Genomic DNA, 55775 nt, shown 5'->3' with positions numbered 1-55775 from the left:
TTTGGTAGCGGCTTGAGTTCGCTGACCTATCTGAAGCGCCTGCCGGTCGACTTTCTGAAGATCGACGGCAGTTTCATCCGTGAAATCAGTTCCAGCGAAATCGACTTTCGAATGGTCGAGTCGGTTGCGAACTGGTCGCGTGTGCTGGGCATTCGCACCGTGGCGGAGTACGTCGAGGACCCCCGCGTGCTCGGCACACTCGCGGAACTGCGCATCGATTTTGCCCAGGGGTTCGCAATCGGTCGTCCGGCACCGTTCGAGCCGCCCGCCGTCGTCGAGGCTAAGAACGATCGGAATCGCGCAGTGCCAGACGCCGCAACAGCCACGGCATCGTCGGCGCCTGCACGAACAGCGTGAACACGACCACGCCAAAGGCGATCGACTGGATCGTCCACCAGTAATCGAGCGACACCGGGATCGAAAGCGCCAGCGCCAGCGTCACGGCGCCGCGCAGCCCGCCCCAGAACAGCACGGCTTGGTAGCGCCAGTCGATCGGCGCCTGTGGCGTGAAGCGGTTGGCGAGCGGAATCAGCGCGAACATCCCGGCCGCCCGCGCCACCAGCACCCCGGCGATGCCGATCAGAATCGCGAGCCAGCGCTGTTCGAACATCGCCAGCGTGATGGTGACGCCCATGAGCAGAAAAACCAGCGAATTCGCGACGAAACCGGCCAGCTCCCAGAGACGTTCGACAAAACCGCCTTTTTCATAGTCGGCACGAATCAGTCGGCCCACGACCAGTCCCAGCGCCAGCACCGCCATGACGCCGGAGACGTGCAGGTAGTGCTCGGCCGCAATGAACGCGCAGTAGGCAGAAATGACCGAGATGATGCCCTGGGTGGTCGGGTCTTCAAACGCCCGCAGCAGCAGCACCGTGAGCAGCGCCACGAGGATTCCGATGATCGTGCCGCCGAAGAACACGATGCTGAACTCCATGGCGGCGGTGCCAAAGCTGACCGGCTGTTCCGGCATTGATGCGATCGACAGAAAGATGCCGAACACGACGATCGCGGTCGCATCGTTGAACAGGCTTTCCCCTTCGAGCAGGGTGACGAGCCGTTTCGGCGCGCCGGAGCGGCGCGCCAGTGCGACGACCGCGACGGGGTCGGTCGCCGACAGCAGCGCACCGGCGAGCAGTGCCGCGATCCACGGGAATCCATCGGGATGGGCAATGCCCCAGTAGATCAGCGCGCCGGTGACAAAGGTCGAGAACAGCAGGATCGGAATCGCCAGGATCAGCGTGGCGGCGAGGTTCTTCCACAACATTTCCGCGTCGATGACGAACGCCGACTCGAATATCAGGATCGGCAGAAACACGAAGAACACCAGATCGTGGAACAGCTCGGCGCGCACACCGGTATCGCCGCCGAAATGGATCATCAGTTCGGATCCGATGAACCCGATCACGACCAACACGGCGCTGAACGGCAGGCGCATGCGTTCGGCCAGCGGTCGGGCCAGAAGCGCCAGCAGCAGCATCAACATCAGCGATAGAACAACTTCGGCCATGATTCGATCCTACGGCCGGGCCGATGCCGACGATCGGACGGCCGGTGTCGGATGCAGCTGGTCCAGTGGAATGGACAGCCCGTTGTTCGACACGACGCGGCAGTGCTTGCGCTTGAGCAGGCGCGGTTCCGGCACGCCGCAGGAGTGCGCGATGATCCCGACCTCGTAGGTCATGTTCTTGTGATAATGCGCAACGCGCACGGCCTTGTCAGCCGGATCCAGTCCGCGCTGGAGCTTCACGTTATGCGTCGTGATGCCAGTCGGGCAGGTATTCTTGTTGCATTGCAGGGCCTGAATGCAGCCGAGCGCAAACATGAAGCCGCGCGCCGAAGTGACGAAGTCGGCACCCATGCACAGCGCCCAGGCGACATCGGCCGGCGTGACGAGCTTGCCGGAACAGATCACGCGCACGCGCTCGCGCAACCCGTGTTCGATGAGCTTGTCGATCAGTGTCGGCAATGCCTCGCGCAGCGGCAGACCCATGTCATCGATCAACGGCAGTGGGGCCGCGCCGGTGCCGCCATCGGCACCGTCCACGGTGATGAAATCAGGTGCCGATTCGATGCCGCGTGCGTTGATTTCGGCAAACAGTTCATCGAGCCACTCGCTTCCACCGAGCACGACCTTGATGCCGGTGGGTTTGCCGGTCGCGCTGCGCACGCGGCCGATCAGGTCGAGCAGTTCACCGTTGTTGTCGACATCGGGGTGGCGATTCGGACTGATGGCATCCTCGCCGACACGGATGTTGCGGATGCGCGCGATCTCCTCGGTGACCTTGGCGCCGGGCAGGATGCCGCCCTTGCCGGGTTTCGCGCCCTGGCTGATCTTGATCTCGAACATGCGCACCGTCTCGTGCGTTGCGATCTCGTGCAGCTTTTCGGTTGACAGATTGCCGTCGAGATCACGAACGCCGTTCTTCGCGGTGCCGATCTGGAAGACGACATCCGCGCCGCCTTCCAGATGATACGGCGACAGCCCGCCTTCGCCCGTGTTCATCCAGCAGCCGGCCAGCTTCGCGCCCTTCGACAGCGCCAGCACGGCGGGCTTTGAGATCGCCCCATAGCTCATGCCGGAGATGTTGAACAGCGAGTTCGTCGTGTAGGGCTTTTCGCACTGCGGGCCGATGGTGATCTCGTGCGGCGGCACGGCATCCTCGCCGAGGGTCGGGAACGGCGTGTTGACGAACATCACCGTGCCGATCGGGCGCAGATCGCGGGTCGAGCCGAATGCAACGGTATTGTCGATGTCCTTGGCGGCGCGATAGACCCAGGAACGCTGGGCCCGATTGAACGGCAGCTCCTCGCGGTCCATCGCGAAAAAGTACTGGCGAAAAAACTCGCCCAGGTGCTCGAAGAAATACCGGAAGTGGCCGATGATCGGGAAATTGCGCCGGATCGCCTGTTTGGTCTGCGTGATGTCCAGTATGTAGACGACGATGAGCGCAAGCACGCCGAGCCCGATCGCGAAGATGAACAGCGCGACCATGATCTCGATGGACTTGAACAGAAACTCGTGCATGGACGCGCTGTTCATCTGGCCGTTCTCCCGCGGGCGAACCGATTACAATGCCGATGACCGGATCACGGTCATTTTTTCAATGCTCATGTCGTGCATGGTGTAGGGGATTCCACCAACGCCGTGGCCCGAATGTCGCAGGCCGGCGAACGGCATCCAGTCGACGCGAAACGCCGTGTGATCGTTGACCATGACGGCCGAGGCATCGATGCGCCGCGATACGCGCAGCGCGGTGTCCAGATCACGCGTGTACACGGCGGCCTGGAATGCGTAGGGCAGGGCGTTGGCACGTTCGATTGCCTGATCGAGTTCGTCATAGCCGTAGACCATGATCGCCGGGCCGAAGATCTCCTCGCGACTCACGCGTGCGTCACCCGGCGCGTCCAGCAGCACCGTCGCCTCATAGCACGACGCGCCGACGCGCTTTGCGCCGCTGATGTGCCGCGCCCCGGCAGCGATGGCCTCTTTCAGCCAGGCGTCCACGCGATCGATTTCGCTGGCGCGAATCAGCGGTCCGATTTCGGTTTTCGGGTCGGTGGGGTCGCCGATGCGCATCGCACGACCGGCGGCGGCAATCCGCTCGGCCAGCTCCGCTGCAATGGCGCGTTCGGCAAACACGCGTTGGACCGAAACACAGACCTGTCCGGCATGATAGAAACCGGCCTTGGCAAGTGCCGGCACGGCGGCGTCGAGATCGGCGTCGGCGCTGACGATGACCGGCGCGGCACCGCCGTGCTCGAGCGCACAGCGCGCGCCGGGCGCGAGTTTAGAGCGCAGCATCCAGCCCACGCGTGCGCTGCCGATGAAACTCAGGAACCCGACGCGCGAATCACTGACGAGGCGCTCGGCAACCGCCAGATCCGGGGTGACGAGCGCCTGACACCAGGCGGCCGGCAGGCCGGCCTCACGCAGGATGGAAACGAACCGCATGCAGGAGCGCGGCGTTTTCTCGGCCGGCTTGACGATCACGGGACATCCGGTTGCGACCGCCGGCGCAACCTGATGCACGATCAGATTCAGCGGGTGGTTGAAGGCGCTGATCGCCACGACGACGCCGATGGGTTCGCGTTGCGTGAATGCGACGCGGTTCAAGGATGCGGCGTTGATGCCCATCGGGATGACCCGGCCGGCCACCGTGCGCAGTTCGTCGATGCAGATGCGGATGCCGTCGATGGCACGGGCGACCTCCACGCGGGAATCGGCAAGCGGCTTGCCACCTTCCTCGGCCGCTTCAAGTGCCAGGGTTTCGGCGCGTTCGCGCATGATGTCCTGCGTGCGCTCGAGAATTTCGATGCGATTGGCCGGCGTCAGCCAGCCGTCGCGATCGCGCCACAGGGCATGCGCTGTTTCCAGTGCCTGCTCGACGGCCCGTGCATCGGCGGATTCCAGTGTTGCGAGCAGTCGTCCATCGTAGGGCGCGCGCAGCTCGATCGCCGGGCCGGACGTCGCGGCGCCTGCAATCATCAGCGGAAAGGTTTCGGCGGAATCGTTCATTCAGTGGGCCTCATATCGGGCAGACCAGCTTGCCGAGCTGCTCGGTGAGCTTCATGTTCTCGCTGTAGTCAACGGGGCAGTCGACCACCACGACGGTGTTGTCGGCAATGGCCTGGCGCAGCGTCGGTTCGAGTTCGGCGGCCGCACCGACCCGATAGCCGCGGGCGCCAAAACTTTCCGCGTAGCGCACGAAATCCGGGTTGCCGAACTCGATGTGGCTCGATCGGCCGAAGCGCTTGAGCTGATGCCATTCGATCAGGCCGTATTTGGCGTCAGTCCAGATCAGGATCACGATCGGCGTGCCGATGCGCAAGGCGGTTTCGATGTCCTGGGAATTCATCATGAAACCGGCGTCGCCGGTGACGGTGACCACGTTCCGATCGGGAAACGCGAGTTTCGCGGCGATGGCGCCGGGTACGCCGATGCCCATTGCGGCGAAGCCGTTGGAGATGATGCAGGTGTTGGGTCGCTCGGCCTGGTACATGCGCGCCATCCACATTTTGTGGGCGCCGACGTCGGAGATCACGATATCTTCCGGCGCCAGCACGCGGCGCAGATCGGACATGATCTTCTGCGGCTTGACCGGAAACCCGTCGTCCGTGGCGTATCGGGCGAACTCGGCAACAATGGTTTCGCGCAGGCCCGACGCCAGTCGCGTGGATTGTGGCCTGGCTTGCGCGGCGATGCCCTCAAGTGCCGCGCGAATCGAGCCGATCACCCCGACCTCGACGATGTAGTGCTCGTCGACTTCGGCCGCCATCGAATCGATGTGCACGATCTTGGCGTGCTTGTCCGCGTGCCACAGGTGCGGATGGTATTCGACGATGTCATAGCCGACGCAGATCACCACGTCGGCGCGATCGAATCCGCAGGAAACATAGTCGCTGGCGGCCAGGCCCACGGCGCCCAGTGCCAGCTCGTGCGAAAACGGGATCGCGCCCTTCGCCATGAAGGTGGTCGCGACCGGGATGTTCAGTCGTTCCGCGAAGGCGACGAGTTCCTCGCACGCACGGGCGCGGATCACGCCATTGCCGGCCATGACGATCGGATACCGGGCGGCGGAGATGATCTCGGCGGCCTGATGCATCTTGTCTGGCGGCGGCACCGGCGCTCGCGCGGATTGTACTTTCAAGGGTGCTTTGCCCTCGACCGTCATCCTGGCGATGTTTTCGGGCAGGTCGATGAATGATGCGCCGGGCTTTTCGGCCTCGGCGACTTTGAACGCCTTGCGCACGACTTCGGGGACGATCTCGGGCTCCAGGACCTGCGTTGCGTACTTGGAGATTGGTTCGAACATGTTCACCAGATCCAGGATCTGGTGGCTCTCCTTGTGCAGGCGCGTGGTTGCGCCCTGGCCGGCGATCGCCACGAGCGGCGCGCGGTCCATGTCCGCATCGGCCACGCCGGTGATGAGATTGGTGGCGCCCGGTCCGAGTGTCGCAAGACAAACCCCCGCGCGGCCGGTGAGTCGGCCGTACACGTCGGCCATGAACGCGGCGGCCTGCTCGTGACGGGTTGTGACAAATCGTATCTTCGAATCGAGCAGCGCATCCATGACGTCTATATTCTCTTCGCCAGGGATGCCGAAGATCAGTTCGACGCCTTCGTTCTCGAGGGCGCGGACGAGCAGTTCGGCGGCTTTCATTCGTTGGTTCCCTTATTGTTCGGACGGCGCGATCGCTTGCCCGACCAGTATAGATGACCGGTTTTCCCGTGATAACTTACAACCATGGCCAATCCTTCCGAACAGACTGCATCAGTCCCGGGATCGAAGCCGCGTCGCTGGCACTCGCGACGCTGGGTACGGGTACTCGCGGTGCTCGCCTTCATCGGCGGCCTGTTGCTGGTGCTCGCACCGGTCGTGGTGCGCCACGCCGCGGAGAACTGGCTGGTCGAACGCGGACTGCATGAGGCGCATATCGATGACGTGGATCTGAATCCGTTCACCGGCGAACTCGAGGTGCATGGGCTGGTGACGCGCCTTGGCGAACACACGGTGCTGCGGTTCGAGAATGCCCGGGTCGAGGTCGACTGGTGGCCTTTGGCGAGTCGCCAGGTGCTCGTCAACGATCTGCGCCTGCGCGATGCCGAGATCGTCGTCGAGTTTCACCCGGATGGGCGTATTCAGGCCGGTGGATTGGCGACCGGCGACCCGTCGAAGGCCACACCGCCGCCCGCGGAGCCCGAAGAGCCGTGGCTGATCGGGATCGGGCAGCTTCTGATTGAACACACCAGCGTCGACCTCCGCTCACCAGACCTCGATCGGCGCCTGCTCATCGAGCGGGCGAGCCTGCTCAATCTCAAGGCGTGGACGCCCGACACACCGGGTCAGCTCACGCTCAAGGGCGCGCTGAATGACGCTTCGATCGAGCTGGATCTGGAACTCAGCCCGTTCGCGAAGCAGGCCGGGGTCCGCGGGCGGATCCATACCGAGGCACTCGAGCTCGCGCCGTTCACACGCATGGCGCAGGCGGGCGGGGTGGGTGAACTCGCTGGCCGGCTGGGATTCGATCTGAACCTGGATGGCGCAATGAGTTCGGCGACGCAGGCCCGCATGCGTCTCAGCGGCCAGCTTGCTCTCGATCAGGCGCGCGTGGTGATGCCGGAGGCGGAGCTTGATGCGGGGATCGGCAGCCTCGCGCTGTCCGACGTCGACCTGGAACTCGCGCTGACCGATGCGGGCACGACGCTCGGGGTCAAGACGGCCATCGCGGCGGGCGCCCTGGAGGCGCGCGCCGGCACCACACAGGCCAATCTCGCGGCAGTAAACTTCACCGGCACCGCCGGCTTCGAGTCGGCCGGCGACGCCAGCTGGCAGCTGGGCGGCGACCTGGCAACTGAAGGTGGCGGCGTGACGCTGGATACCGGCTCCGGAATGCAGCTCTCCTGGGCCGGGCTCAATGCCCAGTCGCTGTCTGCCGATGCCTCGGGCGCTGCCGGGTTCGCAAGGTTTTCCGCCCGTGACCTGCGTGTTGCCGACGGCGGCGGGCGAACACTGGCCGCCATCGGGGAGACCGACATCACCGACGCGCGGCGCAACGCCGCCGGGGTCGTGGACGTGGCCGGATTCGGCGCGAACGATGTACTGGCCCTGCCGACCGGCGGCGCCGACGCCCCGTCGGGACTCGCGGAGGCGAAATCCCTGCGGATCAGCGCCGTGCGCTTCGCGCCCGAAACCGAGGTGAACGCGGCCACGGTCGAGTTCACGGATCTCGTCGCCCGTCTGGTGCGCACCGCCGAGGGCGGGATCGAGGGCATCGCCGATTCCGCGCCGGGCGCGGAAGCTGTCAGTGCTGACGTGGGTGCGCCGGCGGTCGAACCTGAAACGGAATCGGCCGCGGGCGACGCGACGGCGCCGCCGGCCCTGCGCATTCGTCTGGACCGGATCGCGATCGTCGGCGACAGCCGCGTGCAGTTTGTCGATCACGGTGTCGAACCTGCGTTCGAGACGGCCATTCTCATACGGGAACTCGAGGCGACCGGACTGGACACCGAAAACCCCGGGACTCCGGGCAAGCTGCACCTGCGGGCCGCAACCGACCGGCATTCCGAAATTGCCCTCGACGGCGTCTTCGCGCCGCTCACCGTGCCACCCATCGTTGATCTGGCCGGCGAAATAAAAGCGGTCGAGATGCCGCCGCTGTCGGCGTATGCGAGCCGGCTGATCGGCTACCGAATCACGAGCGGCCAGCTCAGCGCGAAGATCAGCGCGAAGATCGATCAGGGCAACATGGACGTGGAGAACACCCTGCGCATCGGCAAGCTCACGGTCGAGGCGGTACCGGATGCGCCCGACAGCCTCGGGGTTCCGCTCGAGGCCGGACTCGCAATGCTGCGCGACCGCGACGGCAACATCGAGATCGATCTGCCGGTGACCGGCCGTTACGACGCGCCGGACTTCAGCGTCGACGATATCGTGCGTCAGGCGCTGGGCAAGGCGCTCAAGGGCGCCGCGCTGGCGACCCTGACCGTGGCGTTACAACCCTATGGCGCCATCCTGGCCATCGCCAAGATCGCCGGTCAGGCCGGAACGACGGCCGAATTGCAGGCCATCGGTTTCGACCCCGGGGCGGGCGAGGTCGGCGCCGCCAATGCCGATTATCTGGACAAGCTCGCGGCACTCATGAACGACCGGCCGGGCCTCGGGCTGAAGCTCTGTGGAGTTGCGACCGATGCGGATCGGGCCGCATTGAACGCGGCGCGTGCCGCCGCCGCAGCGGCGAAGGCGCAGGCGGCCGCCCAGACCGCGCCAAAGCCTGCGGGTGCAGCGGCAGTCAGCGCCCCGCCCGCGCCGGTGCCGGGCGTCACAGACGCAGAACTGCTGACGCTTGCGCATCAGCGCGGTGATGCGCTGAAGGGTCTTTTGATCGAGCGTCACAAAATCGGCGCGGACCGCCTGTTCCTGTGTGAGCCTGAACTCGACAGCGCGGCCGATGCCAAGGGGCGCGTCGATCTGCGTCTGTAGGTTCGATGCCGATCGAACAGGTTCATGGTCTGGGCGTGATCGTTACCACGCTTGGGATGTTCATCCTCGTCGTGGCGCTGGAGCTGTTCTGGCCCGCGCGTGCCGCGCTGGTGCCGGTGGCGCCTCGCTGGCGCGTGAATGGCGCGCTCTATGCGATGAATTTTGCGCTCGTGTTCGCCGCGCCAATCTCGGCATTCGGGGTTGCGATCGCCGCAAATGCCAATGGCTTTGGCCTGTTTCAGTGGTTTGAGCTTGGCGACGGTCCATGGGTGGTGTTCAGCGCCTGGCTGGTGTTGGACCTGAGCCTTTATCTGCTGCACCTTGCCTATCATCGACTGCCATGGCTCTGGCGCCTGCACCGCACGCATCACGCTGACGCGGACTTCGATATCTCGACCGGCGTGCGTTTTCACCCGCTGGAAACCGTCGTCACGGTCGCCTACCGCTCCGCAGTCGCCGCGTTGCTGGGTCCGCCGCTGATCGCGATGCTCGTCCACGAACTGCTGATCATTGCATTCGGTTTCTATACCCATGGCAATCTGCGTGTTCCGACCAGGGCGGATCGACTGCTGCGCCTGGTGCTGGTGACGCCGCCAATGCACAGCATTCACCATTCGGTCGAGCCGGGTGAGGGCGGCAGCAACCTGGGAGGGGTGCTGAGCATCTGGGATCGCCTGTTCGGCACCTACGTCGCACAGCCTGCGGCCGGCCAGTCGGGCCTGCGTTTCGGGCTGGCGGATCTGCCCGCGGCGATCCGGCTGCGCGACCTGCTGGTCCTGCCGTTTCGAGCGCGGCCGGCATGAATGTCCTCTGGCACGCCATGACCTGGGCGTTTGCGCTGCTGACCCTCTTCGCCGGTGCAGCATCGGCCGCGGAACTGCTGGTCGTGAACAAGAGCGGCGCGAGCGTCACGGCGCTCGATCCACGCAACGGCGCGACGCTGCGAAGCTGGCCGACGGCGCCGGGACCGCACGAAGTCGCGGTCTCGCCGGATGGGGCGCGCGCGGTCGTCGCCGAATACGGGCCGGACCGCGCCGCCGGCAACTCGCTGCTGTTGATCGAGCTTGCGTCGGGCGCCCCATCCCGCATCGATCTCGGCGACCATCGGCGTCCGCACGGGCTGGCCTGGCTCGACGATCGGCGGTTGCTGGTCAGTATCGAAGCGAGCGCCGCGGTTCTGATCGTGGATACGACGGCCGGTCGGATTGAGGCGGTGATTCCGACCGCGCAGGCACTGCCGCACATGCTGGCGGTCGATTCCGGACGCAATCGCGCCTACGTCAGCAGCATCGTGGATGGGGATGTCGCGGTGATCGACCTTGCGACACACCGGGTGGTCAGCCGGATTCCCACCGGGGCGGGTGCGGAGGGCGTTGCAGTGCATCCGGCCACCGGCATCGTCTGGGTGGTGAACCGTGCGGCGGGCACGCTGAGCCTGATTGATCCGGATTCGCTGGCCGTCGTGCGCAGTGGCCCCGCGGGTGAGTTTCCGATTCGCGTCGCCTTCGATTCGACGGGAACTCGCGCCCTGGTCAGCGACGCGGCAGGCGGGCGGGTTTTGATGTTCTCGACGCCGGAGGCGGAACTGATTGGCGCAATCGACGTGCGGGGTTACTACGACCTCGCCAACGGCATTTCGATGGGCGGTTGGCTCGGGCGCAAGCCCGTCCCGATCGGCCTGATTGCGGCACCCGGATCAGTCGGCACCGCGTTTGTGGCCCTGGCCCATGGCGGCGTCGTGCTCGAACTCGATCTGGATCGACTTCAGGTACGGACGCAATGGCGCGCTGGCGCCGAACCCGATGGGCTTGCGTTGACAGGCGGTCGGTAGATTCCGGGCTCCCGGGTCCGACCGGTCTGAAACGGCCGTGGCGGAGTTACCTGCGCAGGCGTTTTGCGGCGATAAATCCGGCGAGGGCGAGCGATACGCCGAGACCGACCAGGCCCCAGCTGTCCAGCATCGGCACCTGCGCCGGACCCGGGGCGGCCACCAGCGCCGACGCCGGCGCGGAAAATCCCGCGACGAGCAGGAGGGTATGGCGACGGGACGTAAGCTGGCTCATGACGTTCTCCGGTGAGGACCGTTGATGCTCGCTGGTCGTCCGGCAGGCCAACGAGATTCTCTTTTCAGCAAGGCTGCCGGGGCCGGCGTGACAACCGCGGGGGATGCGTCGGACGCGGTTCGCCCCGCTGGCCGGCGCTCAGCGCTTTCGGACCTTGGCCGCCGTCAGGAGTCCGGCGACGGCGAGCGCCGCGGCGATGCCGGCGAGGCCCCAGCCATCCAGTGCCGGAACCGCGTTTGGTGGCGGTGCTGCAACAGTTGCGAGCGCTGCATTCGCACCGATAAGGGTGAACAGACCGGCGATAGAAATTGAATGTTTCATTCTGATCTCAGGACTTTTTCAGCCGCATCATGGCAATGACGCCCGCGACGCCCAGCGCCGCGCCGATCCCGACCAGTCCCCAGCTATCGAGTGCGGGGACGTGGGATGCCTCGATCGGCTGGGCCGTGGCCACCGATCCCCCCAAAACGCCTGCAAGCAGGCCGATGAATCTCATTATGCACACCCCTGTCATGAACGCAGGTTCGATCAAGGGTAGTCGGCCCGAATCGCGGGGTCAACGTCGGGGCGCGCGCTCGTCAACGCGTGCGCAGACGATCCAGCCAGCGTGTCGGCAGCAGGCGGCGGGCGAGGTCGGCACCGAACGTCGTCCAGTGCACGGCGTAGCGTGGCTTGGGACGCGGGCTTTCCAGCGCATGGATCAGGGCGCGCGTGACCCGGTCCGGCCCGACGGTGCCGCGCCGCACGGGGCCCTCGATTTGCAGCCTGGCGTCCAGTGCCGAATAGGCCCGCCGATGAGGGCTGGATTCGCAGTCGATCGTACGGCGGAATACCTTGTGGGCATTGGGGCGGAAACGCGTGAGGGTCGGCCCGGGTTCGATCAGGCTCACATACACGCCGGAGCCGGCGAGTTCCAGCCGCAGGGCGTCGCTGGCTGCCTCCAGCGCGTACTTGGTTGCGCAATACGCACCGCGGAAGCGCCCGGTGACCAGTCCGAGCACCGAGCTGTTCTGCACAATTCGGCCGGCCCCCTGTGCCCGCATGATCGGCACGACGGCATTGCCGAGCTCGATCGCACCGAAGAAATTGGTCTCGAACTGTTCGCGCAAGACCTCGCGCGCGAGGTCCTCGATGGCGCCGAGCTGACCGTAGCCGGCGTTGTTGAACAGCGCGTCGAGCCGGCCGCCGGTCCGCTCCAGCGCCGCGGCGAGGCCGGCCTTCAGGCTGGTGCTGTCGGCCACATCCAGGACCACGGCATCCAGGCCTTCTGCCCGCAGACGCTCGACAGCGGCGCGGTCGCGGGCCGAGGCGACGACCTGCCAGCCGCGGGCACGCAGGGTGCGGGCGGCGTCGAGCCCGATGCCGCTGGAGCATCCGGTGATCAGCACGCTGCGCGTTTCGTGCGTGGCAGGGCTTGGCATGAGTGGCTGACGACCCCAGATCTGGCGACTGGCGCGCCCACGACGACGGTCGGCGCGTACCCGTTAACGTGCTAATATATCGCGGTTTTTACCGGCTCCGCGCACGCATGTGCCGGAAAGCCGCAATCGAATCCAATGAGGTGCGAACATGCCCATTTATGAATATCGCTGCACGGCGTGCGGGCACGAGCTGGAGGCGATGCAGAAGATCGCTGATGCACCGCTTGTCGAATGTCCGCAGTGTCATGCGCAGGCGCTCAAGAAACTGGTGTCCGCCGCTGGCTTTCAGCTCAAGGGCAGCGGCTGGTATGCGACGGACTTCAAGGGCGGCGGCGCTAAGTCGTCGAAAAGCGAATCCGGTTCGTCCAGCGAGTCCGGCGGCGGCACGCACGGCTGTGGTGCCGGCGCCTGCGGTTGCGCCTGACGCACGATTGCAGTCCCTGACCATCCATGTTTGATGCGGGGCGCCGCCAGGCGCCCCGTTTCGTTTCCGCGTTCTTCAACCCCGTAGAGACCCCATGCGTTCACATTATTGCGGTACGGTCGATGAATCCCTGATCGATTCCGAAGTCACGGTCTGCGGCTGGGTGCATTCGCGCCGTGATCACGGCGGCGTGATTTTCATCGACCTGCGCGATCGCGAGGGCGTGTTGCAGGTGGTCTGCGACCCGGACACGCCGGACGTTTTCTCGCTCGCCGAACGTGTACGCAGCGAATTCGTGTTGCGCATTCGTGGTCGTGTCCGTGCGCGACCGAAGGGCACCGAGAATACCGATCTGCGCTCCGGGCGTGTCGAGGTGCTGGGCCTCGAACTGGAGATTCTCAACAGCGCCGAGACGCCGCCGTTTCCGCTGGATGCGCATGTCGACATCCACGAGGAAACCCGGTTGCGCTATCGCTACATCGACCTGCGCCGGCCGGAGATGCAGGCGCGGCTGCGCCTGCGCGCGACGGTCGCCCGGCACCTGCGCGACTATCTGGACGCCAACGGCTTCATGGATGTAGAAACGCCGTTTCTGACCAAGGCCACGCCCGAGGGTGCGCGCGATTACCTCGTGCCGAGCCGAACGCATCCGGGCAGCTTCTTCGCGCTGCCGCAGTCGCCGCAGCTGTTCAAACAGTTGCTCATGATGGGCGGCATCGATCGCTACTACCAGATCGTGCGCTGTTTTCGCGACGAGGACCTGCGCGCCGACCGCCAGCCGGAGTTCACGCAGCTCGACATCGAGACCTCGTTTCTCGATGAGAACGCGATCATGTCGCTGATGGAAACGATGATCCGCGATCTTTACCAGGATGTGCTGGGCGTTGCGTTGCCCGATCCGTTTCCGCGCATGAGCTATGCGGAGGCAATGCGCCGATTCGGCACCGACCGGCCTGACCTGCGCGTGCCGCTGGAACTCGTCGATCTGGATGACGTCATGCGTGAGGTCGACTTCAAGGTCTTCTCGGGGCCCGCGAACGATCCGGCCTCGCGCGTTGCGGCACTCAGCGTGCCGGGCGGTGGGGAACTGAGCCGCAAGGAGATCGACGATTACACGAAGTTCGTGGCGATCTACGGCGCGAAAGGCCTTGCCTACGTCAAGGTCAATGATATTGCAGCCGGCCGCGATGGCTTGCAGTCACCGATTCTGAAGTTCCTGCCGGACGGCGCGATCAGCGCGATACTCGAGCGTACCGGCGCGCAGAACGGCGATCTGATCTTCTTCGGCGCGGATCAGGCCAAGGTCGTCAACGAGGCGCTCGGTGCACTGCGGGTGAAGCTCGGCACCGACCGCAGCCTGCGCGAGGGCGACTGGCGTCCGCTGTGGGTCGTCGATTTCCCGATGTTCGGCTGGAACCCGGACGAGAAGCGCTACGAGGCGTTGCACCATCCGTTCACGGCACCCTCGGGCGATCTCGATGCCGTGCGCGCCGATCCGGGCAATGCACTGTCACGCGCCTACGACATGGTGATGAACGGCTCGGAGATCGGTGGCGGTTCGATCCGTATCCATCGGCGCGAGATGCAGGAAGCCGTGTTCGAACTGCTCGGCATCGGTGCTGACGAGGCGCGTGAGAAATTTGGCTTTCTGCTCGATGCGCTGCGCTACGGTGCGCCACCGCACGGCGGCATCGCGTTTGGACTCGACCGGCTCGTGATGCTCATGGCCGGCGCCGGTTCCATTCGCGACGTCATGGCCTTCCCGAAGACTCAGACCGCGCACTGCCCGCTGACGGATGCACCGGCGCCGGTCGCCGAACGTCAGCTGCGCGAGCTGAACCTGCGACTGCGCAAACAGCCCGGTGGCACCAGCGAACCAGCCTGAGGCCAAATCGGTCGGGCCGCGGTACAAGCGGCCCGAGTCGATACAGGTCGTCGTGTTCACCCATGCCGGCGAGGTGCTGCTGCTCCGGCGGCGCGATGCACCCGGCTTCTGGCAGTCGGTAACCGGCAGTCTGGAGGCGGGCGAATCACCACGCGCCGCGGCGGTGCGTGAGCTGTGGGAAGAGACCGGCCTGGGTGCGAACGGCCTGGTCGACGCGCATCGGCGGTTTCGTTTTCGGATCGTTCCGCCGTGGACGGCGCGCTATCGCCCCGGGGCGCGCTTCAACCTGGAGCATCTGTTCTACCTGCCGCTGCCAAGCCGGCGACTTATTCGGCTCGATTCAGCTGCGCATGATTGCTACCGCTGGTTGCCGGCGGGGCAGGCCGCAGGGCAGGCGGCTTCATGGACGAATCAGAAAGCGATTCGAGCGCTGCCTGGATTTCGGTAGGGAAACCCTGAAGAATTCGAGTTTTCCGCGGCACGGGACGCGCCGCCAATTTCAAAGACTACTAGCCCTTGCGGAAAATCAGCGTCGCATTGGTGCCGCCGAAGCCGAAGCTGTTCGACATGACGGTGCGCAGGCCGGCCTGGTCACGACGCTCGCGCACGATGTCGAAACCGTCCGCGGCCGGGTCGAGTTCGTCGATATGCGCCGAGGCGGCGATGAAATCATCGCGCAGCATCAGCAGCGAGTAGATCGCCTCGTTGACGCCGGCGGCGCCGAGGGCGTGCCCGGTCAGCGACTTGGTCGAGGAGATCGGCGGGCCCTTTTCACCGAATACCTCACGCACGGCTTCGAGTTCGCGCAGATCGCCGATCGGTGTGGACGTGCCATGGGCGTTGATGTAGTCGATCGGTGTGTCGACGGTTGCCAGCGCCTGCTGCATGCAGCGCACGGCGCCCTCGCCGGATGGCTGCACCATGTCGTAACCGTCGGACGTGGCGCCGTAGCCGACCAGTTCGCCGTAGATCTTCGCGCCCCGTGCCTCGGCGACCTCCAGGGCCTCCAGAACCACCACGCCGCCACCGCCGGCGATGACGAAACCGTCGCGTGCGGCATCGTAGGCGCGCGAGGCGCGCGCCGGTGTGTCGTTGTAGTTCGACGACAGGGCACCCATCGCGTCGAACAGGCAGGTCATCGACCAGTGCAGTTCCTCGCCGCCGCCGGCGAACACACGGTCCTGCTTGCCGAACTGGATCAGTTCCGCGGCGTGTCCGATGCAATGCGCGCTGGTCGAGCAGGCCGAACTGATCGAATAATTCACGCCACGAATGCGATAGGGCGTTGCCAGGCAGGCGGAAGTGGTGCTGCCCATGGTGCGTGGCACCATGTACGGTCCAATGCGCCGCACACCCTTCTCACGCAGGATATCGACAGCAGCGATGTTGTTGGAGGTCGAAGCGCCGCCGGAGCCCATGACCAGACCGGTGCGCGGATTCGAGATGTCGTTTTCCTGAAGACCCGCGTCGTCGATGGCCTGCTGCATGGCGATGTAGGCATACGCTGCGGCATCGCCCATGAAACGCAGCACGCGCCGGTCGATGTGCTCGGCCGGGTCGATGTCGACCGCACCATGCACCGCGGTGCGCAGGCCGAGTTCGACATACTGTTCGCAGCGTACGATTCCGCTTGCGCCGTCGCGCAGTGCGGCGCTGACCGCGGGCGCCCCGACGCCGATGCTCGAGACGATGCCCAGGCCGGTTACGACGACCCGGCGTTGCGTGCCTGAGAGGTTCAAAAGCCCTCCGTCGACTGGAACAGTCCGACCCGCAGGTCATTGCCGGAATAGATCTCACGCCCGTCCACGCTCATCCGCGCATCGGCAATGCCGACCACCAGCTGGCGCATGACGACGCGCTTGACGTCGATCTGGTAGGTCACGAGCCGATTCGCGGGCGTGACCTGACCTGTGAACTTGATGTCACCGCCGCCGAGCGCGCGGCCATGGCCCAGTCCGCCTTTCCAGGCCAGAAAAAAGCCGATGAGCTGCCACATGGCGTCGAGGCCGAGGCAGCCGGGCATGACCGGATCGCCGGGAAAGTGACAGTCGAAAAACCACAGATCGTCTTTCACGTCGAGTTCAGCGCGAATCTCGCCGCGGCCATGCACCCCACCGTCCGCCGAGATGTGCGTGATGCGGCTCATCATCAGCATCGGCGGCATCGGCAGCTGGGCGTTGCCCGGGCCGAACATCTCACCGCGCCCACAGGCGAGCAGGTCATCGAATCCGTAAGCCGATTTGGGCGTGAAGCGTGGGGTGTGATCGTTCAATGGCGGATTGTGTCGTTTTGGGTGTCGGTGCGGTCTTTCGGTCCGCTGGGTGCGCATAGGCGCGCTGCGGCAGGGCGCGGCGCGGTCTCGCCACGAAGCGGGCAAGTACGAGAGTATATCGAAAGCGTTCTGCTTTCAGAACCATGTGGGGTTGGCATGCGGGTCTACCTGATACACGGATTGTTCACGACCGGGCACGAAATGCTCTGGCTGGGTGGACGGCTAGGTCGTTGCCTCGGCGCCGAGGTGGTGCGATTCCCCTGGCGCTCGCGCGCTGAAGGCGTCACCGTGGCCGCACGACGGCTGGCGACCCGGATCGCCGCGGGGCCGCGAGGTCCAGTCGTACTGGTGGGCCACAGCCTCGGCGGGCTGGTCGCGGTCGAGACCCGCCGCCTGCTGCCCGATGGGGTCCGCGCGGGGCTGGTGCTGATCGCATCGCCGGCTCTGGGCAGTCGCGCCGCGCGGGCCGCGGCGGTCGTGCCCTGGAAGCGCTGGCTGGTGGGGCGCAACGTGGATGCGCTGGCGTCGGGCATCGATCCGGGCCGGTTCCCCGGCGACGCGATCGTGATCGCCGGAACGCTGGGGGTGGGGCTCGGCCGCCTGCTCGCCGGGTTGCCGCGCCCGAACGATGGCGCCGTTGCGCTCGACGAATGTGCGCCGACCGAACATGTCGTGCACGCGATTGCGCAGGCCCATACGTTGCTGCTTTTTTCCCCGGCGGTGCTGGATGTGCTCTGCAAACGCCTGCGGACCGTTTGAGTCAACAGGTTTCGGCGCCGGACACGCGCTGCCCGGTGCCTGCCGGTTTGGAGGGCGTTGCGCCGCTGAATGCGCCTCTGGGCGGTGATAAACTGGCCCGCCATCCGGAGCCAGTCGCTCCCCACTCATTCGGTATTCTCATGGCCGGTCACAGCAAATGGGCCAATATCCGCTTTCGCAAGGGCGCCCAGGACGCCCGTCGCGGCAAGCTGTTCACGAAGCTGATTCGCGAGATCACGATCTCCACGCGCGAAACCGGTCCGGACCCGGCGTCCAACCCGCGCCTGCGCGCGGCGATCGACAAGGCCTATGCGAACAACATGTCCAGGGACACCGTCGAACGCGCAATCAAACGCGGCTCGGGCGATATGGACGGCGCGAGCTACGAGCAGCTCCGCTATGAGGGCTACGGTCCGGGCGGGGTGGCGGTGATCGTCGACTGTCTGACCGATAACCGTCAGCGGACCGTGGCGGATGTTCGCCATGCGTTTGCGAAAAACGGCGGAAATCTCGGCACCGATGGTTCGGTTGCCTACCTGTTTTCGGCGCAAGGCGTGCTGTATTACCCGGCGGACAGTGACGAGGACGCGATCATGGAAGCGGCGATCGAGGCGGGTGCGCAGGACGTGGCCACCAACGATGACGGTTCCATTGAAGTGATCACCGCGCCCGAACAGTTTCACGCCGTACTCGATGCCATGAACGCTGCCGGTCTGGTGCCCGATGAATCCGAGCAGACCATGCGCGCGGCCACGGCCGTCGCGGTGGATGGCGAACAGGCGCCCGCATTGCTGCGCATGCTCGAGATGCTCGAAGATCTCGACGATGTGCAGAACGTCTATTCGAACGCCGAATTCGACGAGGCCGCGCTCGCCGAGACGGCCTGAGCGATACGCGTGTGCGCATCCTCGGAATCGACCCGGGATCGCGTGTCACCGGCTACGGCGTGATCGACTACGAAGCAGGACGGTTGCGGCATGTCGCACATGGTTGTCTGCGTCTGGATGGTCGGGACTTCAATCTGCGTTTGGCGGGAATTTTTTCAGGCTTGAACACGGTCATCGACGACTTCGCTCCGCAGGAGATCGCGATCGAGCGGGTGTTCGTGCACCGCAATGTGGATTCCGCGCTGCGGCTGGGGCATGCGCGCGGCGCGGCGATCTGTGCGGTGGTTGCACATCGGCTGCCGATCAGTGAATACACCCCGCGCGAGGTCAAACAGGGCATCGCGGGCTATGGCGCCGCCGAAAAGGGGCAGGTCGCACAGATGGTCGCCCGGCTGCTCGCGCTTGCAGCCGAACCGGAGTCGGATGCGGCCGACGCACTCGCCATCGCCGTGCATCATGCACATGGTCAGGGTCTGCGCGGCCGACTGCGCGCGCACGGCGCGGGGTAGGGACGCTTGATCGGTTCGCTGCGCGGCACGCTCATGGCAAAGCAGCCACCGTGGCTGCTCGTGGAGGTCAACGGCGTGGGCTATGAAATCGAAGCGCCCATGTCGACCTGCTTCGCGATGCCAGCGATCGGCCAGCCGGTGCACCTGCATACCCATCTCGCCGTGCGCGACGACGCTCACCTGCTGTTCGGGTTTGCGTCGCTGGCCGAAAGGCGTCTGTTTCGTTCGCTGATCAAGGTCAGCGGTGTAGGCGCCAAACTCGCGCTGGCGGTGCTTTCGGGGCTCAGCGTTGCCGATTTCGAGCGTTGTGTCGAAACCGGTGATTCGGCGACCCTCACACGGCTGCCCGGCGTTGGCAAAAAGACCGCTCAGCGACTGGTCATGGAACTTCGCGACGGGGCGCTGGCACCCAGCGCGGAATTGGGACCCGCACCCACGGACCAGGCCGGAATCGCGCGTCGCGACGCGGTCAGCGCGCTGATCGCCCTGGGCTATCGCGCCAGCGAGGCGGACCGCATGGTGGCCGTTGCCGCCGAACAAGGCGCGAATGGCAGCGACGAACTGATCCGTCAGTCCCTGAAGCAGGTGGCCGGTCGTGCGTGACGAACGTGTCGTCAGTGCGTCGAGCACCCCGGACGAAGACCGCGTCGACCGCACCCTGCGGCCGCGCCGGCTCGCCGACTACATCGGCCAGCCCGGGGTGCACGAGCAGATGGGTCTGTTCATAGAGGCCGCGCGGCGGCGGTCCGAGGCGCTCGACCATGTGCTGATTTTCGGTCCGCCCGGGCTCGGCAAGACCACGCTCGCGCACATCATCGCGCACGAGCTCGGTGTGAACCTGCGCCAGACCTCCGGTCCCGTGATCGAGCGCGCGGGCGATCTGGCCGCGCTGCTGACGAACCTCGAACCCAACGACGTCCTGTTCGTCGACGAGATTCATCGGCTGAGTCCGGCTGTAGAGGAGGTTCTGTACCCGGCGCTGGAGGACTACCAGCTCGATATCGTCATCGGCGAGGGCCCTGCGGCGCGATCCATCAAACTCGATCTGGCGCCGTTCACCCTGGTCGGTGCGACCACCCGGGCCGGACTGTTGACCTCACCGCTGCGCGACCGGTTCGGCATTGTGCAACGGCTGGAGTTTTATGATCCGGCCGAGCTGAGCCGCATCGTCACGCGTTCGGCCGGCCTGCTGAGCATCGGCATCGATCCGAACGGCGCCGGCGAGATTGCGCGGCGGTCGCGCGGGACGCCACGTATCGCGAACCGTCTGCTGCGACGGGTCCGCGACTTTGCCGAGGTCCGGGCCGGTGGCCATGTCGACGCCCGTGTCGCCGATGCGGCCCTGCGCATGCTCGACGTGGACGCGGCCGGGTTCGACGCGCTGGACCGCAAGCTGCTCGAGGCCATCGCCATCAAGTTCGATGGCGGTCCGGTCGGCATTGACAATCTGGCCGCGGCGCTCGGCGAGGAACGCGACACGCTCGAGGACCTGATCGAGCCGTACCTGATTCAGCAGGGCTACCTGATGCGCACGCCGCGCGGGCGGGTCGCCACGCGCAGCGCCTACCTGCACCTGGGCCTGCCGGCGCCCGCAGGGGGTTCGCAGGGCGGGCTGTTTGAACAGGAGCACCGTAATGGTGCGTGAACTTCCGGTTCGGTCGTGGTTCTAGAGACCGGAGATTGGCGCTCGCCCGATGCCTGATAGCGACTTCTCGATGCCGCTTCGCGTCTACTACGAAGACACCGATGCGGGCGGTGTTGTCTACTACGCGCGCTACCTGCAGTACATGGAGCGGGCGAGGACCGAGTGGCTGCGAGCGCGTGGTCTGGAGCAGACGGCTTTGCGTGCGGAACACGGTATTCTGTTCGCCGTTCGCGACGCGCAGATCCGGTATCGTCGACCGGCGCGGCTGGACGACGAACTCAGGGTGAGCGTCCGCGTGGACCCGCCGCGTCGTGCGAGTCTGGTGTTTCACCAGCGCGTCAGCGTCGCCGACAGCCTGTGCGTCGAGGGCGTTTTTACCGTGGCCTGTGTGGATGCGGACGCCTTCACGCCGTGTCCGATCCCCGAATCAGTTCGCAACGGAATCATCAGTTAAGTGAACGAACAATCCATCTGGCAACTGGTCACGGGCGCGGGTCCCGTGGTCAAGATCGTCCTGGGGCTCCTGCTGCTGGCTTCCATCGTCTCCTGGGCGATGATTGCCGATCGCTGGGCGCGTCTGCGCAAGGCCAACGCGGCGGCCAATCGTTTCGAGGAACGATTCTGGTCCGGCGTGGACCTGAATGCGCTGTTCCGTGAGGTCTCCGCCGATGAGCGCTCGACCCACGGCATGGCGTATATCTTTGACGCCGGCTTTCGCGAGTTCAGCCGTCTGCACCAGCACGGGCGCATCGATCAGGAGGCGATCCTCGAGGGCACGCGCCGGGCGATGCGGGTCGCCACCATGCGCGAAATCGACGATCTCGAACAGCACCTGCCATACCTCGCGACGGTGGGTTCGATCAGTCCCTACGTGGGCCTGTTCGGCACGGTCTGGGGCATCATGAATTCGTTCCGTTCGCTCGGCAACGTCAAGCAGGCGACGCTGGCGGCCGTCGCACCCGGCATCGCGGAGGCGCTGGTCGCAACCGCCATGGGTCTGGCTGCGGCCATCCCGGCGGTCATTGCCTACAACCGCTTCGCGAGCCAGGTCGAGCGCCTGGGCAACCGCTACGAGGCGTTCGCCGAGGAATTCGCCGCCATTCTGCAAAGGCAGCTCAAGTGAGTTCGCGCTACGGCCGGCGCCGGCTGATGTCCGAGATCAACGTCGTGCCGTATATCGACGTCATGCTCGTGCTGCTGGTGATCTTCATGGTCACCGCGCCGCTGCTGACCCAGGGCGTGGAGGTTGAACTGCCGCAGGCCAGTGCCGAACCGCTGCCGCCGGAGTCGCTTGATCCGGTCGTGGTTTCCGTCGATGCGGACGGCAATCTGTACATCGACATCGGCGAAGCCAAGGGCAAACCGGCGGACGGCGATACGATCCGCGAACGCATTGCGGCGGTGCTGCGCGTGGAACCCAAAACTCCGATCATGGTGAAGGGCGATCGTCGGGTCGCATATGGGAAAGTGACCGAGGCGATGCTGCTGATTCAGGCCGCCGGTGCCCCGAGCGTCGGGCTGGTGACCGAACCGCCACTGCCGGTGCGATGAACCGACCCGCACGCCCACGCGCGTGGGCCTTCGCCGTTGCGATCCTGCTGCACGCCGCCGTCATCGGGCTGCTGCTGTTCGGCGGCTGGCAGATGTTCGAGCGTCACACCGGCACGCGGACGCCCGTGATTCAGGCGCAGGTCGTGGTCGACGACTCGAAGGCGCGGGCCGAAGCGGAAAAAAGGCGTCTGGCCGAAGAGGCGCGCAAGCGGGCCGAGGCGGAAAAGAAGCGCCGTGCAGACGAGGAGGCGCGCAAACGGGCCGAGCTCGAAAAGCAGCGGCGTGCCGAACAAGAAGCCAAAAAGCGGGCCGAGCTCGAAAAGAAGCGCCGCGCCGAAGACGAGGCCAAAAAGCGTGCCGAGGTAGAAAAACAGCGGATCGCCGCGGAAAAGGAGAAAAAGCGCGTCGAGGCCGAAAAGAAGCAGGCCGCCGAGGAACAGGTCAAGAAACAGGCCGAGGCGGAAAAGAAGCGCCAGGCCGAGGCGGAGAAAAAACGCCAGATAGAGGCCGAAAAGAAGCGTCGCGCCGAGGAAGAGGCCAAAAAGCTGGCCGAGGCCAAGGCGGAGGCCGAGCGCAAGCGTATAGCCGAGGCCGAGGCCCGTGCCGCGCGCGAGGCGGAACTCGCCGAGGCATTGGCCGCCGAAGAGGAACAGCGCAATCAGACCGAAATCGCACGATACAAATGGCTGATCCAGCAAAAGATGCACAGAAACTGGCGTCTGCCTGCCGGCGACGTGACTGGTCGGGTCGCCGAAGTCAGTGTACGTTTGAACACTGCGGGGACCGTGCTTTCGGTCGCGGTCGTGCGCGGCAGCGGTGATGTACATTTCGATGACTCGGTCGAGAAGGCGATCTATGCCGCCGATCCGCTGCCGGTGCCGGGTGATCCGAAGCTCGCGGCCGCTTTTCGCGAACTGAGGTTCGTGTTCGACCCGAAGGAGTTGCTCTAGCGTGTTGAAATTCAAAAATATTTTGGCAGGGGCTGTGGTCCTGGCGTGGGGCCTGTTTGGCCTGGCTACCGCACGGGCCGAACTCGAAATTCGCATCACCAAGGGCGAGGTTCGCGCGACCCCGGTCGCGATCGTGCCGTTCGGCTGGCGTTCCGATGGCCCGAAACCGCAACTGGACGTTGCGGAGATCGTCGAGGCCGATCTGGTGCGCTCCGGGCGCTTCGATGCCCTGCGCCGGGTCGACATGCTCGCCTATCCGACGAGCGCCGAGGACGTGGACTTTCGCGACTGGCGCATCATGCGCCGCGAATATCTGCTGATTGGCGAAATCACCCCGGCCCCGGCCGGTGGCTATGACGTGTTCTTTCGGCTGTTCGATGTGCTGCGCGGCGAGCTGATGGTTGGCGCGCGCATACCGACCTCGGCCGCCGATCTGCGTCCCACGGCCCACCATATCGCCGACTGGGTGTACGAGAAGATCACCGGCGAAAAGGGCGCGTTCGCCACTCGGATCGCCTACGTGACCGTGTCGGGCGCCGTGCAGTCACGGGTCCACTCGCTGCATGTGGCGGATGTCGACGGTTATAACCCGCAGACGATTCTGACCTCGCGCGACCCGATCATGTCGCCGAGCTGGTCGCCGGACGGCGAACGACTGGCCTACGTCAGCTTCGAGGGCGGGCGTTCGTCGATCCACATGCAGGAGGTCTACACGGGCCGACGCGTGCGGCTGGCCTCGTTCAAGGGCATCAATGGCGCACCGGTGTGGTCTCCGGATGGCCGACAGCTGGCGCTGACGCTTTCCAAGCAGCGCAATCCCGATATCTACGTCATGGAGGTCGCCACGCAACGGCTGCGCCGGCTGACCGACCACTACGCGATCGATACCGAACCGGACTGGGCGCCGGATGGTCGCTCCCTGATCTTCACCTCCGACCGCGGCGGTGGGCCGCAGCTCTACCGGATTTCGGCCCAGGGCGGCGAACCTGAACGGATCACCTTCGACGGCGATTACAATGCGCGCGGCCGGTTTTCGCCCGACGGCAAGGAGCTGGCCTTTGTGCATCGCGAGGACGGGGCGTTCCGGATTGCCGTCATGAACCTGGCCACGGGGCAGAGCCAGGTGCTCACCGACGGACATTTGGATGAGTCGCCGAGTTTCGCGCCGAACGGCACCATGCTAATTTATGCGACTCAAGCGGGCGACCGAGGGGTGCTGGCGGCAACGTCGGTCGACGGTCGTGTCCAGCAACGATTGGCCTTACAGGCCGGCAGCGTGCAGGAGCCGGTCTGGGGTCCCTATTTGCGCAGCCGGTAACCTGCCGCGGAATTCAACCTTTGACCCATTTCATTCGGCCGATGACACACGACCCGGTACTGGCTCTCCGGGGCGTCGCCTGCCGGCTGTGAACACCAGAAGAGGAGTACGTTGATGAAGTTTTCCAAGCTAGTGGGCCTGGCCATCGTGACCGGGGCACTCGTGCTCGGTGGTTGCAGCACCACGGGTGACAAGGATGGCGACGGTGGATCGTCAAGCAGCGCGCCGGCACCGGTAACCGGTGGTGGTTCTGGCAGCGGTTCGGGGACGACGGGCGATGGAGTGACGACCAGCGGTGCGCAACGCCCGGGCGGCGTACAGATCGATCCGCTCGAGGATCCGACCAGCGTGCTCGCCCAGCGCGTGATCTATTTCGATTTCGACTCATCGTCGATTCGCAGCGAATACCGCGATGTCGTTGCGGCCCACGCCGAGTATCTGGCGCAGAATCCGGGCACGCGTGTGGTCCTCGAAGGGCATTGCGACGAGCGCGGAACGCGCGAGTACAACATTGGGCTCGGTGAACGGCGTTCGAGCTCGGTCGGCAACCTGATGGCGGCGCATGGTGCCGGTCAGCGCCAGATCGAACTTGTGAGCTTCGGCGAAGAGCGGCCGGTCGATCCGGGGCACGACGACGGCGCCTGGTCGAAGAACCGTCGCGTTGAAATCGTCTATCAGCGCTGATTGATCGGGTGACAGGCAGGCTTCCGATGCTTCGCTCGGTCACGCTCGGCGTCCTTGCGACCCTGCTCGCCGGCGGCGCCGGCGCGCAGGGTGCGCCGGGTGACGACGCGTTTGCGCCGGACTTGGTCCTGCGCATGCAGCAGATGCAGGACGAGCTGCAGCGCCTGCGCGGGACCGTGGAGCTACAGGGGCACGAAATCGAACGCCTCAAACAGCGCCAGCGTGACCTCTACGGCGACCTGGACCAACGGCTGACCCGGCTTCAACGCGACAATGCGTCCGCCGCCCCGCCACACTGGAGCGCTCCGCCGCCCGTAGCGCCGGTCGCACCCGCGGCCCCGCCGGCTCCGGTTGCACCGCCGCTTGCCGGAGCGACACCGGCTGAACCACCGCCGACGGAGGTCGGTACGCCCGCCTCTGCGAGCACGCCTGATAGCGCTGAATCCGCACCGCTGGTTGGAGCAGACGACGACGCCGCGGCCGACGCCATGTATCGCGATGCCTTTGCCGCACTCAAGGCCACGGAATACGAGCGGGCCGGGTTACTGTTTGATTCATTCTTGGCGCGCCATCCGAACAGCAAACTCGCCCCGAATGCACAGTACTGGCTGGCGGAGACCAGCTACGTGGCGCGTGATTTTGACCGGGCGCTGGAGCGGTTTCGCAGCGTCGAACAGCGTTACCCGGGGACATCCAAGGTCCCGGATGCCTTTCTGAAGATCGGCTTCATCCATTACGACCGGCAGGAGTGGGACGCCGCGCGAACCGCCCTGCAGACCGTGATAGATCGCTTCCCAGGCTCAACGGCGGCCCGGCTGGCCTCGCGGCGCCTCGACCGCATGCGCCTGGAAGCTCACTAGTTTCGGTCGGTCCGCGCAGACGCCCGTCCGCGTGGATGGGGCGGCCCGCGCATAATCTGTCCTTCCTATGCAGGCCGACATTCACCCGGCAACGAAAGCGGTCGCCGGTGTGCTGCGGGTAACCGAAATCTTTCTTTCCCTCCAGGGCGAGACCCGCAGCGTCGGGCTGCCGACCGTTTTTGTACGCCTGACCGGATGCCCGTTGCGCTGCGGTTACTGTGATACGGCGTATGCGTTTCACGGCGGCGAGCGCATGGGAATCGAGGCGGTCGTCGAACGGGTCGCCGATGCCGGCGTGCGACACGTCACGATCACTGGCGGTGAGCCACTTGCGCAGCCGGCCAGTCTCGAACTCACGCGTGCGCTGTGTGATCTGGGCTACGCGGTCTCGATCGAGACGTCGGGTGCGCTGGATATTAGTGCGATCGACCCGCGCGTTGCGCGTATCGTGGATATGAAAACGCCGGGTTCTGGGGAGTGCGCGCGCAATCGCCTGGAAAACCTCGCGCTGCTGGGCTCGCTCGATCAGGTGAAGTTCGTGATCTGTGATGCTGCGGACTACGACTGGTCCGTGGATTTCGTACGAACGCACAAGCTTGCGCAGCGTTGCGAAGTGCTGTTTTCGCCCGTCACGCCGGGACTCGCGCCGCGCACGCTGGCCGACTGGATCGTGCGTGACCGCCTGCCCGTGCGTTTCCAGATCCAGTTGCACAAGTTTCTGTGGGGCGACGAACGTGGACGCTGATGCGGGCCAGTCGCGCGCCGTGGTGTTACTGTCCGGCGGGCTCGATTCGGCGACCGTCGCGGCGGTCGCGCGCAGGCGTGGCTATCGAATGCACGCCCTGAGTGTCGCCTACGGCCAACGTCACGATGCGGAACTCGTGGCCGCCCGGCAGCTTGCGCAACAACTCGGCGCAGTCGAGCATCGTGTCGTGAATGTCGATCTCGCGGCGATTGGCGGCTCGGCACTCACCGACACTTCAATTCGCGTTCCCGACGAGCCGGCAGACGGGATCCCCGTCACCTATGTGCCGGCGCGCAACACCGTGCTGCTGGGGCTCGCGCTCGGATATGCCGAGGTCGTGGCAGCCGAGGCCATCTTTATCGGCGTGAACGCGGTCGATTATTCCGGCTATCCGGACTGCCGGCCTGCATTCATCGAGGCATTTCAGCGCCTGACCGAGGTCGCGACGAAGGCCACGGCGGAAGGCGCAAGGATTCGCATCGAGGCACCGCTCCTCGATCTCGACAAGGCGGCCATCATTCGTCTGGGAATGCAGCTCGGCGTGGACTTTTCACGCACGGTTTCGTGCTATCGGGCCGATGACGACGGGCGGGCATGTGGGACCTGTGACGCCTGCCGGCTGCGTCGGGCCGGGTTTGCGGCCGCGGGTATCGCTGATCCGACCCGCTACCGATGAATCCGGCCGGTCGGCGCCGGGCGAGGGGCGAGGTGCGGTTCGCCGCGGAGCAGTGGGGGTTTGCACGCCGCAGTCGCTGAAAGTACGATGCGCGATCGCCCCGGGCGGTCGAAACGGCGCAGGCATGCGTCCGACATCTGCGACCCGATCCCGTAAAATGACGCCAATCGCGGGCCGTTAGCTCAGTCGGTAGAGCAGTGGATTTTTAATCCATTGGTCGTAGGTTCGAATCCTACACGGCCCACCACTCATTCCCTCGTTTCCTTGCTCCCTGGACCGCTCCGTGGGTTTTCGGCACGCCCTGTTACGTGTAGCGACCAACGCCATGGGCGCCGTTCCGCTGCGGCTGAATCATGCGCTGGGTTCTTCGCTGGGCGCTTTCGCGATGCGTCGCCTGATGCCTCGTGAGTGGCGGGTCGCGCGTATCAACATCGATCTGTGCTGGCCCAAGCTCGACGCGGCCAGCCGCGCGCAGATGCTCAAGGAGAGTATGCGCGAGACCGGCAAGGCCATGTCTGAACCGCTGCGGCTATGGCGCCTGTCGATCGAGAAGCGCCGTTCGCTGGCTGTCGACTCGCCGGGTCGTGACACGATCGACGCGATCTGCAACGCGCCCGGCGGTGCAATCATCCTGTCGCCGCACTTGGGTTCCTGGGAGTACCTGGGCCTGTACATCGTCAGCCGCAAGCGCATGGTGGTGATGTACAAGCCGGGCAAGTATTCAGCGCTTGATGAGTTCATCGTGAGCGGCCGCAAAGGCGGTGGCCTGGAACTCGTCCGCGCCGATCGGCGCGGGGTCGCAACCATGCGCAAGGCGCTTGCCGATGGTGCCATCGTGGCGATCCTGCCCGATCAGGAACCCAAGGGTGGCACTGGTACCTTTGCGCCGTTCTTCGGCATCCCGGCCTGGACCATGAACTTGGTTGCCGCGCTGGCGCGGCGTGAGCCGGCACCGGTGTATGCGTGTTTCGCACAGCGGCTGGCGCGGGCGGAGGGCTATCGGCTACATGCCGACCCCGTTGGCGACGAAATTAGGTCGGACGATTCGGTCGTTTCAGCGACGGCGCTGAATGCCGCGGTCGAGCGGTGCGTGCGACAGTGTCCCGCGCAGTACCTGTGGTCGTACAAACGATTCCGTGTGCGCCCGGATGGAAGTCGCTGGCACTACAAGGTGGCCCCGAAATAAAAAAGCCCGGGCTTCCCCGGGCTTTGTTTCGGCAGTTCCCGTCAACTGGTCGTTGACGGCGTGCACGAGTTACTTGCGAGCGGACGGCCCGTTGAACTCGATGCCGTTGCTGGCGTGGGTCATGAAGTACTCGAGATTGCGGTACTCCTTACCCTGCGCCTTGAACGGTGCGGCACGGACCTGCTTGTTGCAGCCATCGTAGCGACGGTGCAGCGTGCCGAGTTCACCCCAAGCCGAACGGTACACCGGCCAGCCGGTTGTATGCCCCAGCATCGGGCTCAGCACGTCGGTGCGCAGGTGCTGGCCTGAATGCTTGAAGTGGCAGTGGGCGCACGACATATTGAACTGGCCGCGGCGCGTGAAATAAAACCGCTTGCCGTCCTCGTAGGCCTCCATGGCGCGCGGATCGTCGCTCGGCACCGTCACGTTGGTGACCTGGCCACGGCTCTCGTATGCGATATAGGCGAGCAGATCGGCGATTGGACCCTTCTTGTACTTCATGGGTTTCTCGCCATTCGCTTCGAGACACTCGTTCAGCGCGAGCGCCAGCGTCACGACCTCGCCACGGCCCTTGTCCCAGTACGGGTAGCTGCCGTTGATGGCGGGACCGTTCGGGAAGCATGAGGAAAAGGACTTGCCGTTTGCGAACGACTGGTTCCAGATGCCCTTGCCCTTGTCGATGTTCGGCTCGTACGGGGGAAACTCTTCCAATGCTTCCCAGCTTTCGCGCGAAACCGAATCGATGGCATACACGCCGTTGGCAAATTCCTGCAACGGCACGCCCGGGAATCGCTTCATGAAGTAGCTGCGGTAGGTTTCGATGTCATCGGCCGGACTGGCGAATGCAGGTGCCGTGACACCGCAACACAACGCCAGCGCGGATGCAGCCATGAGTATTCTTTTCATTTCGGGACTCTCCTCCAGTCGGGGTTTTGTGGGGTGCGCGGCCGGCTCTCGGCCGGCTGCGCACCCTTTATCTTGCGGACAGCGCAAGGTCAGCCGACCTTGGCCTCCTCCGAGTCGCTTTCACCCTTGTTGTCTTTCCAGGAGACGACAACGGTGTCACCGGCAGCGCCGCCCTTGAAGCCAAACGCCAGGTACGGGTTCTTCGAGACGCCGCCGCCCCATTCGGCCGAGAGAACCTCTTTGCCGTTGTGGGTGCACGTCACATCGGTGATGTAGTGCGGCTCGATTTCCTTGCCGGTGGCCTTGTCCTTGCGGTTGCCGACTTCCATCGGATGCGTGACCAGGCATTTGACAGTCGTGACGTCGCCGGAAGCCTTCGCGCGAATCTTGATCGTGGACATGTTTGATTACCTCTCGTGTTCGTTGCCAGCGCGCGGCTTAGCCGCCGCAGCCACCGATGGTGACTTTGACGGGCTTGCGGGCGGAATAGAGCTTGCCGCCAGACTTGACGACGGCGATGACATCGCCGGTCTTGCCCATCTTGATGCGCGTGGAAACGTCGCCCGTGGCGCTCGACGACAGCATGAACCGTGCGGCCATCGGGGTTGGGTTCTTGTCGGCAAGGATGGCAATTTCATCGGCGGCCAGGGTCGTTTCAACCGTGACCGGCACGACGGCGCCGTTCTCGGCGATGTCCGGGGCCTTGATTGTGATCGCGTCGCTGGCCGCGGAATCGCCGGAGCCGAAGGCGGCGCTCATCGCGTCTCCAGATGCTTTGGCCATGAACGCGTTGTCGTTGCGCGCCAGCACAACGCCCGGGTGCAACAGACCGGCACCAATGGCAACGCCTACGGCGCCGGCCGCCATGGAACCTTTCAGGAAGGTCCGGCGGGTGTCGATTTCACTCATGGAGTATCTCCTCGAATCTTTGGGAAACGTAACGGTGCGGCGGAACGACAAGCGCCCGCACGAACGCTGTTACAGCGTATAGATGTATTCGACGACCTTGTCGATCTGGTCTTCACTCATAGCGCCGTATTTGCCAAACGCCGGCATCAATGTATCCGGGTAGTATTTGGTCATGTCCCAGACCATGTCGCGCAATTTGGCTTTATCGGGGAAACGGGCCTGCATGGCGACGAGCGGTGGACCGATGTCGCCGGGGCTCTCGCCGTCACCCATCATGTGACAGGCAAGACAGTTGCCGATCTTGCGGTCGGTTGCCAGCTTCTTGCCTTCCTCAGCGGCACCTTCGGCAAAGCCGAGTGACGGTGCCAGTGTCGCTGCGAGAGCGATCGCGACGGCGGAAGCCTTCAGGTGCAGCGCGGATTTCCGCATGGTGCTCCTCCTCAGGGTTAGGGTTGTAGTTTCAACGGGGCTCCGGGGGCCGGGCCCACAATCTCCTCCAAGGCCCTGCAAGCATACCGCAATTCGGCCTCAAGGCAAATTTCGCAGACGATTTGACGTTGATTTCGCATGCAAGTTGCATTTTGCAACCATGAATGTCTAACCGGTCCGCTTGTCCTTTTTTTCCTCTGCCAGGACCTCGCGAACTTCCTTCAGGCGCGCGTCGATTCGTGCACGCTGATAGAAATCCACGTTCTTGAGCCCCTGTGCGAGTTCTAGTTGTCGCACTGCCGCTTCCGTATTACCCGACAGGTAATGAAACTCGGCCTGGAACAGGTATCCGTCGGCAAGGTCGTTGGCCCGGCTGGCTGCATCCGCCGCCAGCCGATAGACCTCTACCCCACCATAGCCATCTTCTATGAGACGGGAGAGCACCCTGCGGGCCTCGGCGGGCTCGTTCACGGCCAGCAGGGCCCGTGCGTAGGGCACGGCGAGCACCGGGTTGCCGGGATGGGTGGCAATCGCGCCGGCGAGAAGGTTCCGCGCCTGGGCGAAATTGCCGCGTGCAAACGCGACTTCCCCACGCAGCGCGGCGATCGTGGGTTCGTCGGGAAGCCGGCGGGCGAGCGAGGCGGCCTCTGCCTCGGCTTCGTCATGGCGTCCGGCCCTCGACAACGCGAGGGCCAGCCCGTAGCGGGCGGCGTCGGCATTTCGGTGTCGCCCGGACTCCAGCGCCGCGCGGCGCTGCGATACGGCCAGGTCGGTGCGGGTCTCGTCGGCCAGCGCGATGCGCTCGCGCACAATGAAAAATTCGAGTTCGCTTTCGGTCTGCTTGTACGGGTAGGTTTCGGCCCGGGCCCTGGTGTCGGCCACGCGATTGGAGGTGATGGGGTGGGTCAGCAGGTACTCGGGCAGCTTGGTCTGCTCGATCTGGGTCGCACGCTGCATCTGTTCGAGAAAGGCCGGCATCGAGCGGGGATCGAACCCCGTTCCGGCAAGCAGGGCAAGCCCGATCCGATCCGCTTCCTGTTCGTTGGCGCGCGTGAAATTGATCTGCTGCTGCAGGGCGCCGGCTTGCACGGCGGCCGCTGCCGCAATCCCACCCGAGGCCCCCGCCGACATGCCGAGCGCGATCGCGGCTATCAGCGCCGCCGCAGTCGGCAGGGCCATCTGACTCGCCAGCTCGAACCGCCGCGAGAGGTGGTTCTGGGTCACGTGGGCAATCTCATGCGCGAGCACGGCCGCGAGTTCACCCTCGGTCTGCGCGGTCGTGATCAGGCCCGTGTGCACGCCGATGTAGGCTCCGGGTCCGGCGAAGGCATTGATTGTCGGATCTAGCAGTACAAAGAAGGTGAAACCCCGCAACGGGTCTTCGGCATGGGCGGCCAGCCGCGCCCCGAGGCGTGCGACGTAGTCGGCGATCACCGGGTCCTCGATGACCTTCGCGCGGCGGCGGATCTGGCGCATGAACTCGCGCGCGAGCTTGGCATCGTCCGCTGCCGTGTACACGGTGGACGAGGAATCGCCCATGTCCGGCAGCCGGATACGTTCGTCGTCGGCCAGCGCCGGATCGGCGCCGCCGGCAACGCACAGCAGCGCGCCGCAAAGGCAAGAACGCAATGGCTGGCTGACGGTCACGCCGGGATGGACCTCGCGGCCGGGCAACGGTTCCGCCAAGCTTATCAGCGACCCCGGGCCGGCGGTCCGCAACGCGACCGTCCGGGAAAGCTTGAGAGCGGTTTCAATCAGCCGTTCAGCTGGATGCGCTGTCCCCAGGGCACCCTTTGCCGCCCCTTGACCAGCCACAGCACGGGGTAGTTGGGCGCAAGCGGCGGAAATTCTCCGACGGCATCCGTGAAGTAGACGAGCAGGTCCGGCGCGCGATCCTGGCCGGCGAGCCACTCGAATGCCGGCGTGAAGCGTGTGCCGCCACCACCACCGAGGCGCTCCGGAAGTTTCAGTGGCTCCCACGGTTCGAATAGCCATGGCCCGTCGCCGCAGATCTCGGCGTCGCAGGCGATCAACGTGACTCGCGCTCGAAGAAGGCCCTTCAACGCATTGATTTCAGAAAGGAACTCGTCCAGCTCCGCACGTGTGATGGAGCCCGAGGTGTCAACGGTCACAGCGACATTGATCTCGCTGGAGCGCAGCGACGGGAGGATCGCGCTGCCCTCACGGCGGGACGGGCGCATGTAGCTGTAGTCGTCGCGTGCGTGCGGCGTCATGTAGCGCGCCAGCAGCATGCGCCACGGCAACTGTGGCTGCAGCAGGTGGTCGAGCATCCGCGCGAGTGCGCCGCCGAGCTTGCCGGCCGCAAGGGCCTGCTGTGCGGCGCCGGCCATGCGCTGCTGCCACTGGACGGACAGCGTGTCGGCCTCGTCCGGCGCGAGTGGTGGAGGTGGCGCGCCGGAGCCGGAGCGCTCCTCGTCGGGCTCGTGTTTTGGCCCATCGCCACCGGGTTCGTTTCCGCGCGGTGGGGCTTCGCCGCGGCCTTCGCTCTGTGGTGTTTCGTCCCAGAGGTGCTGGTCGTGGGTCTCAACGTCTTCGAGATCGTCCGTGTACGGATAGATCTCCTCCGCCGTCATGCCGGCGAAGCTGGGCTCGTGCAGGATGCCCGGCGGTGGTTCGAGTCCGTCGTCGATCAGCAGCGGATTCACGGCGAAGTCGCAGGCCACGTCCCAACGGTGTTTGAGACGGTGACCACGGCGCGCGAAGTGCGACAGGGCGCAGTGCAGGGCCTCGTGCGCGAGGGCGAACTGGGTCTGGGACAGGCTCAGGCTGTCAATGTATTCCGGGTTGAAGTAAAGCTTGCGCGCGTCGGAAGCCGTTGTTTCGCACCAGTCGCCGGCCGCTACCAGCGGCAGGCGCAGCACTAGGGCGCCGAGAAACGGTTTGTCGAGGATCAGGCGTGTGCGCGCCGCGGCGAGTTTGGTCTCGATCGCCTCGGGCTTCATCAGCGACCGTCGTAGAGCATCACGTCGGCGATGCTCTTTGCCCAGGACTGGAACTGCGGCACCTCGAAGAGATCCGCACCCACGGCACGGTGCATGTCCGACACGAGCATGACGCCCATCTCCTTTTGCGGGAACCGCGCGGCGTAGTCGAGTATGTGGCCGAGCACGGTCCGTGCGTTGGACTCGCCGCGTGCGCGGATCGCCCGGCCGACGAGCGCCGCGGCGACCGCGTACTGAAGATCGATCTCCCTGGGTACCGCGATCTCTTCGCCACGCACGATGGCGTCCAGGTCCGGCATTTTCTCCAGGTTTTGGTGGAAGGCGTTCAGCTCGATGCCGGCCGCGGGACCGACGCAGGCCTGCAAGGCCCCTTGCAGCAGGTCCGGCCGGTCGGCGAATTTCGCCATGGCGCGGTGCGCGAATTCCCAGGAGCGCGGCGAGGGGAACGCAACCGGGTTGTGCGCGGGGTCGAAATCGAACAGCAGCTCGGGCCGGAACCGCAGGAATGCGATCACCGTTTCGCTGATCGAGTTCGCATAGGCCCAGGCGACCCAGTCGTCCAGATTGGTTTCGAACTCGAAGTGCGAGAAACGGTTCGCCAGCGGCGCCGGCATCGTGTAGGTCACGCCGCGGTCGCCCTGACGGTTGCCGGCCGCGAAGATCGCCCAGCCACCCGGCACCTCGTAGGCACCCAGCCGACGGTCCAGGATCAGCTGGTAGGCGGCCGCCGAGACGCTTGGCGAGGCCGAAGTCAGCTCGTCTAGGAACAGGATGCCCTTCGGACCGTGGCGGCCCGTGTCGGGCAGCATGGCCGGCACCGCCCACTCGACCAGGTCGCCGGCCCTAAACGGGATTCCGCGCAGGTCCGAGGGTTCCATCTGCGACAGGCGAATATCAATGACCGGCGCGCCGTGGCGGGCGCCGATCTGGGCGACGATCTGCGACTTGCCGACGCCCGGCGGGCCCCAGAGCATCACGGGCGTGTGATGGCCGGCGTCGGCGCTGGAGAATTCCCGGTCGAGGACGGTTGCGAGCTGGGCTGGACGCATTGATTCAGATCACGGTCGTGAGATTGCGCTTCATTAGCAAAGCAAAGTATTCTAATGCGCTGCCCGACTGCGCGGCCAGCGCGCTCGACGAGCGCCAAACGGCAGCGGGCGTCGCGCCCGCGCGGATCATGCGCCTGACAACCACAGGCGTGCCGACAACGATCTGCGTTACTGCGCGGCAGCATGGCCCCCATCCGCCTGCGGCTTGCGGTTGGCCACACGACAATCCGGACGAGCGGAGCTGCATTCGCAAGGCGGCGCCGATCTGGTGTTCCAAAACGATTACGCGGAGACAACACAACGATGGTTGACCAGACCTACTACGACGCAGTCACGCAGATGGAAGAAATGGGCGTTGACCAGCAGTACATGATCGGCTGGATGTCGGGTTATCTGCAGAACCCGAAGGTCGAAGAACAGCGCGTCACCGAGGCCTATGAGGCCGGTTATTCGGATGGCGAGGAGCGTTCGACCGACAACTTCGAGAACTGGATCAAGAAGTGATTCGGGCGGCGCAGCCGGTGGGTTGCGCCAGTCAACGTCCAGAAACGAAAAAGGCGGCCGCGAGCCGCCTTTTTTGTGGCCGAGTTTCGCGGTGCGTCAGGACAACAGATCCGTCAGCGCCTTGCGCAGGCGCTCGTCGACGGCCGGCGCGTCGATCTCCATGACCTGATCGATCGCCCATTTGTTGGTCTGGTCGCTGCCCATGATGCCGAGAATCTTCTGCCCGAGCAGGTGCAGAAACGAGTAGGCCGGGCCGTCATCGTCGTAACCGTAGTCGGCGTATTCTCCGGCGCGCTCATTGAGCGTCGCGATGAAACCGCTGCGATAGTCGCCGGGGCCGAACAGATCAATCGCGTTGTCCTCCACGTGCTCGGCAACGCGTCGTGCAAAGGCCTCGATGAACACGCGACGGTCGCCGTCGTCGTAACCCATGCGATGCACGAGCCGATCCGCGATCTGTACGCAGAACGCGAGATATTCGCAGATCACGGCGACGCGCTGGCCATCGGTGCGATAGACGAAGTCCTGGCCGTGCAGGTTCTTGGCCTTGTCCAGCGCGAGTCGCCAGGCGATGAACGCCAGCGCGCCGGCGGCGTCGTGCAGGGATTTGTCGGCCGCCTCGTTGCGTTGCGAGTCGTGCCAGCGGCTCTTGATGCGAATCGCCATTTCTTGAAGCGCCTTGGGGTTTGCCCACCGGGCGTGTATTGTACCGCCCGGGCTGTCCGCCCGAGCCATGCCTGCGCCCATGTCTGACGGCGTCTCCCGAACCGATCCCGACGTTCGCCTCGCGACCCTGCGTGGCGCCGTTCAGCACAACTGCAACATCGCCGACGCGCATTCGACCTCGCGTTACTCGATGTGCGTTTACCTCATGAAAATGCGGGAATATTACCGCTGGGCGCAGGGCCTGGCGTTCACCGCGTCGCTGCCGAACGAGGCAGTCGGGCAATGGCTCGCCGAGCGCGAGGCCGAACTCGAGGACCTCGAAGCCGAGCCGTTTGCCCCGGTCGTGATCGGTGCCGAGGACTTCGACCCGTTTGACGATGTAGGCATCAACGCGGCACTGGATCGTGATGGCCTTGTCTACAGCGGCGGTTACGGCTCGGGCGCACTCGCGCATTTCTTTCTCGGCGAGCGTGAGTCCACGGAACAGCGCGACGGCTACACGGTGCATACCGTCGGGCGAGAGTACGCACGCGATCTCACGTCGCCGCCGGCGATGACGCGCGACGAGGTCATCTATATCCGCCGGGAATCCCTGCAACGCATGCTCTGGGAACGCCTGGAGGTCTGGCGCTGGAGCCGTCCGGATTCCGCGCTGGGCCGGGCATTCGCGTTCTACGATTTTGACGACGACTTCGACGAATCGCTCGAACGTCTGACCCGCAGCGAGCTCGACACGCTGCGTCGCCACGAAATCGGCGAGGTTCGTGCCGGCCGTCTGCTCGGTGAATTCTGGCCCGAGCTGCTTTGTTCGCTGCCGCGTTCACGTGCCGAGATCATGCTGCGCGCCGTGCGCGACCACCTCGCCGATTGCCTCGAAACCCTGCCTGCGCTGATCGATGCCGACGACGCCGCCCGGCTGCACTTCTGGTTTGGCGGCCTGACCGGAATGCGCAAGGAGATTTTTCCGGCGCTGTGGCGAGGCTACGAGGCATGGCGCGAGGGCGGGGGGATCAGGTCGCTTCGAGACACCGTCGGGCGCGGGCGCGAGCACTGGCTGGACATCGGGATACGCTGTGTCGAGTTGTATCGCGATGATCCGGCGGCGGCGGATGCGGGGATCGTCGCGACCATCGAAGCGTCCCGTCTGTGAGCGTTGACGGGCGCAAGGCGCCGGACGCGTTACCGGCGGGTTGGCTGGAACTTGCCCCGGGAAGCTTCGTGTTCGAGCGCCGCGGCGCCCTCACCGCGGAGCAATGCAGCGAAATGATCCGCCGCTTCGAGGACAAGCTCGAACAGCAGTATCCGGGCCGCATCGGCCAGCAGGCCGATCACGACGCGTCCATCAAGCGCTCGACGGATCTGGTCGTCAGCGGCAAGCCGGACTGGAAGGACGTCGACGGCTGGCTGTTCGGGTCGCTGGGCCGGTCGATGCGCGAATTCCGCGCGGCCTACCCGTTCTTCAAGGGCCCATTCAAGGACATGGGCTACGCCATCCAGCGTACGGACCCCGGCGAGTTCTACCACTGGCATATCGACGGCGGCAGCCACCAGTTTGCCTATCGGCAGCTCGTCGCGGTCTGGTATCTCAACGACGTGCCGGGACCCGGCGGCGAAACGGAGTTCCTGTACCAGGGCATCCGGGTGCGCCCCGAAGCAGGCAAGCTGATCGTGTTTCCGCCGTTCTGGACCCACGAGCACCGCGGCGTGACCCTGGAGGCCGGGGTGAAGTACATCGCCACGACCTGGGTCGTGTTTGGCTGACGCGCCTACGATCCGCGAACCCGGCACGCCGGCGGAATGGAGCGCCTACTACGCGCTGCGCTGGCAGGTGTTGCGACAGCCTTGGAAACAGTCGCCGGGCAGCGAACGCGATGAGGACGATGCCGAGGCCTGGCACCGCGCGGCGTTCGATGTTGCCGGCACACTCGTGGGTTGCGCGCGTCTGCATCGGCGCGCGGACGGGCAGGCCCAGGTCCGCTATATGGCCGTGGCCGAATCCGGGCGGGGCAGGGGCGTTGGCGGCATGCTTCTGGCCGAGCTGGAAAGGGTTGCCGGCGGTCAAGGGTTCACCAGCATCGTGCTTGAGGCACGCACGAACGCCGTCGGCTTCTACGCGCGTGCGGGATATCACGACGACGGGCCGGGACACCGGCTGTTCGGTGAAATCGAGCATCGCGTAATGAAAAAGACTATAAATCATTAAGTAACGTTGGATTTATGAAGCGATTGCTCAGCGTCGTCGAACTCGGCGGCTATCCGAATTTCACGCCGCTGTACCAGCGGCACGGGTACACGGTCGATGCGGTTGCAAGCGTGCGCAAGGCCACCGCGCAGATCCGCAAGACCATGCCGGATGTCGTAGTGGCCGAGTTCAACTTTCAGTCCGATTTTCGCGACCGCACCAGTTCGCTCGAGACCCTGCTCGCCACGCTGGAGCGATTTGGCGGCGCCCGGTCAATCGTGTTCTACGACCAGGAATACGCCCACCAGCTCGAGCGGCTCACGGCGCGCTTCCCCATCGACCACCTGTTGCCGTTTCCCGTGGCCGAGGCCGATGTGGGCGCAGCACTTGAGGCGATCGCCGCCGGCGGCTGATCCGGATCAACACCGGCACCGGTCGGCTCCGGCAAGCTGACGGAACCATCTTCGATCCGGGTTCCGCTCATGGCCGACCGCAAGTTCCAGATGCGCTGCAACTGCCGCTACGAAGGCAGCGACAACGCGCCCGTTGCGAACCGGACCGAGATCCTGACCGCTGAGGGCTGGACTCCGTTTGAACTCGGTCCACAGGTGCCGGGTTTTCTGATGTTCGTCTACGCGATTCTGAACTGTCAGCACCTGTACATGCGTACCAATGCGGCCGAGCGCGGGTTCGTGCTGAGCAGTGCAAGCGGCACGATTGACGTTCTGACCGCAGAAGACTGGCGCATGAAACGGCTGCACATTCGCTTCGAAGGACAACTCGCTTCGGGCGCGCCAAGTTCCGACGATATCGCCTACATCGTCGAGCGCATGCGGCACTGTCCGGCCTCGGTCAATCTGCTGGAGCCGCCCGATACGCAGACCGAACTGCGTCTAGCAGGCTGTTGAAATTCTCATTTCGACAGCCTGATATCGCGAGACACGGACGTCTCGCCCGAAAATCGAACATGCAAGTGTTTGATTTTCGTGAGCAACCGAAAACTACGCTTTTCGGTTGCGACGTTGAAAAGGCCATGGATGGGCCTTTTTCAACGACCTACTAGGACCTGCCTGAATCCCGGGTGCCGGCAAGCCGCCAGGCAACTCAGTCGGGATACGGTTTCAGCTGCGTCCCTTGCGGCCGGGTCGAGTTTCCCTCTGGATGTGCGGCCTGCGCCTGCGGCGACAGCTGCACCGTGCTCGCTGCGCCTTGCCGGCGTTCAAGGATCGCCATGGTCTCGACGGCGGGGCGTCTTCAGACCGGTTCCGGCGTGGGTGCGCTTGACGCTCCCGGGCCCCGCGGGTCTAATAGCCGGCCTGCATTTTTGGCGAGCCTGCCAGTTGGGTGAGCGCCGGTGGCCTTAAGGCCATCGAAAGCCATTTAACATGGCTTTCGAAGGTGCGAACGACCGGCCGTGGATGGCCGGGCCGGGCGACGCTACAGGGATGTAAGCACAGCAACGCAGTTTTGCCGAATACGGCCAGGTAGCTCAGTTGGTAGAGCAGCGGACTGAAAATCCGCGTGTCGGTGGTTCGATTCCGCCCCTGGCCACCACCTTACTTCCCCGTAATAGACCCGCTGCGCAATGCACGCGTGCGCCTGCAATCCCGTCGCGCTGCGTGGTCTCAGCCGCGTTCAGTCGAAGCTGTAATGCTTTTTTATCGGCTCGCGGATGTCCCAGGTACAGCTCAGGCCTTTGGCGAAGGTCACGAGGTCGCCGGCGCCGAGTTCCACCGGCTCGCCGCCATCCGGTGTCACGATCACGTGGCCCTTGAGGATGTAGCAGGTCTCCTGTGCATCGTAGGTCCACGGAAACACCGAGACTTCCTTCTCCCAGATCGGCCAGTCATCCACGCCCATGACATCGAGCTTGCCAGGGGCGGGGCGGCGTTCGTAGAGGATCGGTTGCATTGGGGTGTCCTAGCGAAGGGCGGTCCAGTGTAGCTGAGGGGCGATTGAACAGGCTGTTGAAATTGTCTTTTCAACGGCCTGTTAACGCGAGACAGGGACGTCTCGCCCGAAAATCGAACACACAAGTGTTTGATTTTCGTGAGCAACCGAAAACCGCGCTTTTCGGTTGCGATGTTGAAAAGGCCATGGATTGGCCTTTTTCAACAACCTGTTAAGCTCCAACCGCGATGCGTGAAATGGTCGCTGGCTCAGGCCTGCCGCCGCAGTCCGGCCTGCTCGAGGATGCTGGTTGCGAGTTCCTCGATCGACATCTGCGTGGAATTGAGCACCGGCACGCCCAGGCGCTTGAAAATCGCATCGGCCTGGCGGACCTCGCGGCGACATACCTCCAGACTCGCGTAACGGCTGTTCGGGTAACGTTCCTGGCGGATCGCGGCGAGGCGTTCCGGGTCGATCGTGAGGCCGAACAGCTTGGCCCGATACGCGAGGACCTGCGCCGGCAGCCCGCCGCGTTCGAAGTCGTCGTCGGTCAGCGGGTAGTTCGCGGCCTGAATGCCGAACTGCATGGCGAGATACAGACTCGTCGGGGTCTTGCCCGAGCGTGACACGCCAATCAGTACGACCGCCGCTTCCTCGAGTTCCTTCGGGCGCAGGCCGTCGTCATGGGCAAGTGCGTAGTTGATGGCGTCCACGCGCCGTGCATAGGCCCCGTTCGTGCTCATGTTGTGCGAATGGCCGACAATCGGCGCGGCCTTTGCGCCCAGCGCGGCCTCCAGCGGGTGGATGAAGGTCTCGAGCACGTCGAGCACGACCCCGCCGCAGGCGTCGACGACCTCGCGTACCGCCGGGTCGACGATCGAGGTCAGCACGATCGGCGGTTCGCCGTCGCCGAGACTGCGCCGGATCCGGTCAGCGGCGAGTTCGGCCTTCGGCCGGTTGTCAATGAACGGCAGGGTCTGGGTGCGGAACTCGAAGTCCGGGAACTGGGTGAGCAGGGCGCGGCCGAGGCGCTCGACGGTGAGTCCGGTCGAGTCGGAGACGAAATAGACTTGCCTTTGCATTGAATCATCCAATGAGATTTTTCGTTTTCATTACTTTACTCTGAGCCACAACAAACTCCAGGGGTAGTGCCGTGTCCGATCTGTATGTCATCCGATTCTCCGAACTCGGCATGGGGGATGTGCCCCGCGTCGGCGGCAAGAACGCCTCGCTGGGCGAGATGCTCAGTGGCCTGGCGCAGTCCGGCGTGCAGGTGCCGGACGGATTTGCGACCACGGCGCATGCGTTCTGGGAGTTCCTGAACCATTCCGGGCTCAAGGCCGATATCGACGCGCGCCTCGCCGGGCTCGACGTGGACGATGTCAACGCACTGGCGGCCGCCGGTCGCGAGATCCGCGAACGGGTGCTGGGTGCCGAACTGCCGGTCGCGCTGCGTGAGGCCATCGAACAGGCCTGGGGCGAACTGACCGGCGGGGATGCCGCGATGCCGCTCGCGGTGCGTTCGTCGGCGACCGCCGAGGATCTGCCCGAGGCCTCGTTCGCCGGCCAGCAGGAAACCTTCCTGAACATCGCCGGGCTCGACAATGTCATCGAGGCGGTGCGGCACGTGTTTGCCTCGCTCTACAACGATCGGGCGATTGCCTACCGCGTGCACCACGGCTTCGACCACGCGGAGGTTGCACTGTCGGCCGGTGTGCAGCGCATGGTGCGCTCCGATCTGGCGGCCAGCGGTGTCATGTTCACGCTGGACACCGAGTCCGGATTTCGCGATGTGGTGTTCATCACCGGTTCGTACGGGCTCGGCGAGGCGGTCGTGCAGGGGGCCGTGAACCCCGACGAGTTCTATGTCTACAAGCCAAACCTCGACGCGGGCCGTCCCGCGATCCTGTCGCGAAACCGTGGCGGCAAGGCCCTGAAGATGGTGTTCACCGATCAGACGGCGGCCGGCCGCTCGATCGCCACCGTCGATGTGGACCCTGCCGATCGCCTGCGTTTCTCACTGACCGACGTGGAAGTCGAACAGCTCGCGCGCCACGCAATGGCGATCGAGGCGCACTACGGCCGTCCGATGGACATCGAGTGGGGCAAGGACGGACGCGACGGCCAGCTTTACATCCTGCAGGCCCGCCCCGAGACCGTAAAGGCGCGCGAGACAGCCGGGACCGAGCAGCGCTACACCCTGCACGGGCGTGGCACGGCGCTGGTCGAGGGCCGGGCGATTGGTCAGCGCATTGCCGACGGACCAGTGCGGTTGATTTCCAGCGCGGCCGAAATGGATCGCGTCGAGCCCGGCGACATCCTCGTCACCGACATGACCGATCCGGACTGGGAGCCGGTCATGAAGCGCGCCGCCGCGATCGTCACGAATCGCGGTGGCCGCACCTGTCATGCCGCGATCGTTGCACGCGAACTCGGCCTGCCGGCGATCGTCGGCTGCGGTGACGCCAGCGAACGGCTTATGGACGGCACCGAGGTGACGGTGTCCTGCGCCGAGGGCGATACCGGTTACGTGTATGCCGGGCGGCTGGACTGGGAGGTTCGCGAACTGTCGACCGGCACCCTGCCGCAACCGCCGGTGCGCATCATGATGAACGTCGGCAACCCGGAACGTGCGTTTGCGTTTCGGGCGATTCCGAACGCGGGCGTTGGTCTCGCGCGGCTCGAATTCATCATCAACAACCGGATCGGTGTCCACCCGCGGGCAATTCTCGACCATCCGAACCTGCCGGATGATCTGCGCGAGACGATCGATCAGCACACCAGCGGCTATGCAAGTCCGCGCGAGTTCTACGTTTCGCGCATCGTCGAGGGCGTTGCAACGATTGCCGCGGCATTTCATCCGAACCCGGTCATCGTGCGGCTTTCGGACTTCAAGTCGAACGAGTACGCGAACCTGATCGGCGGTGAACAGTACGAGCCACACGAGGAAAACCCGATGATCGGTTTCCGTGGCGCCTCGCGGTATGTATCGAAGGATTTTCGCCCATCGTTCGCGCTGGAATGCGAAGCGATGCGGCGGGTGCGCAACGACATGGGGCTGACCAACGTCGAACTCATGATTCCCTTCGTGCGCACGCTGGAGGAGGCGCATGGTGTCATCGAGGTGCTGGAAGCGGAAGGACTGCGCCGCGGCGACAACGGGTTGCGCATCGTCATGATGTGCGAGCTGCCGTCGAATGTCGTGCTTGCCGAGCGCTTCCTGGAAGTGTTCGACGGGTTTTCAATCGGCTCGAACGACATGACCCAGCTCACGCTCGGGCTGGATCGCGACTCCGGTCTCGTCGCGCATGTGTTCGATGAGCGCAATCCGGCGGTGCTCGCAATGCTGCGTCAGGCGATTCGTGCCTGCAAGAAGGCCGGACGCTACGTCGGCATCTGCGGGCAGGGTCCGTCGGACTATCCGGAACTCGCCGAGTGGCTGGTCGCGCAGGGGATCGACAGCATTTCGCTGAACCCCGACACGGTGATTTCCACCTGGCAGAGACTGGCGGAAACGTCCACGCGCTGAATCGGGAACCGTGGCCGGCCACACGGCCGGCCACTGCTGTGTCACTTCAGGATGAAAGTGACCTTCAACGTGACGCGATATTCCTTCACGACGCCGTCTTCGACGGTGACCTGCTGATCCTTGACCCAGGCCGCGGTTACGCCCTGCAGGGTCTTCGACGCGCGCTTGACGCCCTTGCGCACGGCGTCCTCAAAGCTCTTGTCGGATGAAGCGATGATCTCGGTGACTTTGGCGACGGACATGTTCAAGACTCCTTCGAAGTTGGAGTTTCAAGCATAGCAGGCGGACAGGGCCGCCTCGGGCGAGCGCTGTGTCAGTGTGTGTCAGGCAGCGATCCACGCCTCGAGCAGCGCCGCCATGTGTCGGTTCAGGACCTCGAATCGTTGCGGATCGGAAAGCACCTGGGCCGTGCTCTGAACATACTTCGCCGGCACCATCTCGTCCGCGCAGTTCACCGTGAGCGCGGTCGCGGATTCGACTGTCGTCTCCAGGTGAAACTGCAACGCCAGTACGCGATCGCCCAGCGCGAAGGCCTGGTGCGCACAGGCGTCGGATCTCGCCAGCCACACGGCATCATTCGGCAGATCGAACGTATCGCCATGCCAGTGAAACACCGCGTCGCGTGCGGGCAGGGCGCGACCGAGCGGATGGCTGCCGGCCTGCGGTGTGGACGTGATGTCGAACCAGCCGATCTCGCGTTCGGCGTTGCGGTACACGCGCGCGCCCATGGCCGCCGCGATCTGCTGGGCGCCCAGACAGACCCCCAGCACGTGCCGCCCGTTGCGGATCGCCGAGCGAATCAGCTCACGCTCGGGCTCCAGCCATTGGTACTGATCGTTGTCGTTCACGCCCATCGGGCCGCCCATGACGATCAGCGCGTCAAACGAGTCCGATTCGGGGAGGGCCTGACCGAGGTCCAGGCGCACGGCCCCAGGTTCAATGCCGCGCGCGCGAAACCACGGCGCCATCGCGCCGAGGTCTTCGAACGGGACGTGTTGCGTATAGATGATTCGCATGATCGTTTTATCGGGTTACAGGCGTGCGGAAGGGGGGCGTGACAGAAGCTACGCAGCCGAGGGTACCTGGATCAGATTGCGTGCCTCACTCAGCACGAACTCGCGGAATGCGTCAGCGACCGCGGAGAACCGTTTCCCGCGCCGGTGCACGATGTGCCACTGGCGCATGATCGGAAAGCCCTGGACATCGAGAATGACCAGCCGCTCGAGCAACAGCTCGACCTCGACGGTGTGGACCGACAGCACCGAGACACCGAGCCCGGCCTGCACCGCCTGTTTGATCGCCTCGTTGCTGTTCATCTCCATGCACAGGGGAAACGCCGTCATGCCGTGCTGGGCGAAAAAGCGCTCGTGCGCCGCGCGCGTGCCCGAACCCCGCTCGCGGGCGATGAACGTCTCCGTGCTCAGGCGTTCGAGCGAGATCGCGCGTTCCCCGGCGAGGGGGTGATCCGGCGGGGCGAGCACGACCAGCGGGTTGTCCAGAAACGCGTGCGCCTCGATGTCCTGCGCGGATTCCGGCGGCTGACCCATGATCGCGAAATCCGTGGTGTTCGAGGTCAGGGCCTTCAGCAGATTCTCGCGGTTGGTGATTTCGATGTTCACCGTGATGCCGGCGTGCCGGCGGTTGAACACGCCAAGCAGGGTCGGCACGAAATAGTTCGCCGTGCTCGCGGCCGTCAGTTGCAGGCGACCGGTCTGGAGGCCGTGCCGCTCCTCTAGGACCATGCGCAACTCGTCGATCTGGTTGGCGATCGCCACGCTGTAGCGATAGACCTCGCGGCCGGTCTCGGTGAGCTGGATCTGTTTGCCCAGCTGGTCGAACAGCGGTTCGCCGACCTGCTGTTCCAGCTGCTTGATCTGCATGGACACCGCGGGCTGGGTCAGGAACAGCTCCTCGGCAGCGCGCGTGAAGTTCAGATGCCGGGCGGCCGCTTCGAATACACGCAGCTGGCGCAGGGTGATGTTCACTTAGAAAGGCTTAGGGTAGGGGGGTAAACCATAATCCTATCTAATATCGTCGATCAGTTAAATTGATTTTTATTGATGGGTCGGGCTCGGCTAAGGTGTCCGTCCTTGCACAACCAAGACGCCTGCCTTGCCGGTGGGCATACCCGGGCGGGCGCTCGCTCACCCGTTTTCTACCCTACGAGTTAGGAGTCCACGATGGCCAAGAAATACGACGCGGGCGTAAAAGAGTACCGCGAGACATACTGGATGCCGGATTACACGCCGAAGGACACCGACATCCTGGCGTGCTTCAAGATCACCCCGCAGCCGGGCGTGCCGCGCGAAGAGGCCGCTGCGGCGGTCGCCGCCGAGTCGTCGACCGGCACCTGGACCACGGTCTGGACCGATCTTCTGACCGATCTCGACTACTACAAGGGTCGCGCCTACGCCATCGAAGACGTGCCGGGTGACGATTCCTGCTATTACGCATTCGTCGCCTATCCGATCGACCTGTTCGAGGAAGGCTCCGTCGTCAACGTGTTCACCTCGCTGGTCGGCAACGTGTTCGGCTTCAAGGCCATCCGTGCCCTGCGCCTGGAAGACGTACGCTTCCCGGTCGCCTACGTCATGACCTGCAACGGCCCGCCGCACGGCATCCAGGTCGAGCGCGACATTCTCAACAAATACGGTCGCGCGCTGCTCGGCTGCACCATCAAGCCGAAACTGGGTCTGTCCGCGAAGAACTACGGCCGTGCCGTGTACGAATGCCTGCGTGGTGGTCTGGACCTGACCAAGGACGACGAGAACATCAACAGCCAGCCGTTCATGCGCTGGCGCCAGCGTTTCGACTTCGTGCAGGAGGCTGTCAACAAGGCCGAGGCCGAGACCGGTGAGCGCAAGGGCCACTATCTGAACTGCACCGCGTCGACTCCGGACGAGATGTTCAAGCGTGCCGAGCACGCCAAGGAACTGGGTGCGCGCATCATCATGCACGACTACCTGACGGGTGGCCTGACCGCCAATACCGGTCTGGCCCAGTGGTGCCGCGACAACGGCATGCTGCTGCACATCCACCGCGCCATGCACGCCGTGCTCGACCGCAACCCGCACCACGGCATCCACTTCCGCGTGCTGGCCAAGGCGCTGCGCCTGTCCGGTGGTGACCACCTGCACTCCGGTACCGTCGTCGGCAAGCTCGAGGGCGACCGCGAGGCGACGCTGGGCTGGATCGACCTGATGCGCGATTCCTACGTCAAGGAAGACCGCAGCCGAGGCATCTTCTTCGACCAGGACTGGGGTTCGATGCCGGGCGTGTTCCCGGTCGCCTCCGGCGGTATCCACGTGTGGCACATGCCGGCGCTGGTGACGATCTTCGGCGACGATGCCTGCCTGCAGTTCGGCGGCGGCACGCTGGGCCATCCGTGGGGCAACGCCGCGGGAGCCGCGGCGAACCGCGTCGCACTCGAAGCCTGCGTCGAGGACCGCAACCGCAACGGTGTCGACGGTCTCGAGAAGCGTGGCGGGGACGTCCTGCGCGAAGCCGCCAAGCACAGCCCCGAGCTGGCCGCGGCGATGGAGACCTGGAAAGAGATCAAGTTCGAATTCGACACGGTCGACAAGCTGGACGTGGCGCACAAGTAAAACAGCTGCCAGCTGCCAGCAACCAGCAACCAGCTTCCAGCTTTTCCGCTGGTAGCTGGAGGCTGGCGGCTAAAGCCGAATAGATCCGTTGAACGCCGGATTCCGATCAGGTTCGGAAACGGCACAACCAGAGGTTTACGTACATGAGTGATGTTCAAGACTACAGCTCGCGTCTGTCCGATCCGAGCAGTCGCAAGTTCGAGACCCTTTCGTATCTGCCTGCGCTGACCGACGCGCAGGTCCGCTCCCAGGTGGAGTTCATCGTCAAGAAGGGCTGGAACCCGGCCATCGAGCACACCGAGCCGGAGAACGCGACGAGTTCCTACTGGTACATGTGGAAGCTGCCGATGTTCGGCGAAACCGATGTGGATGCCATTCTGGCTGAAGCGGCCGCCTGTCGCGCTGCCAACCCGAAGAATCATGTGCGTCTGATCGGCTACGACAACTACGCGCAATCGCAGGGCACCGCGCTGGTGATCTACCGCGGCAAGCCGGTCTGATCCGGCCCCGGAACAGCCGCACCTGACCGCAGCCCCTGTTCCGCCCGGCGGGGCAGGGGCTTTTTCGTTTGAGCGATCAGTACGCCAATTGAAGCTGGCCTCGACCAACGAAGAGGCTCACGCTGCAAGCCGGCGGCTGGCCGCTGGAGGCCAGACATGAGCGAACCGAACAACGACCAGTACAAGATCAGCGACGAACCCTATTACCGCAGCGTTGGTGACGAAGTGGCCATGTACGAGGCCGCCTATGCCGCGCGCATGCCCGTCATGCTCAAGGGGCCGACCGGCTGCGGAAAATCCCGCTTCGTCGAATACATGGCCTGGAAACTCGGCAAGCCTCTGATCACGGTGGCCTGCAACGAGGACATGACGGCATCGGACCTCGTCGGCCGGTTCCTGCTCGACATCAACGGCACGAAGTGGCAGGACGGACCGCTGACCGTGGCCGCGCGCATCGGCGCGATCTGCTATCTCGACGAGGTCGTCGAGGCCCGGCAGGATACGACCGTCGTCATCCACCCGCTCACCGACCATCGGCGCGTACTGCCGCTGGAGAAAAAGGGCGAACTGGTGCATGCGCACCCCGACTTTCAGATCGTCATTTCCTATAACCCCGGCTACCAGTCGCTGATGAAGGACCTTAAGCAGTCCACCAAACAGCGCTTTGGCGGAATGAATTTCGACTATCCCTCCAGCGAGATCGAAACGGAGATCGTCGAGCACGAGGGCGGTGTGAGCGCGGACATTGCCGGCAAGCTGGTGCAGATCGCGCAGCGTTCGCGAAACCTCAAAGGACACGGGCTGGACGAGGGCATGTCCACGCGTCTTCTGGTTTACGCCGCACAACTCATCGGCAAGGGCATCGAACCGCAGTCGGCCTGCCAGATGGCACTGGTCACCCCGCTCACCGACGACCCGGACATGCGCGACACCCTCCACGCGGCGGTAAACACCTACTTTTAGCGTGCTAACCGCAGAGACGCAGAGGACGCGGAGAACCTGGTATTGAAAGAGCCGGATCGACGCCTGAATGAGTTGACAGAGCGTGTTATCGGCGCGGCAATCGAGGTGCATAAGGCGCCTGGGCCGGGTTATTTGGAATCTGTCTACGAGGCTGCATTTGCAATTGAACTCGAACTTCGAAATGTTACTTTTGAGCGTCAACCTCAATTCAAACAAGCCTACAAAGGTCGTGAGGTGGGTATTGCCCGTCCTGATTTTTTGGTCGAGCGGGAACTGATCGTCGAATTAAAGGCTGTTGAATCTCTGTTGCCAATTCATACTGCACAGATTATTTCGTATTTGCGCACGACTGGTGTACACCTTGGCCTGCTACTAAATTTCAACGTTACGATTATGAAATCTGGTGTGCGCCGTGTGGTTTTGTCTGACTGAGTTGAACTCTGCGCACTCAGCGCCTCTGCGGTTCTATTGATGACGATTGATTTTTCCGCCTACGTTAGCTGCCTGAATCCGGACGACCACGAGCACCTCGCGGCGCTCGAGTCGTCGTATCAGGAGGCGCAGCGCGTGATGTCGCCGCGCGGGCTGGAGAACTATTTGCAGGGCATCAAGGCCATGTGCTCGCTGAACCGCGGGCAGGATCTGGTGCTGACCTACGTCCAGGAGCTGCCGATCGTCGCCAAGGAAGTCGGCGAGGATGTCGTTCCCGATATCGTCGAGTCCATGATGAAACTGGCCTCGCACACCTCCGGCAGCGTCATCACCATGGTGCTGGGCGTGATGCCGCTGGCGGCGCAGCGGCTCGGCGATGCGGAAGTCATGCGCGGGTATCTGAAGCTTCTGCATCAGCTCGCCGGCAAGGCCCCGCGGGGCCTGCGCCCGATGATGGAGAACATGGACGAGCTGCTCTCAAAGCTCACGCTGGGTGGCCTGCGCCGCTGGGCGATGTGGGGCGCGCAGGCGCATCAGCGCGATCTCGACGGACAGCTGGCCTACTACGGGCTGAAGACCGAATCCTCGCGCAGCGTCTTGCAGAAGGAGCGGCGCGGCACGCTGTTCATCGACAACCAGCGCAAGCTGAACTTTTATCTGCGCGCGCTCTGGGGCCGGGCGTTTTTCATGCGCCCGACGGCGGGCGACTATGAATCGCGGCGCGGCCTGAAGCCGTTCATCAGCGATTTTCAGATTCACCTGCCCGATGCCTTCGATCCGTTCCGTGGCATCGACGGCCTGGAGATCTATCGAGCGGCGGCCGCGCACGCCGCGGCGCACATGGTCTATACCCGCAACCCGATTTCCGCCGAGCAGCTGTCGCAGGCGCAGATGCGCTTCATCGAGCTGTTCGAGGATGCGCGCGTGGAGTACCTTGCCTACAACGAGTTTCCGGGGCTGCGCAAACTCTGGTTGAAGTTTTTCACCGCGGAACGCACGAAAGACGACGACTACGGTGAGCCGCACGAGACCATGGATCTGATGTTGCGCACGGCGCGCGCCATCATGGACCCGTCGTTTCGAGACTCGGCCGACTTCGTCAACGAGGCGGCTGCGGCGTTTCGCGCGGAACTCGCGAAAGACCCGTACAACCCGCGCATGTCCTGGATGGCGGGCGTGAATTTCTACAACCGCATCGTGGAGCGTGCCGCGATCCCGTCAGTGCGGGTGCTCTCGGAGTGGCCGATTCCGTATCGCGACGACAATCGCTACTTCTGGGATTTCGCCGAGAACATGTTCGAGAGCCGCGGCGTGGACTACATGCCGAGCAGCCAGCAGACCGTGCGCAAGTATGTCTCGGTCATGGAGATGGTCAACGAGATCAACTCCGAGCTGGTCACCGACAAGCATCAGGAGGTCTGGGTCCTCGCGACCGAATTGTTCCCATACGAAGACGATCTCGAAACCACCAAGAGTTTCAACGCGACCGAGGGTGTCGAGCCGGTTTCCGATCCCTATCACTATGCCGAGTGGGACTACCAGGTTCAGCTCGCGCGCCCGGACTGGGCAACCGTCATCGAGCGGCGCCAGGGCCGCGGCGACCCGGAACTCATGGATTCAATCCTCGAGAAACACAAACCCATCGCCTCGCGGATTCGTCACCTGATTGACCACCTGCAACCGCAGGGCATCATGCGTCGGCGCGGTTACGAGGAGGGCGAGGAACTCGACCTGAACGCCGCGGTGCGCGCAATGATCGACATCCGGCGCGGCATCATGCCGGACCCGCGCATCAACATCCGCATCACCCGGCATGTGCGCGATCTCGCGATCGTCGTGCTGATGGATTTGTCTGAATCCACCAACGAAAAGATCGGCGGTCTGACCGAAGAGGACCCCGGCTATGACGAGGCGCCGAGCGTGCTCGATCTCACGCGCGAGTCGACGGGGCTGCTGGCCTGGGCGATCGACTCGATCGGTGACAGCTTCGCCGTGCATGGCTTCGCATCGGACGGCCGCCACGACGTGCAGTATTTCCGCTTCAAGGATTTCGACAAGCCCTACGACGATGAAGCCAAGGCGCGCATGGCCGGCATGCAGGGCGGACTTTCAACCCGCATGGGCGCGGCCCTGCGTCACGCCGGCTGGCACCTCACGCAGCAGAACGCGCAGAAGCGGCTGGTGCTGCTGATCACCGACGGCGAACCGGCCGACATCGACGAACGCGATCCGCAGTATCTGCGTCACGATGCCAAGAAGGCCGTCGAAGACCTCGCCATGCAGGGCGTGCACACTTACTGCCTGACGTTGGACCCGGAAGCCGACCGCTACGTCGCGCGCATCTTCGGTGAGAACCGCTATTCCATCGTCGACGATGTGGAGCGCCTGCCGGAGCGTCTGCCGAAGGTGTTTGCGGCCCTGACCGGCTGACAGAAACCTGCTACACGCGCGGCGCGGACGAAATGGAAATCACCTTCGCGCAGGGTTCCGGTTCGGCATCGTGCTGGCGTTCGAGGATCAGCTTCATCGCACCGAGAAACGCACCGACCAGGCGGCGCTGGACCTCGTCCTGCGCCGTCTCGTAGTGCACGATGTCGACCGGTACGGATTCGTTCAGTGACGCGGGTCGCGGCGTCTGGTTCTTCTGCCAGGCGACCAGGATCATGCGGCCGCCTTCGCCGTCGCGCACCGCATAGGCCTGGCTGTCGACGAAGATCACCTCGTCGTTGGTGATCACGGCCAGAAACTGCATCTCGCGGATCGGCACGAACACGCAGTCGCGTTGGCTTCGTGAGAGCAGCAGGCGCAGTGCGTTGTAGACGTCCGCGCGCAGCGTGCTGGATTCGCGTTTGAACTCCGCCGGGCGGAAGAACGTCTGCCGCTGGTAGTGCATCCGCTCAGTGGTCGCTGTCCAGGGCCGAGTCCGGGTCCCAGCCCATCTCGTGCGCGTGCTTGATCGCCGCGGCGTAGATGCGCTGATGGCGCTCGCGCAGCTCCGGCGGCAGCTGCGAGGGCAGGTGGCCGTAGGGCGCCCAAGCCTTGGTGACCTCGCCCCACAGGGCCTCGATGCGGCCCGGCTCCCAGCCTTCGCAGGTCTCGGTCTCGGGCAGCAGCCCGAACACCCATGCGTCGCGGATGATGTTGCCGGTCTGGTTCATTCCGCCTTCCGGATCGCGGTGGATCCCGACGTACTGGCGATTCTTGGACATGCGGACGGACTCGTTTCAAAGGTTTCGGATCGCGAAATTTTATCAGCGAAGCCCGCTTGCGCGCGGATTCGTGCACGGCGCGGCCGGCGCGGGCGGTGCATGGGCATGGCCGGTGACGATGCGGCCCGAGTCTGCCCCGAAGCGGGCGCGAGCCGGTGTTCCGCCGGTATCCGCGGGCGCGTCGCTAAGCCCATGTTTTCAATCGGCAAATGCCGAACGCCCGCGCCACCCGACCGTCTGACCCAGCTTGAGCGCATGGGCCTCTCGTGGTTAAATTACCTGCCCGCCGAGTAGGAAATCCCTCCCTTCCGGGCGACACGGAGCCAGAAGCTGTGAAAACGAATCTGCAACCGGTGCCCGGTAGCGAAGAAATTGCCGATGTGCAGGGCAGCGCCGACACGCGCCGCCTGCCGATCCAGAAGGTCGGCATCAAGGACATCCGCCACCCGGTCCGTGTTCGCGATCGCTCCGAGGGCGAGCAGCACACCGTGGCCACGTTCAACATGTACGTGAACCTGCCGCACAACTTCAAGGGCACGCACATGTCGCGCTTCGTGCAAATCCTGCACGCCCATGAGCGCGAAGTCAGCGTGCAGTCGTTCAAGCAGATGCTCAACGAGGTCGCCGAGCGGCTGGAGGCCGAAGTCGGTCACATCGAGATGCGCTTCCCGTACTTCGTCGAAAAGCGCGCGCCGGTCAGCGGCATCCGCAGCCTGATGGATTACGACGTTACATTCATCGGCGAGGTGCGCGACGGCCAGCCGTCGATGTTCATCCGCGTCGTGGTGCCGGTCACGAGCCTGTGTCCGTGCTCGAAAGAGATTTCAGAATACGGTGCGCACAACCAGCGTTCGCATGTCACGGTCACCGCGCGCACCAACGGCTTCGTGTGGCTCGAGGAACTCATTGACGTCGTGGAAGGAGAGGCCTCCTGCGAGGTCTACGGCCTGCTCAAACGCCCGGACGAAAAGCACGTCACCGAGCGCGCCTACGAAAACCCGAAATTCGTCGAAGACCTCGTTCGTGATATCGCCCGCAAACTGAACGACGATGCGCGCATCCGTTCGTTCATGGTCGAGGCCGAGAACTTCGAGTCCATCCACAACCACTCCGCCTACGCGCTGATCGAGCGCGACAAGGACGCCGAAGAAGCCGGGGTCTGAGCCCGCGGCCCGCACCTGAAGGGTGAAGGGAGCCTTCACCGGCCCGCCAGCGAGATTCAGATCAGGTCAGCGTCGCGCCCATCCGGGCCTGACTGGCTTGTATGTTCATTTGTCGTTGTCTGGCAGGACTAGCAGACGCTCGCTGCGCCACACACGGATAACATGAACGGACGACTCCTCCCGCAGATACACAATGCGAAAGGGCGGGTGAATCAGCTCCCGAACTGAAGTGGTGTTCAGTTCTGGAACAATCCTTCCGAGATCGGGATGGGTTTCCAGAAGCTCGATTTGCGCGAAGATTTCCCTTTGGAATTTTTCCCCGATTTGGGGAACCGCTTCCGTCGCGTAGTACTCTTTAACCGACTCGAGATCGTCGAAAGCCGATCGAGTAACGACGACCTTCATTCAACCCATTCCAAGCTTTTCGCGCACCTCGGCCAAGGAGAGTTGTCTCCCTTCCTTCACATCCATCATGCCTTTGGCAATCGCCCTGAGAAAAGTCCTTTCTTCCTCATTTTTCTCATATTCATCAATAGCTTGAACGACTGCCACACCCCGCCCGCGACTCGTTAGCAGTATAGGCCGATGGCTGTCCCTGGCGTGATTCACAACCTTGCCGGGATTGACCTTTAGATCAGAGAGTGGAACGACGTCCTCGGAGAACTTGGTGCCCATGTAGACCTCTTCAGAGGTGCTGTTAAAAGGTCTTTATAGCAGCCTCAGGAATGGGCTTCAAGAACGGCGACCAACAGCAGCAGCGCGAGGTGGTCAGTACTGAGAAGCAGTTTTTCGTTGCTGTGAATCTGGTTCACTAGCTATAAGGCCAGCCGTAACGGGCGGAGACGAAGCTGACGTCCCAGTGAGCGAAGCGAACATTGCTGGCGGCCTTGCTTGTCAGCTGCCTTTGTAGACTTGGGAACGATGCCCAATCTTGACCACAACCACGATAATCTCGGCATCCTTAACCTCGTAGATAATTCGATAAACACCTTGCCGTGTGCGGTAGCGCTTCTGGCCGGACAATCTGATGCAGCCTTCGGCTCTTGGGTTTTTCGCTAAAGCGTCTATTCGTTCCAGTATTTTCCTAACATCGTTCTTCGGAATGCTGCGAAGATCTTTGGCAACTGATTTTTTGAACTGGATTTCATAATTTGCCATGAGATTTCAAATCTTCCAGCAACTCCTCATAGCTCAGCGTTGGCTCAGCCGCCCGTTCTTCAAACGCACTCAGATCTTCTTGATCTTCGCGCAGGGCCATACGAACGGCCTCATTGACGAATTCGGACACAGATTGATGAGTGTTTGCAGCCATAACCCGAAGGGCATGGTGAATCTCGGGGTCGAAGTAAACTGTTGATCTTTTGGATAATTCGCTCATAAAAGGCACCTCCTGTTGCTAATTGTAGCACTATAACGCTATAACGCTATGACGTTTTTCGGCAAACATTCGCCGTGAGCCGCGTGCTGCCCCTGGCCAAAGGCCTCGGCGTAGACGACGATCTGGTGTCGGTCATCGACCGCCGCCACGCCGGTGTAGCCCTGGATGACCCCGTGGCTGGTCTTCATCTTCGCCGATTCATTGTCGGTGAGGTTGCCCTTGACCACCGCCCCACTGACGCCACGGCGTTCGGGCTCCGTGTCGAGGAAGGTCTTGATCTTCCTGGAGGCCGCCCTGAGTTTTTTGATCTGCGCCTGTTCGCGCTCGTGGATGTCAGGTTCTGTGGCTGCGGTGTCTTCTTCCCGATGGCGTTGCAGCATGCGGCGCACGGCCCGGTCGATCTTCCTGCGCTTTTTGTCCAGCTCTTCGTGTGTGCCGCTCCACTGCCTCGAGGCATTGGAGGGCAGCTTGCAGCCGTCGATGGCGAACATCTCCTTGCCGATCAGGCCCAGCTGGTCGCAGGTCATCACGACCTGGGTGAACAGCGCACTGATCGTTTCAGGCGAGCGCGAGATGAAATCGGCAATCGTGCTGTGGTCGGGTTGCAGATCGGCGCCGAGCGCCATGAACACGATGTTCTCGCGGCACAGCCGCTCGATGCGCCGGCTGCTGGTCACCCCTT

65 protein-coding genes and 2 tRNA genes (1 of these 67 running past the window's edge) are annotated in these 55775 nt (G+C 64.2%); 37 read left to right on the top strand and 30 right to left on the bottom strand.

Annotation, left to right across the window (positions count from 1 at the left end; translation table 11 throughout):
- Positions 1-357, top strand: partial view of an EAL domain-containing protein gene (locus KDG50_12210; protein MCB1866181.1) — the 3' end only. 2166 nt of this gene lie to the left of the window's left edge; only the last 357 of its 2523 coding nucleotides appear in the window; its start codon lies off the left edge, out of view; its stop codon occupies positions 355-357.
- Here the strand turns inward: KDG50_12210 and KDG50_12205 are convergent.
- Genes KDG50_12205 through KDG50_12190 form a run of 4 tightly spaced genes read right to left on the bottom strand, consistent with a single transcriptional unit; the run spans position 281 to position 6161 of the window.
- Positions 281-1507 carry a sodium:proton antiporter gene (locus KDG50_12205; GenBank protein ID MCB1866180.1) on the bottom strand — a complete coding sequence of 409 codons (1227 nt, stop codon included), beginning with the start codon at positions 1505-1507 and terminating at the stop codon, positions 281-283. The genes KDG50_12210 and KDG50_12205 overlap by 77 nt on opposite strands.
- A 9-nt stretch (positions 1508-1516) precedes the next feature.
- Positions 1517-3025, bottom strand: a complete 1509-nt coding sequence (locus KDG50_12200; protein ID MCB1866179.1) for an FMN-binding glutamate synthase family protein — start codon at positions 3023-3025, stop codon at positions 1517-1519.
- Positions 3026-3067: 42 nt separating this feature from the next.
- Positions 3068-4486 (bottom strand): aldehyde dehydrogenase family protein, encoded by a 1419-nt coding sequence (locus tag KDG50_12195; protein MCB1866178.1) that lies wholly within the window; start codon positions 4484-4486, stop codon positions 3068-3070.
- A gap of 40 nt (positions 4487-4526) precedes the next feature.
- Positions 4527-6161, bottom strand: a complete 1635-nt coding sequence (locus tag KDG50_12190) for an acetolactate synthase large subunit (GenBank protein MCB1866177.1) — start codon at positions 6159-6161, stop codon at positions 4527-4529.
- 84 nt (positions 6162-6245) lie between these two features.
- Between KDG50_12190 and KDG50_12185 the strand changes: the two genes are divergently transcribed.
- Genes KDG50_12185 through KDG50_12175 form a run of 3 tightly spaced genes read left to right on the top strand, consistent with a single transcriptional unit; the run spans position 6246 to position 10812 of the window.
- A complete protein-coding gene (locus tag KDG50_12185) occupies positions 6246-8981 on the top strand; it encodes a DUF748 domain-containing protein (protein MCB1866176.1) in 2736 nt (911 codons plus the stop codon).
- Between the two features lie 5 nt (positions 8982-8986).
- Positions 8987-9784 (top strand): sterol desaturase family protein, encoded by a 798-nt coding sequence (locus KDG50_12180; protein ID MCB1866175.1) that lies wholly within the window; start codon positions 8987-8989, stop codon positions 9782-9784.
- On the top strand, positions 9781-10812 hold the full coding sequence (locus KDG50_12175) for a hypothetical protein (GenBank protein MCB1866174.1): 1032 nt from the start codon (positions 9781-9783) through the stop codon (positions 10810-10812). Before KDG50_12180 ends, KDG50_12175 begins: the two co-directional genes overlap by 4 nt.
- A 46-nt stretch (positions 10813-10858) precedes the next feature.
- Here KDG50_12175 and KDG50_12170 read toward each other — a convergent pair whose 3' ends face one another.
- The 4 genes from KDG50_12170 to KDG50_12155 form a co-directional block, all read right to left on the bottom strand.
- Positions 10859-11044, bottom strand: coding sequence for a hypothetical protein (locus tag KDG50_12170; protein ID MCB1866173.1), 186 nt, complete (start codon positions 11042-11044; stop codon positions 10859-10861).
- A gap of 138 nt (positions 11045-11182) precedes the next feature.
- Positions 11183-11365, bottom strand: coding sequence for a hypothetical protein (locus KDG50_12165; GenBank protein MCB1866172.1), 183 nt, complete (start codon positions 11363-11365; stop codon positions 11183-11185).
- Positions 11366-11372: 7 nt separating this feature from the next.
- Positions 11373-11576 (bottom strand): hypothetical protein, encoded by a 204-nt coding sequence (locus tag KDG50_12160; protein MCB1866171.1) that lies wholly within the window; start codon positions 11574-11576, stop codon positions 11373-11375.
- A gap of 46 nt (positions 11577-11622) precedes the next feature.
- Positions 11623-12465 carry an SDR family NAD(P)-dependent oxidoreductase gene (locus KDG50_12155; protein ID MCB1866170.1) on the bottom strand — a complete coding sequence of 281 codons (843 nt, stop codon included), beginning with the start codon at positions 12463-12465 and terminating at the stop codon, positions 11623-11625.
- Positions 12466-12613: 148 nt separating this feature from the next.
- Here KDG50_12155 and KDG50_12150 point away from each other — a divergent pair, with 148 nt between their 5' ends.
- From KDG50_12150 to nudB, 3 genes are all read left to right on the top strand, one after another.
- Entirely contained in the window at positions 12614-12889 is a 276-nt protein-coding gene (locus KDG50_12150; GenBank protein ID MCB1866169.1) for a zinc ribbon domain-containing protein, read from the top strand.
- Positions 12890-12983: 94 nt separating this feature from the next.
- Positions 12984-14774, top strand: a complete 1791-nt coding sequence (gene aspS, locus KDG50_12145) for an aspartate--tRNA ligase (GenBank protein MCB1866168.1) — start codon at positions 12984-12986, stop codon at positions 14772-14774.
- On the top strand, positions 14752-15222 hold the full coding sequence (gene nudB, locus KDG50_12140) for a dihydroneopterin triphosphate diphosphatase (protein ID MCB1866167.1): 471 nt from the start codon (positions 14752-14754) through the stop codon (positions 15220-15222). The genes aspS and nudB overlap by 23 nt, the downstream gene beginning before the upstream one ends.
- Positions 15223-15283: 61 nt before the next feature.
- On the opposite strand, the gene fabB is transcribed toward nudB, so the two are convergent.
- Together fabB and fabA are read right to left on the bottom strand one after the other, a co-directional pair.
- Positions 15284-16513 carry a beta-ketoacyl-ACP synthase I gene (gene fabB, locus KDG50_12135; GenBank protein ID MCB1866166.1) on the bottom strand — a complete coding sequence of 410 codons (1230 nt, stop codon included), beginning with the start codon at positions 16511-16513 and terminating at the stop codon, positions 15284-15286.
- Positions 16510-17103 carry a 3-hydroxyacyl-[acyl-carrier-protein] dehydratase FabA gene (fabA, locus tag KDG50_12130; GenBank protein MCB1866165.1) on the bottom strand — a complete coding sequence of 198 codons (594 nt, stop codon included), beginning with the start codon at positions 17101-17103 and terminating at the stop codon, positions 16510-16512. The genes fabB and fabA overlap by 4 nt, the downstream gene beginning before the upstream one ends.
- A 99-nt stretch (positions 17104-17202) precedes the next feature.
- Between fabA and KDG50_12125 the strand changes: the two genes are divergently transcribed.
- The 16 genes from KDG50_12125 (at position 17203) to KDG50_12050 (ending at position 28816) form a co-directional block, all read left to right on the top strand.
- The gene (locus KDG50_12125) at positions 17203-17805 is read left to right on the top strand and encodes an alpha/beta hydrolase (protein ID MCB1866164.1); all 603 of its coding nucleotides are present in this window, start codon (positions 17203-17205) and stop codon (positions 17803-17805) included.
- Positions 17806-17945: 140 nt separating this feature from the next.
- Positions 17946-18692, top strand: coding sequence for a YebC/PmpR family DNA-binding transcriptional regulator (locus tag KDG50_12120; GenBank protein ID MCB1866163.1), 747 nt, complete (start codon positions 17946-17948; stop codon positions 18690-18692).
- An 11-nt stretch (positions 18693-18703) separates the two neighbouring features.
- Positions 18704-19201 (top strand): crossover junction endodeoxyribonuclease RuvC, encoded by a 498-nt coding sequence (gene ruvC, locus KDG50_12115; GenBank protein MCB1866162.1) that lies wholly within the window; start codon positions 18704-18706, stop codon positions 19199-19201.
- A gap of 6 nt (positions 19202-19207) precedes the next feature.
- Positions 19208-19804, top strand: coding sequence for a Holliday junction branch migration protein RuvA (gene ruvA, locus KDG50_12110; protein ID MCB1866161.1), 597 nt, complete (start codon positions 19208-19210; stop codon positions 19802-19804).
- Positions 19797-20846, top strand: coding sequence for a Holliday junction branch migration DNA helicase RuvB (ruvB, locus tag KDG50_12105; GenBank protein ID MCB1866160.1), 1050 nt, complete (start codon positions 19797-19799; stop codon positions 20844-20846). Before ruvA ends, ruvB begins: the two co-directional genes overlap by 8 nt.
- Positions 20847-20916: 70 nt before the next feature.
- Positions 20917-21300, top strand: a complete 384-nt coding sequence (ybgC, locus tag KDG50_12100; GenBank protein MCB1866159.1) for a tol-pal system-associated acyl-CoA thioesterase — start codon at positions 20917-20919, stop codon at positions 21298-21300.
- Positions 21301-21969, top strand: a complete 669-nt coding sequence (gene tolQ, locus KDG50_12095; protein ID MCB1866158.1) for a protein TolQ — start codon at positions 21301-21303, stop codon at positions 21967-21969. It abuts the gene before it with no gap.
- A 26-nt stretch (positions 21970-21995) separates the two neighbouring features.
- Complete coding sequence (gene tolR, locus KDG50_12090; GenBank protein MCB1866157.1) at positions 21996-22397, top strand: protein TolR; 402 nt, start codon at positions 21996-21998, stop codon at positions 22395-22397.
- On the top strand, positions 22394-23347 hold the full coding sequence (gene tolA, locus KDG50_12085) for a cell envelope integrity protein TolA (protein MCB1866156.1): 954 nt from the start codon (positions 22394-22396) through the stop codon (positions 23345-23347). Before tolR ends, tolA begins: the two co-directional genes overlap by 4 nt.
- A gap of 4 nt (positions 23348-23351) precedes the next feature.
- Positions 23352-24665, top strand: a complete 1314-nt coding sequence (gene tolB, locus KDG50_12080; protein ID MCB1866155.1) for a Tol-Pal system beta propeller repeat protein TolB — start codon at positions 23352-23354, stop codon at positions 24663-24665.
- A 114-nt stretch (positions 24666-24779) separates the two neighbouring features.
- Positions 24780-25349, top strand: coding sequence for a peptidoglycan-associated lipoprotein Pal (gene pal, locus KDG50_12075; protein MCB1866154.1), 570 nt, complete (start codon positions 24780-24782; stop codon positions 25347-25349).
- Between the two features lie 26 nt (positions 25350-25375).
- Complete coding sequence (ybgF, locus tag KDG50_12070; GenBank protein MCB1866153.1) at positions 25376-26209, top strand: tol-pal system protein YbgF; 834 nt, start codon at positions 25376-25378, stop codon at positions 26207-26209.
- A gap of 67 nt (positions 26210-26276) precedes the next feature.
- Entirely contained in the window at positions 26277-26954 is a 678-nt protein-coding gene (gene queE / locus KDG50_12065) for a 7-carboxy-7-deazaguanine synthase QueE (GenBank protein MCB1866152.1), read from the top strand.
- Positions 26944-27630: a 7-cyano-7-deazaguanine synthase QueC gene (queC, locus tag KDG50_12060; protein ID MCB1866151.1), complete on the top strand. Its 687-nt coding sequence runs from the start codon at positions 26944-26946 to the stop codon at positions 27628-27630. Before queE ends, queC begins: the two co-directional genes overlap by 11 nt.
- 171 nt (positions 27631-27801) lie before the next feature.
- Positions 27802-27877, top strand: a tRNA-Lys gene (locus KDG50_12055).
- 78 nt (positions 27878-27955) lie between these two features.
- Positions 27956-28816 carry a lipid A biosynthesis acyltransferase gene (locus KDG50_12050; GenBank protein MCB1866150.1) on the top strand — a complete coding sequence of 287 codons (861 nt, stop codon included), beginning with the start codon at positions 27956-27958 and terminating at the stop codon, positions 28814-28816.
- 69 nt (positions 28817-28885) lie between these two features.
- Here KDG50_12050 and soxA read toward each other — a convergent pair whose 3' ends face one another.
- The 7 genes from soxA to KDG50_12015 form a co-directional block, all read right to left on the bottom strand.
- Complete coding sequence (soxA, locus tag KDG50_12045) at positions 28886-29722, bottom strand: sulfur oxidation c-type cytochrome SoxA (GenBank protein ID MCB1866149.1); 837 nt, start codon at positions 29720-29722, stop codon at positions 28886-28888.
- Between the two features lie 89 nt (positions 29723-29811).
- Positions 29812-30123 carry a thiosulfate oxidation carrier complex protein SoxZ gene (gene soxZ, locus KDG50_12040; GenBank protein MCB1866148.1) on the bottom strand — a complete coding sequence of 104 codons (312 nt, stop codon included), beginning with the start codon at positions 30121-30123 and terminating at the stop codon, positions 29812-29814.
- A gap of 37 nt (positions 30124-30160) precedes the next feature.
- Positions 30161-30631 carry a thiosulfate oxidation carrier protein SoxY gene (gene soxY, locus KDG50_12035; protein ID MCB1866147.1) on the bottom strand — a complete coding sequence of 157 codons (471 nt, stop codon included), beginning with the start codon at positions 30629-30631 and terminating at the stop codon, positions 30161-30163.
- Positions 30632-30700: 69 nt separating this feature from the next.
- Positions 30701-31060, bottom strand: coding sequence for a sulfur oxidation c-type cytochrome SoxX (gene soxX / locus KDG50_12030; GenBank protein MCB1866146.1), 360 nt, complete (start codon positions 31058-31060; stop codon positions 30701-30703).
- A gap of 168 nt (positions 31061-31228) precedes the next feature.
- Positions 31229-32746: a M48 family metallopeptidase gene (locus KDG50_12025; protein ID MCB1866145.1), complete on the bottom strand. Its 1518-nt coding sequence runs from the start codon at positions 32744-32746 to the stop codon at positions 31229-31231.
- 68 nt (positions 32747-32814) lie between these two features.
- Positions 32815-34023, bottom strand: coding sequence for a hypothetical protein (locus tag KDG50_12020; GenBank protein ID MCB1866144.1), 1209 nt, complete (start codon positions 34021-34023; stop codon positions 32815-32817).
- Positions 34023-35072, bottom strand: a complete 1050-nt coding sequence (locus KDG50_12015) for an AAA family ATPase (GenBank protein MCB1866143.1) — start codon at positions 35070-35072, stop codon at positions 34023-34025. Before KDG50_12015 ends, KDG50_12020 begins: the two co-directional genes overlap by 1 nt.
- A gap of 303 nt (positions 35073-35375) precedes the next feature.
- Between KDG50_12015 and KDG50_12010 the strand changes: the two genes are divergently transcribed.
- Positions 35376-35576 (top strand): hypothetical protein, encoded by a 201-nt coding sequence (locus KDG50_12010; GenBank protein ID MCB1866142.1) that lies wholly within the window; start codon positions 35376-35378, stop codon positions 35574-35576.
- 96 nt (positions 35577-35672) lie between these two features.
- On the opposite strand, the gene KDG50_12005 is transcribed toward KDG50_12010, so the two are convergent.
- Positions 35673-36242: a hypothetical protein gene (locus tag KDG50_12005; protein ID MCB1866141.1), complete on the bottom strand. Its 570-nt coding sequence runs from the start codon at positions 36240-36242 to the stop codon at positions 35673-35675.
- Positions 36243-36321: 79 nt separating this feature from the next.
- Between KDG50_12005 and KDG50_12000 the strand changes: the two genes are divergently transcribed.
- The 6 genes from KDG50_12000 to KDG50_11975 all read left to right on the top strand — a co-directional run bounded on the left by KDG50_12000 (position 36322) and on the right by KDG50_11975 (position 39978).
- Complete coding sequence (locus KDG50_12000) at positions 36322-37392, top strand: hypothetical protein (protein MCB1866140.1); 1071 nt, start codon at positions 36322-36324, stop codon at positions 37390-37392.
- Positions 37393-37505: 113 nt separating this feature from the next.
- Positions 37506-38003 (top strand): 2OG-Fe(II) oxygenase, encoded by a 498-nt coding sequence (locus KDG50_11995; GenBank protein ID MCB1866139.1) that lies wholly within the window; start codon positions 37506-37508, stop codon positions 38001-38003.
- A complete protein-coding gene (locus KDG50_11990) occupies positions 37996-38445 on the top strand; it encodes a GNAT family N-acetyltransferase (protein ID MCB1866138.1) in 450 nt (149 codons plus the stop codon). Before KDG50_11995 ends, KDG50_11990 begins: the two co-directional genes overlap by 8 nt.
- 14 nt (positions 38446-38459) lie before the next feature.
- Complete coding sequence (locus KDG50_11985; protein ID MCB1866137.1) at positions 38460-38837, top strand: hypothetical protein; 378 nt, start codon at positions 38460-38462, stop codon at positions 38835-38837.
- A 69-nt stretch (positions 38838-38906) separates the two neighbouring features.
- Entirely contained in the window at positions 38907-39332 is a 426-nt protein-coding gene (locus KDG50_11980; protein MCB1866136.1) for an OsmC family protein, read from the top strand.
- Positions 39333-39902: 570 nt separating this feature from the next.
- Positions 39903-39978: transfer RNA gene (locus tag KDG50_11975), tRNA-Phe, on the top strand.
- A gap of 81 nt (positions 39979-40059) precedes the next feature.
- Here the strand turns inward: KDG50_11975 and KDG50_11970 are convergent.
- Positions 40060-40335 carry a cupin domain-containing protein gene (locus KDG50_11970; protein ID MCB1866135.1) on the bottom strand — a complete coding sequence of 92 codons (276 nt, stop codon included), beginning with the start codon at positions 40333-40335 and terminating at the stop codon, positions 40060-40062.
- A 248-nt stretch (positions 40336-40583) separates the two neighbouring features.
- Entirely contained in the window at positions 40584-41396 is an 813-nt protein-coding gene (locus KDG50_11965; protein ID MCB1866134.1) for a kinase/pyrophosphorylase, read from the bottom strand.
- A gap of 71 nt (positions 41397-41467) precedes the next feature.
- Between KDG50_11965 and ppsA the strand changes: the two genes are divergently transcribed.
- On the top strand, positions 41468-43843 hold the full coding sequence (gene ppsA, locus KDG50_11960; protein ID MCB1866133.1) for a phosphoenolpyruvate synthase: 2376 nt from the start codon (positions 41468-41470) through the stop codon (positions 43841-43843).
- A gap of 41 nt (positions 43844-43884) precedes the next feature.
- Here ppsA and KDG50_11955 read toward each other — a convergent pair whose 3' ends face one another.
- The 3 genes from KDG50_11955 to KDG50_11945 all read right to left on the bottom strand — a co-directional run bounded on the left by KDG50_11955 (position 43885) and on the right by KDG50_11945 (position 45828).
- Complete coding sequence (locus tag KDG50_11955) at positions 43885-44085, bottom strand: dodecin domain-containing protein (protein MCB1866132.1); 201 nt, start codon at positions 44083-44085, stop codon at positions 43885-43887.
- 81 nt (positions 44086-44166) lie between these two features.
- Positions 44167-44859 carry a type 1 glutamine amidotransferase gene (locus KDG50_11950; GenBank protein MCB1866131.1) on the bottom strand — a complete coding sequence of 231 codons (693 nt, stop codon included), beginning with the start codon at positions 44857-44859 and terminating at the stop codon, positions 44167-44169.
- Between the two features lie 48 nt (positions 44860-44907).
- Positions 44908-45828, bottom strand: a complete 921-nt coding sequence (locus KDG50_11945; GenBank protein ID MCB1866130.1) for a LysR family transcriptional regulator — start codon at positions 45826-45828, stop codon at positions 44908-44910.
- Positions 45829-46023: 195 nt separating this feature from the next.
- Between KDG50_11945 and KDG50_11940 the strand changes: the two genes are divergently transcribed.
- From KDG50_11940 to KDG50_11920, 5 genes are all read left to right on the top strand, one after another.
- A complete protein-coding gene (locus tag KDG50_11940; protein ID MCB1866129.1) occupies positions 46024-47448 on the top strand; it encodes a form I ribulose bisphosphate carboxylase large subunit in 1425 nt (474 codons plus the stop codon).
- A gap of 143 nt (positions 47449-47591) precedes the next feature.
- Positions 47592-47948: a ribulose bisphosphate carboxylase small subunit gene (locus KDG50_11935; protein ID MCB1866128.1), complete on the top strand. Its 357-nt coding sequence runs from the start codon at positions 47592-47594 to the stop codon at positions 47946-47948.
- A 156-nt stretch (positions 47949-48104) separates the two neighbouring features.
- Entirely contained in the window at positions 48105-48911 is an 807-nt protein-coding gene (locus KDG50_11930; protein ID MCB1866127.1) for a CbbQ/NirQ/NorQ/GpvN family protein, read from the top strand.
- Positions 48912-48974: 63 nt separating this feature from the next.
- Complete coding sequence (locus tag KDG50_11925; protein MCB1866126.1) at positions 48975-49343, top strand: GxxExxY protein; 369 nt, start codon at positions 48975-48977, stop codon at positions 49341-49343.
- Positions 49344-49382: 39 nt separating this feature from the next.
- On the top strand, positions 49383-51773 hold the full coding sequence (locus KDG50_11920; protein ID MCB1866125.1) for a nitric oxide reductase activation protein NorD: 2391 nt from the start codon (positions 49383-49385) through the stop codon (positions 51771-51773).
- A 10-nt stretch (positions 51774-51783) separates the two neighbouring features.
- Here the strand turns inward: KDG50_11920 and KDG50_11915 are convergent, their stop codons facing one another.
- Together KDG50_11915 and KDG50_11910 are read right to left on the bottom strand one after the other, a co-directional pair.
- On the bottom strand, positions 51784-52236 hold the full coding sequence (locus tag KDG50_11915; GenBank protein MCB1866124.1) for a hypothetical protein: 453 nt from the start codon (positions 52234-52236) through the stop codon (positions 51784-51786).
- A 4-nt stretch (positions 52237-52240) separates the two neighbouring features.
- Entirely contained in the window at positions 52241-52552 is a 312-nt protein-coding gene (locus tag KDG50_11910; GenBank protein ID MCB1866123.1) for a hypothetical protein, read from the bottom strand.
- 332 nt (positions 52553-52884) lie between these two features.
- Here KDG50_11910 and KDG50_11905 point away from each other — a divergent pair, with 332 nt between their 5' ends.
- Positions 52885-53715 carry a GTP cyclohydrolase I FolE2 gene (locus KDG50_11905; protein MCB1866122.1) on the top strand — a complete coding sequence of 277 codons (831 nt, stop codon included), beginning with the start codon at positions 52885-52887 and terminating at the stop codon, positions 53713-53715.
- A gap of 105 nt (positions 53716-53820) precedes the next feature.
- Here KDG50_11905 and KDG50_11900 read toward each other — a convergent pair whose 3' ends face one another.
- The 5 genes from KDG50_11900 to KDG50_11880 form a co-directional block, all read right to left on the bottom strand.
- Positions 53821-54120: a type II toxin-antitoxin system RelE/ParE family toxin gene (locus KDG50_11900; protein MCB1866121.1), complete on the bottom strand. Its 300-nt coding sequence runs from the start codon at positions 54118-54120 to the stop codon at positions 53821-53823.
- Complete coding sequence (locus tag KDG50_11895) at positions 54121-54390, bottom strand: type II toxin-antitoxin system Phd/YefM family antitoxin (GenBank protein MCB1866120.1); 270 nt, start codon at positions 54388-54390, stop codon at positions 54121-54123.
- Positions 54391-54609: 219 nt separating this feature from the next.
- The gene (locus KDG50_11890; protein ID MCB1866119.1) at positions 54610-54873 is read right to left on the bottom strand and encodes a type II toxin-antitoxin system RelE/ParE family toxin; all 264 of its coding nucleotides are present in this window, start codon (positions 54871-54873) and stop codon (positions 54610-54612) included.
- Positions 54860-55093 carry a CopG family transcriptional regulator gene (locus tag KDG50_11885; protein ID MCB1866118.1) on the bottom strand — a complete coding sequence of 78 codons (234 nt, stop codon included), beginning with the start codon at positions 55091-55093 and terminating at the stop codon, positions 54860-54862. The genes KDG50_11890 and KDG50_11885 overlap by 14 nt, the downstream gene beginning before the upstream one ends.
- 38 nt (positions 55094-55131) lie before the next feature.
- The coding region (locus KDG50_11880) for a transposase (protein ID MCB1866117.1) at positions 55132-55775 on the bottom strand (644 nt) is incomplete at its 5' end.

Source organism: Chromatiales bacterium (assembly GCA_020445605.1).
In the GTDB taxonomy this organism is placed as follows: Bacteria; Pseudomonadota; Gammaproteobacteria; order JAGRGH01; family JAGRGH01; genus JAGRGH01.
Note: the sequence above shows the minus strand (reverse complement) of the source record. Positions and strands in the feature narration are given on the sequence as shown.

Coding starts and splice junctions, on each gene's coding strand:
- KDG50_11890 (MCB1866119.1), bottom strand. CDS start 54,873: ATGGCAAATTATGAAATCCAGTTCAAAAAATCAGTTGCCAAAGATCTT.
- KDG50_12180 (MCB1866175.1), top strand. CDS start 8,987: ATGCCGATCGAACAGGTTCATGGTCTGGGCGTGATCGTTACCACGCTT.
- KDG50_12185 (MCB1866176.1), top strand. CDS start 6,246: ATGGCCAATCCTTCCGAACAGACTGCATCAGTCCCGGGATCGAAGCCG.
- KDG50_12020 (MCB1866144.1), bottom strand. CDS start 34,023: ATGAAGCCCGAGGCGATCGAGACCAAACTCGCCGCGGCGCGCACACGC.
- KDG50_11920 (MCB1866125.1), top strand. CDS start 49,383: ATGACGATTGATTTTTCCGCCTACGTTAGCTGCCTGAATCCGGACGAC.
- KDG50_12005 (MCB1866141.1), bottom strand. CDS start 36,242: ATGGCGATTCGCATCAAGAGCCGCTGGCACGACTCGCAACGCAACGAG.
- tolR (MCB1866157.1), top strand. CDS start 21,996: ATGTCCGAGATCAACGTCGTGCCGTATATCGACGTCATGCTCGTGCTG.
- soxX (MCB1866146.1), bottom strand. CDS start 31,060: ATGCGGAAATCCGCGCTGCACCTGAAGGCTTCCGCCGTCGCGATCGCT.
- KDG50_11985 (MCB1866137.1), top strand. CDS start 38,460: ATGAAGCGATTGCTCAGCGTCGTCGAACTCGGCGGCTATCCGAATTTC.
- aspS (MCB1866168.1), top strand. CDS start 12,984: ATGCGTTCACATTATTGCGGTACGGTCGATGAATCCCTGATCGATTCC.
- KDG50_11935 (MCB1866128.1), top strand. CDS start 47,592: ATGAGTGATGTTCAAGACTACAGCTCGCGTCTGTCCGATCCGAGCAGT.
- soxY (MCB1866147.1), bottom strand. CDS start 30,631: ATGAGTGAAATCGACACCCGCCGGACCTTCCTGAAAGGTTCCATGGCG.
- KDG50_11930 (MCB1866127.1), top strand. CDS start 48,105: ATGAGCGAACCGAACAACGACCAGTACAAGATCAGCGACGAACCCTAT.
- KDG50_12205 (MCB1866180.1), bottom strand. CDS start 1,507: ATGGCCGAAGTTGTTCTATCGCTGATGTTGATGCTGCTGCTGGCGCTT.
- fabA (MCB1866165.1), bottom strand. CDS start 17,103: ATGCGCACCCAGCGGACCGAAAGACCGCACCGACACCCAAAACGACAC.
- KDG50_12155 (MCB1866170.1), bottom strand. CDS start 12,465: ATGCCAAGCCCTGCCACGCACGAAACGCGCAGCGTGCTGATCACCGGA.
- KDG50_12050 (MCB1866150.1), top strand. CDS start 27,956: ATGGGCGCCGTTCCGCTGCGGCTGAATCATGCGCTGGGTTCTTCGCTG.
- KDG50_11895 (MCB1866120.1), bottom strand. CDS start 54,390: ATGGGCACCAAGTTCTCCGAGGACGTCGTTCCACTCTCTGATCTAAAG.
- KDG50_11885 (MCB1866118.1), bottom strand. CDS start 55,093: ATGAGCGAATTATCCAAAAGATCAACAGTTTACTTCGACCCCGAGATT.
- KDG50_12165 (MCB1866172.1), bottom strand. CDS start 11,365: ATGAAACATTCAATTTCTATCGCCGGTCTGTTCACCCTTATCGGTGCG.
- KDG50_12170 (MCB1866173.1), bottom strand. CDS start 11,044: ATGAGCCAGCTTACGTCCCGTCGCCATACCCTCCTGCTCGTCGCGGGA.
- KDG50_12000 (MCB1866140.1), top strand. CDS start 36,322: ATGTCTGACGGCGTCTCCCGAACCGATCCCGACGTTCGCCTCGCGACC.
- KDG50_11980 (MCB1866136.1), top strand. CDS start 38,907: ATGGCCGACCGCAAGTTCCAGATGCGCTGCAACTGCCGCTACGAAGGC.
- soxA (MCB1866149.1), bottom strand. CDS start 29,722: ATGAAAAGAATACTCATGGCTGCATCCGCGCTGGCGTTGTGTTGCGGT.
- KDG50_11955 (MCB1866132.1), bottom strand. CDS start 44,085: ATGTCCGTCGCCAAAGTCACCGAGATCATCGCTTCATCCGACAAGAGC.
- KDG50_11900 (MCB1866121.1), bottom strand. CDS start 54,120: ATGAAGGTCGTCGTTACTCGATCGGCTTTCGACGATCTCGAGTCGGTT.
- KDG50_12190 (MCB1866177.1), bottom strand. CDS start 6,161: ATGAAAGCCGCCGAACTGCTCGTCCGCGCCCTCGAGAACGAAGGCGTC.
- soxZ (MCB1866148.1), bottom strand. CDS start 30,123: ATGTCCACGATCAAGATTCGCGCGAAGGCTTCCGGCGACGTCACGACT.
- KDG50_12015 (MCB1866143.1), bottom strand. CDS start 35,072: ATGCGTCCAGCCCAGCTCGCAACCGTCCTCGACCGGGAATTCTCCAGC.
- KDG50_11915 (MCB1866124.1), bottom strand. CDS start 52,236: ATGCACTACCAGCGGCAGACGTTCTTCCGCCCGGCGGAGTTCAAACGC.
- KDG50_12010 (MCB1866142.1), top strand. CDS start 35,376: ATGGTTGACCAGACCTACTACGACGCAGTCACGCAGATGGAAGAAATG.
- KDG50_12195 (MCB1866178.1), bottom strand. CDS start 4,486: ATGATTGCAGGCGCCGCGACGTCCGGCCCGGCGATCGAGCTGCGCGCG.
- KDG50_11965 (MCB1866134.1), bottom strand. CDS start 41,396: ATGCAAAGGCAAGTCTATTTCGTCTCCGACTCGACCGGACTCACCGTC.
- pal (MCB1866154.1), top strand. CDS start 24,780: ATGAAGTTTTCCAAGCTAGTGGGCCTGGCCATCGTGACCGGGGCACTC.
- KDG50_11910 (MCB1866123.1), bottom strand. CDS start 52,552: ATGTCCAAGAATCGCCAGTACGTCGGGATCCACCGCGATCCGGAAGGC.
- ybgF (MCB1866153.1), top strand. CDS start 25,376: ATGCTTCGCTCGGTCACGCTCGGCGTCCTTGCGACCCTGCTCGCCGGC.
- ybgC (MCB1866159.1), top strand. CDS start 20,917: ATGCCGCTTCGCGTCTACTACGAAGACACCGATGCGGGCGGTGTTGTC.
- KDG50_12200 (MCB1866179.1), bottom strand. CDS start 3,025: ATGCACGAGTTTCTGTTCAAGTCCATCGAGATCATGGTCGCGCTGTTC.
- KDG50_11970 (MCB1866135.1), bottom strand. CDS start 40,335: ATGCAACCGATCCTCTACGAACGCCGCCCCGCCCCTGGCAAGCTCGAT.
- KDG50_11995 (MCB1866139.1), top strand. CDS start 37,506: ATGATCCGCCGCTTCGAGGACAAGCTCGAACAGCAGTATCCGGGCCGC.
- KDG50_11940 (MCB1866129.1), top strand. CDS start 46,024: ATGGCCAAGAAATACGACGCGGGCGTAAAAGAGTACCGCGAGACATAC.
- KDG50_11950 (MCB1866131.1), bottom strand. CDS start 44,859: ATGCGAATCATCTATACGCAACACGTCCCGTTCGAAGACCTCGGCGCG.
- KDG50_12150 (MCB1866169.1), top strand. CDS start 12,614: ATGCCCATTTATGAATATCGCTGCACGGCGTGCGGGCACGAGCTGGAG.
- KDG50_12175 (MCB1866174.1), top strand. CDS start 9,781: ATGAATGTCCTCTGGCACGCCATGACCTGGGCGTTTGCGCTGCTGACC.
- tolA (MCB1866156.1), top strand. CDS start 22,394: ATGAACCGACCCGCACGCCCACGCGCGTGGGCCTTCGCCGTTGCGATC.
- KDG50_12125 (MCB1866164.1), top strand. CDS start 17,203: ATGCGGGTCTACCTGATACACGGATTGTTCACGACCGGGCACGAAATG.
- queE (MCB1866152.1), top strand. CDS start 26,277: ATGCAGGCCGACATTCACCCGGCAACGAAAGCGGTCGCCGGTGTGCTG.
- KDG50_12120 (MCB1866163.1), top strand. CDS start 17,946: ATGGCCGGTCACAGCAAATGGGCCAATATCCGCTTTCGCAAGGGCGCC.